This is a genomic window from Natronorubrum halophilum, assembly GCF_003670115.1.
Lineage (GTDB): Archaea > Halobacteriota > Halobacteria > Halobacteriales > Natrialbaceae > Natronorubrum > Natronorubrum halophilum.
In genome coordinates, this window is the sequence record NZ_QQTY01000002.1 from 502,376 (window position 1) to 558,602 (window position 56,227).

At 65.3% G+C, this 56,227-nt stretch carries 54 protein-coding genes (2 of these 54 cut by a window edge); 30 read left to right on the top strand and 24 right to left on the bottom strand.

The window, feature by feature from the left end; translation table 11 throughout:
* Positions 1-35, top strand: partial view of a DUF7520 family protein gene (locus DWB23_RS08570; protein ID WP_238709380.1) — the end only. Its footprint begins 232 nt before the window's first position; 35 of the gene's 267 nt are visible here — the last part of the coding sequence; its start codon lies off the left edge, out of view; it ends in the stop codon at positions 33-35.
* 65 nt (positions 36-100) lie between these two features.
* A complete protein-coding gene (locus DWB23_RS08575) occupies positions 101-961 on the top strand; it encodes a hypothetical protein (protein WP_121742404.1) in 861 nt (286 codons plus the stop codon).
* 35 nt (positions 962-996) lie between these two features.
* Here the strand turns inward: DWB23_RS08575 and DWB23_RS08580 are convergent, their stop codons facing one another.
* Positions 997-1,353: a winged helix-turn-helix domain-containing protein gene (locus DWB23_RS08580; protein ID WP_121742405.1), complete on the bottom strand. Its 357-nt coding sequence runs from the start codon at positions 1,351-1,353 to the stop codon at positions 997-999.
* Between the two features lie 195 nt (positions 1,354-1,548).
* Here DWB23_RS08580 and DWB23_RS08585 point away from each other — a divergent pair, with 195 nt between their 5' ends.
* A complete protein-coding gene (locus tag DWB23_RS08585; protein WP_121742406.1) occupies positions 1,549-2,235 on the top strand; it encodes a competence/damage-inducible protein A in 687 nt (228 codons plus the stop codon).
* 70 nt (positions 2,236-2,305) lie between these two features.
* Here DWB23_RS08585 and DWB23_RS23715 read toward each other — a convergent pair whose 3' ends face one another.
* A complete protein-coding gene (locus DWB23_RS23715) occupies positions 2,306-2,428 on the bottom strand; it encodes a hypothetical protein (RefSeq protein ID WP_275086295.1) in 123 nt (40 codons plus the stop codon).
* Positions 2,429-2,622: 194 nt separating this feature from the next.
* On the opposite strand from DWB23_RS23715, the gene DWB23_RS08590 reads away from it, so the two are divergent.
* Both DWB23_RS08590 and DWB23_RS08595 read left to right on the top strand, forming a co-directional pair.
* The gene (locus tag DWB23_RS08590; protein ID WP_121742407.1) at positions 2,623-3,822 is read left to right on the top strand and encodes an ATP-NAD kinase family protein; all 1,200 of its coding nucleotides are present in this window, start codon (positions 2,623-2,625) and stop codon (positions 3,820-3,822) included.
* Between the two features lie 103 nt (positions 3,823-3,925).
* The gene (locus DWB23_RS08595; protein ID WP_121742408.1) at positions 3,926-4,957 is read left to right on the top strand and encodes a phosphate signaling complex PhoU family protein; all 1,032 of its coding nucleotides are present in this window, start codon (positions 3,926-3,928) and stop codon (positions 4,955-4,957) included.
* A gap of 159 nt (positions 4,958-5,116) precedes the next feature.
* On the opposite strand, the gene DWB23_RS08600 is transcribed toward DWB23_RS08595, so the two are convergent.
* Positions 5,117-6,088, bottom strand: coding sequence for a cupredoxin domain-containing protein (locus DWB23_RS08600; RefSeq protein ID WP_121742409.1), 972 nt, complete (start codon positions 6,086-6,088; stop codon positions 5,117-5,119).
* A gap of 133 nt (positions 6,089-6,221) precedes the next feature.
* On the opposite strand from DWB23_RS08600, the gene DWB23_RS08605 reads away from it, so the two are divergent.
* Positions 6,222-7,538, top strand: coding sequence for an MFS transporter (locus DWB23_RS08605; protein WP_121742410.1), 1,317 nt, complete (start codon positions 6,222-6,224; stop codon positions 7,536-7,538).
* A 151-nt stretch (positions 7,539-7,689) separates the two neighbouring features.
* Positions 7,690-8,193: a DUF5797 family protein gene (locus tag DWB23_RS08610; protein WP_121742411.1), complete on the top strand. Its 504-nt coding sequence runs from the start codon at positions 7,690-7,692 to the stop codon at positions 8,191-8,193.
* 35 nt (positions 8,194-8,228) lie between these two features.
* Here DWB23_RS08610 and DWB23_RS08615 read toward each other — a convergent pair whose 3' ends face one another.
* Together DWB23_RS08615 and DWB23_RS08620 are read right to left on the bottom strand one after the other, a co-directional pair.
* Positions 8,229-9,278 (bottom strand): DUF5787 family protein, encoded by a 1,050-nt coding sequence (locus DWB23_RS08615; RefSeq protein WP_121742412.1) that lies wholly within the window; start codon positions 9,276-9,278, stop codon positions 8,229-8,231.
* A gap of 197 nt (positions 9,279-9,475) precedes the next feature.
* Positions 9,476-9,919, bottom strand: a complete 444-nt coding sequence (locus tag DWB23_RS08620) for a bis(5'-nucleosyl)-tetraphosphatase (RefSeq protein WP_121742413.1) — start codon at positions 9,917-9,919, stop codon at positions 9,476-9,478.
* 187 nt (positions 9,920-10,106) lie between these two features.
* Between DWB23_RS08620 and DWB23_RS08625 the strand changes: the two genes are divergently transcribed.
* The 3 genes from DWB23_RS08625 (at position 10,107) to DWB23_RS08635 (ending at position 13,285) form a co-directional block, all read left to right on the top strand.
* Positions 10,107-10,442 (top strand): uS10/mL48 family ribosomal protein, encoded by a 336-nt coding sequence (locus tag DWB23_RS08625; protein ID WP_121742414.1) that lies wholly within the window; start codon positions 10,107-10,109, stop codon positions 10,440-10,442.
* A 99-nt stretch (positions 10,443-10,541) separates the two neighbouring features.
* Positions 10,542-11,816, top strand: coding sequence for an amidohydrolase (locus DWB23_RS08630; RefSeq protein ID WP_121742415.1), 1,275 nt, complete (start codon positions 10,542-10,544; stop codon positions 11,814-11,816).
* Between the two features lie 221 nt (positions 11,817-12,037).
* Positions 12,038-13,285, top strand: a complete 1,248-nt coding sequence (locus DWB23_RS08635; RefSeq protein WP_121742416.1) for a M48 family metallopeptidase — start codon at positions 12,038-12,040, stop codon at positions 13,283-13,285.
* On the opposite strand, the gene DWB23_RS08640 is transcribed toward DWB23_RS08635, so the two are convergent.
* A complete protein-coding gene (locus DWB23_RS08640; protein WP_121742417.1) occupies positions 13,279-14,067 on the bottom strand; it encodes a DUF4397 domain-containing protein in 789 nt (262 codons plus the stop codon). The two genes, DWB23_RS08635 and DWB23_RS08640, sit on opposite strands and share 7 nt — an antisense overlap.
* Positions 14,068-14,349: 282 nt before the next feature.
* Positions 14,350-15,756, bottom strand: coding sequence for a geranylgeranyl reductase family protein (locus DWB23_RS08645; protein ID WP_121742418.1), 1,407 nt, complete (start codon positions 15,754-15,756; stop codon positions 14,350-14,352).
* Positions 15,757-15,971: 215 nt separating this feature from the next.
* On the opposite strand from DWB23_RS08645, the gene DWB23_RS08650 reads away from it, so the two are divergent.
* Entirely contained in the window at positions 15,972-16,304 is a 333-nt protein-coding gene (locus DWB23_RS08650) for a 2Fe-2S iron-sulfur cluster-binding protein (protein ID WP_121742419.1), read from the top strand.
* A gap of 6 nt (positions 16,305-16,310) precedes the next feature.
* Here the strand turns inward: DWB23_RS08650 and DWB23_RS08655 are convergent, their stop codons facing one another.
* Positions 16,311-17,498 (bottom strand): MBL fold metallo-hydrolase, encoded by a 1,188-nt coding sequence (locus DWB23_RS08655; RefSeq protein WP_121742420.1) that lies wholly within the window; start codon positions 17,496-17,498, stop codon positions 16,311-16,313.
* An 88-nt stretch (positions 17,499-17,586) separates the two neighbouring features.
* Here DWB23_RS08655 and DWB23_RS08660 point away from each other — a divergent pair, with 88 nt between their 5' ends.
* Positions 17,587-18,219 carry a rubrerythrin family protein gene (locus DWB23_RS08660; protein ID WP_121742421.1) on the top strand — a complete coding sequence of 211 codons (633 nt, stop codon included), beginning with the start codon at positions 17,587-17,589 and terminating at the stop codon, positions 18,217-18,219.
* 144 nt (positions 18,220-18,363) lie between these two features.
* On the opposite strand, the gene DWB23_RS08665 is transcribed toward DWB23_RS08660, so the two are convergent.
* Positions 18,364-22,176, bottom strand: coding sequence for a NosD domain-containing protein (locus DWB23_RS08665; RefSeq protein ID WP_121742422.1), 3,813 nt, complete (start codon positions 22,174-22,176; stop codon positions 18,364-18,366).
* A 94-nt stretch (positions 22,177-22,270) separates the two neighbouring features.
* Here DWB23_RS08665 and DWB23_RS08670 point away from each other — a divergent pair, with 94 nt between their 5' ends.
* A complete protein-coding gene (locus DWB23_RS08670) occupies positions 22,271-23,056 on the top strand; it encodes a helix-turn-helix transcriptional regulator (RefSeq protein WP_121742423.1) in 786 nt (261 codons plus the stop codon).
* Positions 23,057-23,406: 350 nt separating this feature from the next.
* Here the strand turns inward: DWB23_RS08670 and ftsZ are convergent, their stop codons facing one another.
* Complete coding sequence (ftsZ, locus tag DWB23_RS08675; RefSeq protein ID WP_121742424.1) at positions 23,407-24,573, bottom strand: cell division protein FtsZ; 1,167 nt, start codon at positions 24,571-24,573, stop codon at positions 23,407-23,409.
* A 134-nt stretch (positions 24,574-24,707) separates the two neighbouring features.
* Entirely contained in the window at positions 24,708-26,069 is a 1,362-nt protein-coding gene (locus DWB23_RS08680) for a D-aminoacyl-tRNA deacylase (RefSeq protein WP_121742425.1), read from the bottom strand.
* A gap of 221 nt (positions 26,070-26,290) precedes the next feature.
* Here DWB23_RS08680 and DWB23_RS08685 point away from each other — a divergent pair, with 221 nt between their 5' ends.
* Both DWB23_RS08685 and DWB23_RS08690 read left to right on the top strand, forming a co-directional pair.
* Positions 26,291-28,795 carry a PAS domain S-box protein gene (locus tag DWB23_RS08685; protein WP_121742426.1) on the top strand — a complete coding sequence of 835 codons (2,505 nt, stop codon included), beginning with the start codon at positions 26,291-26,293 and terminating at the stop codon, positions 28,793-28,795.
* Positions 28,796-28,963: 168 nt separating this feature from the next.
* Entirely contained in the window at positions 28,964-30,262 is a 1,299-nt protein-coding gene (locus tag DWB23_RS08690; protein WP_121742427.1) for a DUF7344 domain-containing protein, read from the top strand.
* Positions 30,263-30,316: 54 nt separating this feature from the next.
* Here DWB23_RS08690 and DWB23_RS08695 read toward each other — a convergent pair whose 3' ends face one another.
* Positions 30,317-31,261: a calcium/sodium antiporter gene (locus tag DWB23_RS08695; RefSeq protein WP_121742428.1), complete on the bottom strand. Its 945-nt coding sequence runs from the start codon at positions 31,259-31,261 to the stop codon at positions 30,317-30,319.
* A 115-nt stretch (positions 31,262-31,376) separates the two neighbouring features.
* Between DWB23_RS08695 and DWB23_RS08700 the strand changes: the two genes are divergently transcribed.
* From DWB23_RS08700 to DWB23_RS08720, 5 genes are all read left to right on the top strand, one after another.
* Entirely contained in the window at positions 31,377-32,195 is an 819-nt protein-coding gene (locus tag DWB23_RS08700) for a shikimate dehydrogenase (protein ID WP_121742429.1), read from the top strand.
* 179 nt (positions 32,196-32,374) lie between these two features.
* The gene (locus tag DWB23_RS08705) at positions 32,375-33,154 is read left to right on the top strand and encodes a helix-hairpin-helix domain-containing protein (RefSeq protein WP_121742430.1); all 780 of its coding nucleotides are present in this window, start codon (positions 32,375-32,377) and stop codon (positions 33,152-33,154) included.
* Positions 33,155-33,301: 147 nt separating this feature from the next.
* Entirely contained in the window at positions 33,302-34,894 is a 1,593-nt protein-coding gene (pabB, locus tag DWB23_RS08710) for an aminodeoxychorismate synthase, component I (protein ID WP_121742431.1), read from the top strand.
* The gene (locus tag DWB23_RS08715; protein WP_121742432.1) at positions 34,887-35,576 is read left to right on the top strand and encodes an anthranilate synthase component II; all 690 of its coding nucleotides are present in this window, start codon (positions 34,887-34,889) and stop codon (positions 35,574-35,576) included. Before pabB ends, DWB23_RS08715 begins: the two co-directional genes overlap by 8 nt.
* Positions 35,577-35,584: 8 nt before the next feature.
* On the top strand, positions 35,585-36,472 hold the full coding sequence (locus DWB23_RS08720) for an aminotransferase class IV (protein ID WP_121742433.1): 888 nt from the start codon (positions 35,585-35,587) through the stop codon (positions 36,470-36,472).
* A 29-nt stretch (positions 36,473-36,501) separates the two neighbouring features.
* Here DWB23_RS08720 and DWB23_RS08725 read toward each other — a convergent pair whose 3' ends face one another.
* The gene (locus tag DWB23_RS08725; protein WP_121742434.1) at positions 36,502-36,888 is read right to left on the bottom strand and encodes a hypothetical protein; all 387 of its coding nucleotides are present in this window, start codon (positions 36,886-36,888) and stop codon (positions 36,502-36,504) included.
* Positions 36,889-36,963: 75 nt separating this feature from the next.
* Positions 36,964-37,161, bottom strand: coding sequence for a hypothetical protein (locus DWB23_RS08730; protein WP_121742435.1), 198 nt, complete (start codon positions 37,159-37,161; stop codon positions 36,964-36,966).
* A 134-nt stretch (positions 37,162-37,295) separates the two neighbouring features.
* Here DWB23_RS08730 and DWB23_RS08735 point away from each other — a divergent pair, with 134 nt between their 5' ends.
* Positions 37,296-38,678, top strand: a complete 1,383-nt coding sequence (locus DWB23_RS08735) for an MATE family efflux transporter (RefSeq protein WP_121743055.1) — start codon at positions 37,296-37,298, stop codon at positions 38,676-38,678.
* A gap of 5 nt (positions 38,679-38,683) precedes the next feature.
* Here DWB23_RS08735 and DWB23_RS08740 read toward each other — a convergent pair whose 3' ends face one another.
* A complete protein-coding gene (locus DWB23_RS08740; RefSeq protein ID WP_121742436.1) occupies positions 38,684-39,802 on the bottom strand; it encodes a saccharopine dehydrogenase family protein in 1,119 nt (372 codons plus the stop codon).
* A 91-nt stretch (positions 39,803-39,893) separates the two neighbouring features.
* On the opposite strand from DWB23_RS08740, the gene DWB23_RS08745 reads away from it, so the two are divergent.
* Positions 39,894-40,331: a Rieske (2Fe-2S) protein gene (locus tag DWB23_RS08745; RefSeq protein ID WP_121743056.1), complete on the top strand. Its 438-nt coding sequence runs from the start codon at positions 39,894-39,896 to the stop codon at positions 40,329-40,331.
* A gap of 21 nt (positions 40,332-40,352) precedes the next feature.
* On the opposite strand, the gene DWB23_RS08750 is transcribed toward DWB23_RS08745, so the two are convergent.
* Positions 40,353-40,715 (bottom strand): DUF7344 domain-containing protein, encoded by a 363-nt coding sequence (locus DWB23_RS08750; protein WP_121742437.1) that lies wholly within the window; start codon positions 40,713-40,715, stop codon positions 40,353-40,355.
* Between the two features lie 205 nt (positions 40,716-40,920).
* Positions 40,921-41,211, bottom strand: coding sequence for a transcriptional regulator (locus tag DWB23_RS08755; RefSeq protein WP_121742438.1), 291 nt, complete (start codon positions 41,209-41,211; stop codon positions 40,921-40,923).
* 183 nt (positions 41,212-41,394) lie between these two features.
* On the opposite strand from DWB23_RS08755, the gene DWB23_RS08760 reads away from it, so the two are divergent.
* Positions 41,395-42,369, top strand: coding sequence for a sugar phosphate nucleotidyltransferase (locus DWB23_RS08760; RefSeq protein ID WP_121742439.1), 975 nt, complete (start codon positions 41,395-41,397; stop codon positions 42,367-42,369).
* A gap of 116 nt (positions 42,370-42,485) precedes the next feature.
* On the top strand, positions 42,486-43,193 hold the full coding sequence (locus tag DWB23_RS08765) for a hypothetical protein (RefSeq protein ID WP_121742440.1): 708 nt from the start codon (positions 42,486-42,488) through the stop codon (positions 43,191-43,193).
* A gap of 67 nt (positions 43,194-43,260) precedes the next feature.
* Here the strand turns inward: DWB23_RS08765 and DWB23_RS08770 are convergent, their stop codons facing one another.
* The 6 genes from DWB23_RS08770 to DWB23_RS08795 form a co-directional block, all read right to left on the bottom strand.
* Complete coding sequence (locus DWB23_RS08770; protein WP_121742441.1) at positions 43,261-43,986, bottom strand: diphthine--ammonia ligase; 726 nt, start codon at positions 43,984-43,986, stop codon at positions 43,261-43,263.
* 50 nt (positions 43,987-44,036) lie between these two features.
* Positions 44,037-45,344 (bottom strand): DUF373 family protein, encoded by a 1,308-nt coding sequence (locus DWB23_RS08775; RefSeq protein WP_121742442.1) that lies wholly within the window; start codon positions 45,342-45,344, stop codon positions 44,037-44,039.
* An 88-nt stretch (positions 45,345-45,432) separates the two neighbouring features.
* Positions 45,433-46,428, bottom strand: coding sequence for a signal peptide peptidase SppA (gene sppA, locus DWB23_RS08780; protein WP_121742443.1), 996 nt, complete (start codon positions 46,426-46,428; stop codon positions 45,433-45,435).
* A gap of 213 nt (positions 46,429-46,641) precedes the next feature.
* Positions 46,642-47,523 (bottom strand): coiled-coil protein, encoded by an 882-nt coding sequence (locus DWB23_RS08785; RefSeq protein WP_121742444.1) that lies wholly within the window; start codon positions 47,521-47,523, stop codon positions 46,642-46,644.
* Positions 47,524-47,838: 315 nt separating this feature from the next.
* On the bottom strand, positions 47,839-49,710 hold the full coding sequence (locus DWB23_RS08790) for a glycoside hydrolase family 2 protein (protein ID WP_121742445.1): 1,872 nt from the start codon (positions 49,708-49,710) through the stop codon (positions 47,839-47,841).
* Positions 49,711-49,764: 54 nt separating this feature from the next.
* Positions 49,765-50,853 (bottom strand): tubulin/FtsZ family protein, encoded by a 1,089-nt coding sequence (locus tag DWB23_RS08795; protein ID WP_121742446.1) that lies wholly within the window; start codon positions 50,851-50,853, stop codon positions 49,765-49,767.
* Positions 50,854-51,022: 169 nt separating this feature from the next.
* Here DWB23_RS08795 and DWB23_RS08800 point away from each other — a divergent pair, with 169 nt between their 5' ends.
* The 3 genes from DWB23_RS08800 to DWB23_RS08810 all read left to right on the top strand — a co-directional run bounded on the left by DWB23_RS08800 (position 51,023) and on the right by DWB23_RS08810 (position 53,678).
* Positions 51,023-51,448: a DUF5791 family protein gene (locus DWB23_RS08800; protein WP_121742447.1), complete on the top strand. Its 426-nt coding sequence runs from the start codon at positions 51,023-51,025 to the stop codon at positions 51,446-51,448.
* A 90-nt stretch (positions 51,449-51,538) separates the two neighbouring features.
* On the top strand, positions 51,539-52,432 hold the full coding sequence (locus DWB23_RS08805; RefSeq protein ID WP_121742448.1) for an SDR family oxidoreductase: 894 nt from the start codon (positions 51,539-51,541) through the stop codon (positions 52,430-52,432).
* 64 nt (positions 52,433-52,496) lie between these two features.
* Complete coding sequence (locus DWB23_RS08810) at positions 52,497-53,678, top strand: DHH family phosphoesterase (RefSeq protein ID WP_121742449.1); 1,182 nt, start codon at positions 52,497-52,499, stop codon at positions 53,676-53,678.
* A gap of 57 nt (positions 53,679-53,735) precedes the next feature.
* Here DWB23_RS08810 and glmM read toward each other — a convergent pair whose 3' ends face one another.
* Positions 53,736-55,076, bottom strand: coding sequence for a phosphoglucosamine mutase (gene glmM, locus DWB23_RS08815; protein WP_121742450.1), 1,341 nt, complete (start codon positions 55,074-55,076; stop codon positions 53,736-53,738).
* Positions 55,077-55,261: 185 nt separating this feature from the next.
* Here glmM and DWB23_RS08820 point away from each other — a divergent pair, with 185 nt between their 5' ends.
* The 3 genes from DWB23_RS08820 to smc form a co-directional block, all read left to right on the top strand.
* Entirely contained in the window at positions 55,262-55,570 is a 309-nt protein-coding gene (locus DWB23_RS08820) for a transcription factor S (protein ID WP_121742451.1), read from the top strand.
* A 114-nt stretch (positions 55,571-55,684) separates the two neighbouring features.
* Positions 55,685-55,993: a DUF7518 family protein gene (locus tag DWB23_RS08825; RefSeq protein ID WP_121742452.1), complete on the top strand. Its 309-nt coding sequence runs from the start codon at positions 55,685-55,687 to the stop codon at positions 55,991-55,993.
* An 80-nt stretch (positions 55,994-56,073) separates the two neighbouring features.
* Positions 56,074-56,227 carry the 5' portion of a chromosome segregation protein SMC gene (gene smc / locus DWB23_RS08830; RefSeq protein ID WP_121742453.1) on the top strand. The gene runs 3,431 nt beyond the window's last position, so the window shows 154 of its 3,585 coding nt (coding positions 1-154); the start codon lies at positions 56,074-56,076; the stop codon falls past the right edge of the window.

Here is a 56,227-nt window from a genome sequence, read left to right on the forward strand (position 1 = left end):
ACGCGATCTCCCGGTTCGACGACGACGCGGTGTAGCCGCGGTGTCGGACGGCCGCCGGTCGGTCGCGGGAGTTATCCTCCCCGGACCGTAATCGTCCGTTATGCCGTCGACGGACGTAATCATCGTGGGGGTTGCGGCGCTGTTCGGACTCGTCGTCCTCGGGACCGGCTTGTCCATCACTTCCATCGGCGTCGAGCGGGTTCGGACGGCTCGCACGCTCCGCGAGGCCGGACCGACGGCGCTGGGTGATGTCCCCGAGGCGCGCGGCCTCGTCAAGTTCGAGGGGGTCGCGCGGGAACTCGACGGGGAGACGCTCGAGGCACCGGTGTCCGACGCGACGTGTCTGGCGTACACGGTCCGCGCCCGGACTCGAGACGACGCGGGCCGCGCAGCCGAGACCCGTTCCGACGAGCCGACCGACGCTGTCGGGAGCGACGAGGGCGATGATGCGTGGCGCTTCGATGGTGGGGTCTCCGCCAGCGTCCCTTTCGCGGTCGAAGACGGGATCGACCGCGTCACGGTCGACCCGGCGAACGCGGTGTTATCGCTCGACGGGTGGTGGACGACCCAGACCGCGTGGACGGACGACTCCGACCTCGCTGCCGACGCGCTGGATCGGCTGGAAGCGGCCGGCCGCTCCGAACCCGACGACGATATTACCGACTCGAGCGCGTCCGGGTACCGTCAGTACCGCGAACAGCGCCTCGAGTCGGGGGATGATGTCCACGTCTTTGGCGCATCCGTCGCCCGAGCGGGCGCTCGCGGCGGCGGTTCCGACGATCCCGTTACCGTCGTCGGCGACGACTGGTTCGAAATTTCGATCAGTGACGAGCCGTCCGTGATTCCCGAACGGTACAGATCCGGATCGCTCTACGTCATCTTCGGCGGCCTGATCGCGGTTCCGGGGATCGGGTTTACGCTTGCGGGTGTCGTCGGACTGATCTCGACACTGCTGTTGTAACGGTCCCCGCACGACTGACAGCAGAAGGAGCCAGTCTACTCCGTGAGCTGATCCTGGAGCCTGTTTTTCGCTTCGGTTCGGCGCTTGCGCGAGAACCGCGGCTTCACGTCCGAAAAGTCGATTTCTATCTCGTCGAGCGTTCGACGATAAATGTTCGTTCGCCGTCCTTCCTCGGAGAGTTGCCGTCCCTCACAGGTCAACAGGCCAGCATTGACGAGTTCTTCGATTCGACGGTAGCAGGTGGCGATCGGAATCTCGATATCCTCGCTCAACGCTTGCGCCGACTTCGGCGTTCCCGCTGCACAAAGAATCTCCGCGCTGTATTTGCTCCCGAGCGCTGAGAGGACCGCAGTCGAGTTTGACTCGGTTTCTTCCGTCCGACTCTGAGACATCGTTTACTCTGTAACAATCTATTCAGATTGAATCTTATGGTTGTGTGTAAGTCTTTATTCCGTGATTGTAACTAAAATTGACAATTTTTGTCAGTGATACACAACGATCGGTCCGAACGGAGAACCGGCGGGCGACACCGAACCGGGCCGACGGCCCTCGATACTCGTTTGCCGCTCCGGTCCGAACGGTACGCCATGAATGTCGCGGTCGTCACCGTCGGAGACGAACTGCTCGCCGGACGAACGACGAACACGAACGCCACGTGGCTCTGCGAACGGCTCACCGAGCGCGGAGTTTCCGTCGAACGCGTTACGACGGTCCCGGATCGCATCGCCGACATCGCCCGCGTCGTCAACGAGTACCGCGCCGAGTACGACGCCGTCATCGTCACCGGTGGCCTCGGTCCGACCCACGACGACGTCACCGTGGAGGGCGTCGCCGCCGCGCTGGGTCGCTCGCTCGAGGAACACGACGGAGCGCTCGCTTGGCTCGAGGAAGACGGCTACTCGCGCGCCGACCTGACCAAAGGGACGGCGGACCTACCGCGGGGCGCGCGGGCGCTGCACAACCGAAACGGCGTCGCCCCCGGCGCGGTCCTCGAGGGGGTCTACGTCCTTCCCGGCGTGCCGTCGGAGATGCGGGCGATGTTCGAGTCGATCGCGACCGAGTTTTCGGGAACCAGAACGTACCGCGAGGAGGTCGTCGCCGCCGAACCCGAGAGCGCGCTGCTCGATCGGATCGCGGCGGTGCGCGAACGCTTCGACGTCGTCATCGGCAGCTATCCGGGCGAATCGGTTCGGCTCTCGCTCCAGAGTACGGACGAAGCGACCGTCGCCGAGGCCGCCGCGTGGCTCCGCGAGCGCGTCGAACAGCCTGAGTAACGGTTCGACCGCCGAGACGAGCGTGGCTCGAATAGCGTCGCTGCCACGGTCAGACGGTCTCGTGAGGTGATTACCGGTACAGGTAGGCGAGCCATCCAACCGTCACGAGCAAGCCCAGCCCGAAGACGACCCAGCCTGTTTGCTCCGGCAATTCCGTCCCCGTTTCGAGAACGACGGACGCGAGTTCGTTCATGGTCCGCGATCCGTTCCCACGCCTCTTAACTTTTCAGAAAGCCGCCGCGTCGGACGCGTCGCTCGAGCCGATCCGGTATAGTCACGACTCGGTGACCCCGCTGTCGAAATCGACGGCAGGAGAAGCGTCCGTCACGAACGCCACGCGCGTCGAGCGGACCACACGCTTTTGGATCGGCTTTGCCTACAGCCGCCATGGAGTCTCTCGGTGTCGTCGTGAACCCGATCGCGGGGATGGGCGGTCGGGTCGGGCTGAAGGGGACCGATGGCAAACTCGAGGAGGCGCGGAGGCGCGGAGCGAAGGCGCGAGCGCCGGATCGGGCGCGCGACGCACTCAGCGCGTTGCACCGGCGCGAGCCCGAGCTGACCGTCTACACGGCAGCGGACGTGCTGGGCGAACGCGCGGTTCGGGACGCCGGCTACGAGCCGGTCGTCGTCTACGATCCGATAGCCGGGGAATCCGACGCTGCCGCCGGTGACGACGGCGACGGCGGCTCGAACGGCAGGACAGGGTCGGTCGAGCCTGCGGCCGCCGAGACGACGGCGGCCGACACGCACGCGGCCGTCCGCGCCTTTCTCGAGCGCGGCGTCGATTTGATCTGTTTCGTTGGCGGCGACGGGACGGCCGTCGACGTCGCGGAGGTCATCGAGCACGACGCCGGGAGTCATGCGGCCGATCCCGACGACGCGACGAGCGCGTCTCCGGACGGGGACGTGACCCCGATGCTCGGTGTGCCGGCTGGCGTCAAGATCTACTCGTCGGTGTTCGCCGTGACGCCCGCCGACGCCGGCCGGATCATCGCCGAGTTCGATCGCGTCGCGCCCCGCGAGGTGAACGACATCGACGAGGACGCGTACCGCGAGGGGGAGGTCCGAGCGGAGCTCAAGGCCGTCGTTCCGGTCCCCGTCGCACCCGACGTCCAGTCGGGCAAGCAGGTCGCGAGCGGGAGCGTCGACTCGCTGGCGTCGGGGTTCGCCCGCGAGGTCGACCCGGATCGAACGTACGTGTTCGGCCCCGGAAGCACCGTCGGCGCGATCGAGACGGAACTGGGGATCGAGCCCTCGCCGCTCGGCGTCGACGTCTGGCGCGACGGGACGGTCCTCGCACGCGACGCGTCCGAAAGCGAGATCCTCGAGGCCCTCCCGGAGCCGGCGACGATCGTGATCTCGCCGATCGGCGGACAGGGCTTCGTGTTCGGTCGCGGAAACCACCAGATTTCGCCCGCGGTCATCCGCCGAGCCGACGAGATCGAGATCGTCGCTTCGGACGAGAAACTAGACGGGATCGACTCGCTGCGCGTCGATACCGACGACGAGGACCTCGACGAAACGCTTCGCGGCTGGGAGCGGGTCCGAACGGGACGATTTACCACCAGACTCGTGAACGTTGTATAAGGTACGGGGTATGCGCCCGCTCATAATCAACCATATAACTATCCGAGTCAGATATAATGACCATATAGTCAAGATTAAGGTTCGGTCCTTCCTAAGAGGGCGTATGGAAACGCGGAAAGTGCAACGATTGGGTCCGTCGACGCTCGCCATGACTCTCCCCGCCGAATGGGCGTCCGAACACGACGTCGAGAAGGGCGACGAAGTATCCCTCCGAACCAGCGGTAAAGGGACGTTGACCGTCATGCCCGAATCGGCAAGTACGGAGGAAACGGAGGCTATCATCCACGCCGACGACCTCGACGCCGACGCCGTCGAGCGCGCGATCGTCGCCCAGTACGTTCTCGGGCGACGCGTCATCCGCATCGACACCGAGGACGGGGCTCTCGAGTCTGACCACATCAACGCGGTCTACCAGGCCGAGACGCAGCTGATGGGGCTCGGCGTCATCGAAGAGACCCCCGAGAGCATCTCGATTCGCTGTTCGGTCGATCCGGAGGATTTCACGCTCGACAACCTCCTCGAGCGCCTCGAGCGAACCGGCCAGACGATGCGCGGCGAGGGGATCAAGGCGCTGGCTCACGGCAACCCCGACCTGGCCCAGCGAGCCCTGAACCGGGAACGACAGGCGAACAAGATCTTCGTCCTCCTGCTTCGGTTGATCTTTACGGCCTACCAGAATCCGAACCTCGCGCGGGCGATCGGCCTCAACAGCGGCTTCCCGCTGATCGGCTACCGCTCGATCGCGAAGAACCTCGAGTTGACGGCGGACAACGCCGAGGACATCGCCGATATCGTCATCGAGACGGAGGGCCACACCCTCGATGTCGACAGTTCGGTCATGCGCGACATCCGCGAGCTGAACGAGCTGGTCGACGAGATCACCTCCATCGCGGTCGAGGCGGCCGTCGAGCGCGATTACGACAAGTCCAACAGGGTTCGGGCGCTCTTCCACGAGATCTCCGACCGCGAGAAGGAGATCCTCGCCGACCTGCCCGAGATGGAGAACGACGACCTGCTGCGCGTCCGAGAAGTACTTGTCAGCCTCCAGCAGACCGCACAGTACGCGATGCGAAACGCCGAAATCGCGGCAAACCTCGCGCTGAACGAGGAGTCCGAGCACACAACGATCAACTGATCCCGGCCGAGCCGCGCAGGGACGACCGCGCGACGCGACCTACCACGCGACTCGCCACGCGGTCGCGTCCTCCCTTTTTCCCGGCCGTTCGTTCGGTGACCGCGACTCGAGGCTCGAGCGCCGGCGTCGGTCGATACCCATCGGTGGCCGGACCGTCCGTTACGCGTCCCGGACGTCGATGGAACCGACCATAGTCTGTTTGTGCGGCTCACAGACGTAGCGGTCCATCGTCGCAGTTGCTTCCACGGAGACCGAAACGACGTCGCCCTCGTTCTCCGTGAAATCGGTTTCCGCGAGGCCATCGTCCGCCTCGTCGCGGATCTGTAGATTGTGCGTGAGACCGTCGCCGTTTCGCCACTCGATCGCGTACTCCCGGCCCTCGAAGAGGAGGAGCGTCGGATTCTCGACCTCCTCGATCGGCGCGGGTTCGACGCCGACCCAGTTGGCGGCGGCGCCTTCCAGAACGATCTCGTCGACGTCCTCCCAGGCGGCCGGCTCGAGCGCTTGTTCCCGCTCGTCCCCATCGTCACCACTGCCCTCGTCGCGACCGTCGGTAGTCTCGCCGTCCCCACAGAGTTCAGGTCCTCCCCGTGGGGAAAGGAGGCCGTACCAGTCGCCGTCGATTTCGACGCCGTTCACGAACGCCGACTCGGTGACCGTCTCGCCGCCGTCACCGTACGCGACCGAGAATCGAAGCTCCACGGCGGTCGCCACCGTTCCCGTGATATCCGCCTCGAATCCGGCGCGGGCGTCGTCCGGGTAGGGTTCGACGCACTCACAGGTGACGTCGTCGACGTCGGCGTCGATCCACTCGAGGTCTGTCGGCCAGCCGTTCTCGAGTTCCTCGGCGATGTCGGCCTCGTCGAGGGCTTCGTCTTCGAACTGTTCGACGGGATAGTACGACGCAGCGGTCTCGAAGTCGCCATCGCCGAGCGCGGCGATCATGGATCGACCCACGTCACGCGCCGGTTCGTCCGACGTGGAACTGTCCCCCGGTTCGTCTTCGTCGGACGGATCGGTGGTCTCGTCACCGTCTGTCTCGAGCGTACCGATACAGCCGGCGACGGGAGCGACGATACTGGAGGCGACGACGGCTTTGAGCAACTGCCGTCGAGCGGGGCCGTTCGGCATACTACTGCTTCATTGATACGTATATAATACGGTTGTGAACGTTTTCAAATAATGGCACAGTTCGGGAGTTGGAAACCGGCGGCCACCTTTCGCTTCGAAACGGTAATCGGACGGGGCGACGCACGTACGTTCAATGCGGGGTCTGCCTCGTCGGATCGTCGCACAGTTCGCCGTCGACCGGCGAGTGCTCGCGCTGGCGTTCGCCCGGATGGCCGACGGGATCGGGAACTCGTTTCTGATCATCGTCATCCCGCTGTACGTCGCGAGCGGTATCGTCCGTGGGGCGACGTTCGGGCTCGAGGAAGCGATGGTCATCGGGATCATCCTCTCGCTGTTTGGCTTTCTCAACAGCAGTTTTCAGCCGCTTACCGGCCGACTCTCCGATCGGTTCGGGAAGCGCAAACCCTTCATTCTGATCGGACTCGGCGGCCTCGCGGCGACGAACCTGGCGTACGTCGTCGCGGAGTCGTACCTCTCGCTGATCGTTATCCGCGGCCTCCAGGGCGTCAGCGTCGCGTTTATCATTCCGGCGTCGATCGCGCTCGTCAACGAACTCGCGACGACGGAGGATCGCGGCGGCAATATGGGCGTCTACAACACGTTTCGGCTGATCGGGTTCGGTGCCGGCCCCGTCGCGGCCGGCGCGGTCGTCAATCTCGGTCCGTACACCCTCCCTTCGGACGTCGCGATCGTCGGTATCCCCGCGGACGTCTCGATCAGTGGTTTCGATGCCGCCTTCTACGTCGCCGCGGTGGCGGCTATGATCGGGTACGCGCTGGTGACGGTCCTCATCACCGATCCCGACGCGACGAAGGCGAACGCGGGCGCGGATCTCTCGATCCCGATCCGCGACCGCTCCGGCAAACACCTGCTCGACCCGATCTTCACCCTCGGCGTCGCGTCGCTGTTCATGGCGGCGGCGATCGCCCTCTTCGCGACCATCCAGCCACAGGTCAACGCTCGCCTCGAGCAGGGTTCGACCTGGTTCGGCCTCCAGTTTGCGGCGTTCATCCTCGCCCAGGTTCTCCTGCAGACGCCGATCGGGCGAGCGTGTGACTACTACGGACGACGGCCGTTCATCGTCGGTGGAATGGCCCTGCTCGTTCCGACGACGCTCGTACAGGGGTTCATCTTCGGCTCCGAGGTGATGTTCCTCGCACGGCTTGGTCAGGGCATCGCCGGCGCGATGGTGTTCGCGCCGTCGCTCGCGCTCGCGGGCGATCTCGCCGGCGAGGGCGAGTCCGGATCGAAACTGTCGGTGCTCACGATGGCGTTCGGATTCGGAATCGCCATCGGTCCGCTCTCCTCGGGCGCGCTGGTCGGCTACGGCTTCTACGCGCCGTTCGTCTTCGGGGCCGCACTCGCCGCCCTCGGAACGGTTCTGGTGTACACGCAGGTCGAAGAGACGCTCGAGACGACGCGCTCGATACCGGGAAGGAGCGACGAGTGACGCGGAACAGCGGTCAGCGACGGATCGCGATCACCCGCCGGTCCGGCCCTGGGAACCGCGCCCGCAGAGCGCCGTCCGACGTTTCGACTCCCTGTACACGAGAAGCGACGGGACGCAACGCAAAAGTAGGGGATCCGCATACGATTCGACGATGACGCTCTCGGAGGAGGCCACAGAACGGTTGGCAGACGTGGTGGAGTTACAGCCGACGAAAAACGGGGAACTACAGGAGCGGTGGGACATGGAAAGCGGCAGCGAGGTCCATCAGTTCCTCGAGAACGAACTGGGTGACTACTACTTCCGTGACGATAACAGCCTGATCCGCGCGACGGCCGAAGCAGCGGATCTGGTGGACGTCGAACCCGGTATCGAGAGCGATCCGGAGAACGACGGGGTTCCCTCTCGGATCCGCGTGCCGGAACTCCAGAGTCAGATCGTGGCGGTGCTCGCCGGACCCGACGACGAGTCCCAAAGCGTCGTTTCGGTGCTCCACGCCCTCCGAGACGAGTTCGATGTCGATCCCGAAGCCGAAGACGTTCGCTCCGGCCTGCAGAGCCTCCGGCGCAAAGGCGTCGTCGAGGTCGAGTACCGAACCGTTCCGACGTTTCGGCTGACCGTCGCGCGCGAGGACCTCGAGGTCGGCATCTCCGATTGAACCGTCGTGCGGGTGCCGGTCTCGAGTCCGCTATATTACAGCCCGGGTCGCCGTCGTCGCCGACGGTCCTCGAGTAACCGTCGACATCGTTTTCCTGGGCCGCCCTCGATCGGCCACCCCTGCGTCCGCCAGACCGGCGGCTCCGGTTCGAAGTCGGCACAGTTCCCGGAACACTCCGCGGCCGTCTGACACCGTCCCTTCGCAGCGCAGTCCGGCGAGAGTTGCCGTCCGTCTCGAGCGCGCAACTCGAAGTGCCGGCAGTCGGGTCGCATGGTATCGACGAACAAGCGCCAGCCGCGTTCGTAGGCCCGCTCGGCGATGGCGAGCCGTTTTTCGGCTTTCGTCGCCGGGTCGACGTACTCGAAGCGCGCCGCCGAACCGTCTCGAGCCCCGCCGTCCGGTCGCTCGAGGATCCGCGTTCCGCGCTCGTCTATGGGGAGCGAACGGGGATGCCACGCGACATCGACGGTGAGGGCTTCGGGCTCGAGCGCGAGAATGCCCGCTTCGATCGGCAGATCCTCGAACAGCGCCGGTTCGACGGCGCTGCCCGTTTCGCGCGTCGCAACCCAGACCTCGTCGGCCAGCCCCATCGCGACGTCGTACTCGAGCTGAGAGCCGAGCGCGCGAGCGGCGCTGGCGTCGAGGTCGGGTTTGTTCTCGATCGCGACGATCCGCTCGAGCCAGTCGGGATAGCGCCACTTCCTGCGGATTTCGATTCGGTTCCCGTTCTTTCTGGTCGCGACGATCCCGCGGTCGTCGGCTCGGTGGATCGCCTCGCGAACGTAGCGCCACGGGTAGCCGGGGTGGGGAAGGCAGTCGCGGTAGTAGGTCCACTCAGCAGGCGCGTTCCGGACGACGTGTAACAGATCGCTATCGAGCCGTTTCCCGCCGAAATTCGCCCGCTCGCGGAGGGCGTCGGGGTTGCACTCGAGGACGATCGTGTCCCAGCGGCGGCGTTTCGTCCCGAGTTGGCGAGCGACGACGACCGCGCGGTCGTCGCTGGCAACCGTCTCGAGCGGCCAGGCGCGTTCCGCGAAGCGACAGGTTCGGAGTTCGAACGCGAACTCGCTCGTGTACCGGTCCACGGCGGTGCTTGGAACCGCGCGAGCAAAAGCGCTGCTCGATCGGCCGACGGTGCTCGAGGGGGCGATATCGGATCGAACCGACTCCGATCGCTCGAGCAGCGGCGCTACGGAACGCCGGCCGGCGGAATTGGCCCGGGCGGCGTTACGGAGCGGGCAGTGGCCCGCTCGGTTGCCGACAGCCCGCTCGAGACGAGGTGTTACTCCTCGTCTTCGTCCTCGTCCTTGCGGTCGTCGAGAAACCCGTGGGCCTGTTCGAGGATCTCCCGCGGGCCGTCCTGCGTGACGGTGTTTACCGCCTGGTCGTAATCTCGCCACTGGAGATCTCGATGTTCGCTTGACAGTTCCGCGCTCGCCTCGAACGACTTCGCAACGAAGAGGTGAACGGTCTTGTGGATCGTCTTACCGTTCGCCTGGAACACGTAGTTGTAATCCTCGCGAAAGCCGTCGAGAAGTCGGAACTGTTCGATACCTGCCTCTTCCTTTATTTCGCGGATCGCCGTCTGCTGTAGTTCTTCATCTCCTTCGACACCGCCCTTGGGAAACTCCCAATCGCCTGGGCGGCTCTTGAGTAGAAGATACTCGCGCCGGCCCCGCGTATCGCGGAAGAGGATCGCGCCTGCGCTCGTAGCTTCGACTGCCATTAACTGTGCTAATAGGTGCGACGTTAAGAGAATATCGGACTGTTCGTCCAGCGTATATCCGATTCGGCCCGATACCCGCTCGCGCTCTCCCGGTCTACCCCGTCGGATTCGGTCGCCGGCCGCGGCGCAACTGGGCGCATCTCAGCAAGTTTTTACGCGCCGGCCGTTGACGATTGGACGATACATCATGACCTTCGTTACCCGCCTCACGCTCCAGAGCGGCGATCGCGCCGCACTCGACGGGATCGTCGAAGACATCAAAGCCAACGCCGAGCGCAAAGGTGCCGCCCTGAAAGGTCCCCACTCCCACCCCCCGAAGACGTTCTCGGTCCCCCAGCGCTGTCGGCTCCACGCCGACGACGACCGCCAGTTCGCCACGTGGGGGTACACCGTGTTCACCCGCGAACTCGAGATTCACGGCCACGACAGCCTCGCGCGCAACATCGCCGAACAACGCTTCCCTGATTCGGTCCACATCGAGGCCGAAGTCGAGCAGATCCACGGCGCGGGGCGCGGAAACTGAGCGCTCTCGGCTGCCGACCGACCTTTCGGGTCCGAACCTGTCTCCGACCCGAACCGACGTGAGGTGAGTACTTTTCACCGCTCCCGACGAGAATCGGATATGAGCACGACAGACCTCGTTTCGCTCCGCCGAGACCTCCACCAGCGACCCGAACCCGCCTGGCGAGAGTTCTACACGACCGCACGGATCGTCGAGGAACTCGAGTCTCGACTCGACCTCGACGAACTCCACGTCGGTCCCGACGCCATCGCGGGCGAGCACCGCATGGCGGTCCCCGACGACGCCGAGCTGTCCGTCTGGTACGATCGAGCCAAGGAAGCCGGGGCCGACGAACGGATCCTCGAGCAACTCGAGGGAGGCTACACGGGCGCGGTCGCCGTCCTCGAGCGCGGCGAGGGTCCGACCGTCGGGCTTCGGGTCGATATCGACGCGCTCCCGGTCGAGGAGTCCGGCGAAACCGGCCACCTCCCCGCAGCGGAGGGCTTTCGCTCCCGACACGAGGGGGCGATGCACGCCTGTGGGCACGACGCCCACGCGACGATCGGTATCGGCGTGCTCGAGCAGGTCGCCGCGAGCGACTTTTCGGGGACGCTGAAGGTGTTCTTCCAGCCCGCAGAGGAAGTCGTCGGCGGCGGGAAATCGATGGCGAAAGGCGAGCACGTTCGAGACGTCGACTCGCTGCTCGCGGTCCACGTCGGACTCGATCACCCCACCGGCGAAATCGTCGCCGGTCTCGACGGCTTTCTGGCGGTTCGCCACCTCGAGGCGACGTTCACCGGCGAGGGCGCACACGCGGGCGGCCATCCCGAACAGGGCCGCAACGCGGTACAGGCGATGGCGACCGCCGTCCAGAATCTGTACGGCATTCCGCGCCACAACGACGGCAAGACACGGGTCAACGCGGGCGTCGTCGAGGGTGGCAGCGCCGCCAACGTCATCCCCGAGGAGGCGCGCATCCTCGCCGAGGTCCGTGGCGAGACGACCGCGCTCATGGAGTACATGCACGATACTGCCCGCCACGTCATCCGGAGCGCCGCCGAGATGCACGAGTGCGAGGTCGCGTTCGGAATCGGCGCCGAGGCGCCGAGCGCGACGAGCGACCAGCGACTCGTCTCGATCGTCGCCGACGTCGCGGGCGAAACCGCAGGCGTCGAGCGCGTCCTCGAGCGCGACGAACTCGGCGGCAGCGAGGACGCGACTTTCCTCATGCGGACCGTTCAGGAAAACGGCGGCGACGCGTGCTACGTCGGCGTGGGAACGGATCACCCCGGCGGCCACCACACCCCGACGTTTGACGTCGACGAAGCGAGCCTCGATCACGGGATCGACGTGCTCGCCGGTGCGATCGAACGGATCAGTCTCGAGGGCGTTTGAGCCTCCGACTCCCGAGATCTCCGTTTTACTGACTTCGCTTCGCGCTGCGCTGTCGAACGCTCCCCGTGACTCGAGCACGGCGGCCGGAATTCCTCCCAGCGAAACGAACAGTTATAGTACGCGAAGAGTGTAGGCTGCAGGCAACGCGATCGGTTTGCGCCGGTCCATCGCGCCGCGGGCGTTTCGGACGGATTCCGAACTCGACGGCGCGCTCGATACCTATGGGAGGAACAGCCAACCGCCGCGTCCGTCTCGGACTCTGGATCCGAATGCTCGCCGCGAGCGCGCTCTTGCTCGGTGCGCTCTTGCTCCTGCTCGTCGTCGAGTTCCTGTTCGTGTTGTTCTTCGGGGGGCTGGTCTACTGGTTCGCGCTCGGGACGATCTTCTCCGTGATCGCAGCGGTGCCGACTGTCGCGGCCGTCCTCGGCGTCGGCTGCTACCTTGCGGTGTGTCTCGTCGGCTTCCACGCGTTCCGGGCCGCCCGCGCGGGCGACCTCGAGCACGGACCCGATACCGTTGCTACAGCGATGGGAACGTCGCTCGAATCCGTTCGCCGACGGTTGGGCGTTCGTGGGCGCGTCGCCGTCGCCGGAACCATGCTCGCGCTCGTGGCCGCGAGTCGCTGGCTCGTCGAGGCGGTCGGCGTCGAACTGTACTTCCTCCCCCTGACGATAGTCGCGGCCCTGTTCGCCGTCGTCTCGCACTCCGTTCACATCGCTCACGACGAACTGAACGGCGACGTCGCGGTGCTCCGAACGCTCGACGAGTCCGTCCACCTCTCTACCGACCTCGAGCGCGATCCCGAACTCGAGACGATCCGTCGGCGTGCCGATCGACTGGCGCGACAGGCCGGCGTTCCGACGCCGTCGATCGCGATCGCGGTGACGCGGACGCCGACGGCGCTCACCGTCGGCTATCGTCCCGCCGAGTCCACGATCGTGCTCTCACGCGGACTCGTCAAGGAACTCGACGAACGCCAACTCGAGGCCGTGTTGGCCCACGAACTCGCACACGTGGTCAACCGGGATGCAGCCGTCATGTCGATCATGTCGATTCCGGCGGCGAAAGCCGAGGCGTTCGCCGAGCGGTACGACGGCGTCGGCTCCCTCCTGGTGCTCGCGCTGATGCTGCAGGGGCTCTCACGGTGGTGCGTCGTCGTCGTCGCTCGCCACCGGGAGTACGTCGCCGACGACGGTGCCGTCGCGATCACGGGCGACCCGGCGGCGCTCGCGAGCGCCCTCGAGACGCTCGACCGGTCGGTCGCCCGGCGACCCGTGAGCGACCTGCGACGCCACCGCACCGCGGCCGCGTTCTCGATCGTGCCGCCGCCGTGGGAGGAACGCGGCGTTCTCGACCGTACGCGCCGGTTCGTCTCACGCCGGCTGTTCGGCACGCATCCACCGACCGAAAAGCGGATCGAACGGCTTCGGCCGGTGTCGATTTCCTCGGCAGTTGCGTCCGATCAGTAGTCGTCGCCCTCGTAATCGACCACGACCTCGAGATCGAATGGCTCGTCTGCGGGTGCGCTCTCGGGTTCGAGGTACCCCACGGCGAACGCCGTGTAGACGGTTCCGGCCGCGGGCTCGATGTCGAAGGTCGCAACGACGTCGCCGTCGTTGTCGTCGGTCGCAGCCCGAACCTCGAGCGTGTACGTACCCGGGGCGACCTCGACGGCCGCTGTGTCGCCGAAGGCGACGTTCTCGAACAGGACCGTCTCGCCGTCTCCTACCGTGACGTCGACCGCGGGAGCGTCGGGCGAGGCGTGAACGAGGCGGATTCGAGCGTCGTCACCGGGGCCGCTCAGGTCGTCTTCGAGGACGGCCGCCTCGAAGGGCTGGGTTTCCTCGCCGAGTTCGCCCAGTGCGGCGATGGTGTAGTCGCCGTCGCCGACCTCGACCTGGTCGTCGAAGACGACGGTGTCGGCGTCTCCGGCGGCCGTGATCATCACGTCGTACGTCTCGGGCGGGAGTTCGAGGTACTCGCTGACGGTTCGGTAGGGCACGTCCTCGAGGACGGCGTCGCCGTCGACCCAGACGTCGACGTTCGGCGCGTCGGGTGAGAGATGGGCAACGCGGACGCCCGCGTTCTCCTCCATCCCGTCGTCCTCCATTCCGTCGTCCGTTTCGTTATCCATTCCACCGTCGGTCATCTCGTCGTCCGTATCGTCGCCACCCATGCAGCCGGCGAGCGCGATTCCACCTGTAGTTCCGATCAGTGTCAGTGCGTGCCGGCGCGTGTGGTTTTGTGACATCACAACACGTTACTTGAGGGGCAGAAAAGTCGAAAGTCCCTAGCAGAGTAGGGCTACAATCGCAAGATCAGACATGTAAAGCGATGTTAGATTTGTCGAGGGAGATCGCCCTGTGCGGCAGCGTTGCTGCCGTCAGCGCGACAGACCGTGGTTCGAAAGATGCCGAAGGCGTCTTTCGTCACTAAGCGGAGCGAAACCCTGTGGGGTCCAAAAGAGCCTCCGACTCTTTTGAAGATCACGAGAGAGCGGAACTCTCTCGAACGACAGAGTAAAACGCCGGTGTTAGTATTTGGGCTCCGCTCCGGTCGTCTCGTAGACCTGCTCCATCAACTGGTCGCGGCGGTCCTGCCAGCCCGAGAGCCCCGCGGGACTGGTCGGATACTGCTCGTAGTGGGCCAGCAGGTCGTCGGCGCAGCGTTTCGTCTGGTAGAGGTTCCAGATGGTGCCCCAGTGGCCGCGGCTCTTGAGTAGGGCCTCGAGCTTGAGCTTCAGGCCGATGTCCGTGCTCCCCGAGTAGAGCGCCTCGGCGAGTTTGTCGCCGGGCATCGCGGCGAGCAAGCCCATCAGGTCGTCGACGTCGACGGCCGTCGAGAGGATGTTGTAGACGTCGAGTGCGGCGTAGCGAGCGCCGAAGTGGTCCATGACGCGCTCGTTGTACTTCCAGAAGGTGGCCTCGCTGTAGTCGCCGGTCTCGAGCGCTTCGATCGCCTGGTCGGCGGCGTACTTGCCGCCGTAGGCCGCGCCGGCGATGCCGCCGCCGGTGGTCGGGTTGACGTGACCCGCGGCGTCGCCGACGGCCATGTAGCCGGGGTGGACCGCGGAGTCGTAGGGCCGCCGCGTCGGAAGGGCTGCACCGAGTTTGTCCTCGACTTTCGCGCCCTCGAACTCGGGGCGGTTCTCGAGGTCGCGTTTGAGGTCGTCGACGAGGTGCATCGGTTCTTCGGTCATCTGGAAGCCCAGGCCGGCGTTGATCTCGGTGTCCGTCCGCGGGAAGTACCAGAGGTACCCCGCGGCGCGTTCGGTCGGCTTGAACACGAGGGCGTCGTGCCACTCGACGGGTTCCTCGACGTGGACGATCTCGCGGTAGGCCGAACAGAAGTGCGAGTAGTTGACGTTGGTGTCGAACGTCGACTCCGAGAAGTCGACGTGGTCCTGCAACACCGAGAGCGATCCCGCGGCGTCGATGACGATATCGGCCTCGTAGCTGATCGGGTCCCCCTTTCGGATGGCTTCGACCCCCGTCACGCGGCCGTCGTCGGCCTGCGTGACGGTTTTGACGACCGTGTCGTACTTGAATTCGACACCGGTGTCTTCGGCGCCGTCGATGATCCGACGGCCGTACTCCCAGCGGTCGATGACCGCCAGTTCGCCGGGCACCGGAATCTCGAGGACGGTGTCCTCCTGTGGGATCTCGAAGCGGCCGTGATCGACGCCCGTGTTGGTGAAGGCGGGCTCGAGTTTCGACTTCGGGATCGCCTCGGGGAAGGCATCCGCGCCCTTGAGTGCGTCTCCACAGGCGATGTGGCCCGCTTCCTCCTCGGACTTGCGCTCGAGGATGACGACATCGTATCCTTCGCGTGCGACGGTCGCTGCAGCGTAACATCCTGCAGTCCCGGCACCGACGACGACCACGTCCGGCGAGCGGGTTTCGGATGCGGTCGTCGCGGCCGACTGCTCCTGCGTGCTCATACACACATGATCCACACCACGGGAAGAAAACGTTTTATGTGTGATTTGTTGGGCTGACGGGGGCGAAACCGGGAGACGACGTCCGGGTTCGTGCCGGTTCGACCGTTCGGGCGGGCTCACGCCACCGAACGGGTTCCAGAAATCGAGTCTCGTTGTCCCTATCACAACAGATCGGGGAATAAAGAGTTTTAGTGCGGTCTTTCGTAGCGGCCTGTATGACAGAGTACACGATCGAGTTCGTCGGAACGGGCGAGACGATCACCTGCACCGACAAACAGACGATCCTCAGTCGCTGTCTCGAGGAGGGCATCGCCCAAGAGTACTCCTGCCGGGTTGGGATGTGTCTGGCCTGTTCGGCCGAGATTCTCGAGGGCGAGATCACCCAGCCCGCGGCGCGGGGGCTGACGGAGGAGGAAGCCGAGAACTACGCGCTCACCTGTATGGCGCGCCCGCAGTCGGATCTCAAACTCGATCGGGGCAAGTACCCGCCGAGCATCGAGGGGGACCTCGCAGGCGGCGCAAACGACGGTGCGGTCGCCGACGACTGAGATCCGTTACTCTGCAACCGCACAGTTGTTCGGCCCGAGTTCGAGTTCGAACGCCGTCTCTTCGTCGATATCCTCGAGTCCGAGATTCGCCGCCACGATGCGCTCGTGGTTGGCCGGTCGTGTCGGGAGATCGTTCGTCGTGTGAGTGACGAACTCGTCTTCGTCCATCGAGAGCGTTGCGAGCCGATCGCGCAGGGCCTCGAGTCGGATGGCGTACGTTCCGTCCGCCCGCGGCTCGGCGGCGTCGCTGTAGTGACCCGGTGAGATCGTCATCCCGTTCGGCTGTACGAGGACGCGATCCCGAACGCTCTCGTACAACCGTCGAGCGGCGGCGGCCGCACCGGCGTCGCCGCGTTCCAGATCTGGTCGACCGACACCCTCGAGAAACAGCGCGTCGCCGGTGAACAGGATACCGGAATCACCGCCCTCGAGACGAAGCGAAATCGATTCGGTCGTGTGGCCCGGCGTCGCCATCGCGGTCAGCGTTGCGTCCCCGACGTGAAGTTCGTCGCCGTCCTCGAGGGTCGCCGCGTCGAACGTCAGCCCGCGATCCGTCGCCCCTACTGGGACGACCGCGGCCGCACTGGTCCGTTCCGCGAGCGTGCGGACGCCGCTGACGTGATCCGCGTGGACGTGCGTGTCGATGGCGTACCGGATCTCCGCGTCCCGCTCGTCGGCAGCGGCGACGTACCGGTCGGCGAACGCTCGAAGCGGATCGATCACCGCCGCCTCGCCGCCGCTGTAAATCGCGTACGCGAGACATCCGCTCGAGGGGCGGTCGTACTGCACCACCGTCGCGGGCGCGTCAACGTCGAGTTCGCGAGCAACGTAGAGGTCGGCCCAGGCGTCCATTCCGCCGGCGAGGTTGCGCGCCTCGATGCCCGCTTCCCGGAGGAGGCCGACGGCGTGTGCACTCGCTTCGCCGTGGCCACAGACCGCGAGGATCGGTTCCTCGAGATCGGACACGAGGTCGGTCACGTCGCCGGTGGCCTGGGCCTGAACGAATTTCATGTGCGGAATCTGGACGGCCTCGACCCCGTCGCCTGCGAGGTGCCAGCGCTCGAACTCGTCGCGGTCGCGGACGTCGAGGACGGTCATGGAATCGTCGGATCGAAGGCGGTCGGCCAGCGCGCCGGGAGCGATGGAGGGCGTTTCGTCGGCCGATCGCTCGTCGGCATCGTTCCGGTCGGTCATGGCAGTCGATACGCGTTCTCGGCGGTTAAAGTCGTGGCCGGGTCGGACTGTCACCAACGTTCAACAGGCTCCGCGGTGTCGTCTCGGTATGGACGCCGCCGAATTTCGGGACTCAGTCGAAGAATCGATGTCCGACGAACTCGAGCGACTCGGATCGTCGAAACTCCTCGTTGCGCTCACCGACGCGGACCTGACCGAGAAGACGGTCCTTCGGACGGTTGCGAACAGCGAACGCGCCGCCATGGAGACCTTCGAATCGTGGGCCGATGACGAGGAACACACGGACGCACGGGACGCCTTCGCCGACTGTTACGATCAAGAGCGCGAACACTACGATCGAGTCGTGGCTTTCCTCGCTGACGAGTACGAAGCCGACGCGGACGCCGGCGAACTGCACGATCGGCTTCGATCGCTCGAGACGACGGCGGCCCGCCTCGGCGGGCTCGTCGGTCGATCGCTGATCGGCGAACGGACGCACCTGCAGGTCGTGAGCTTCTTCGTCAACGAAGGAGACGAGCGGCGCGCCGACGTTTTCCGGGAGCTGCGGACCGAAACCGCGGCCCAGGGTGATCGGGCAGCCGAACTGCTCGAGACGGTCTGTAAAGAGACCGAGGACTGGAATCGCGCACGGACGGCCGCCGAGGAAGCCATCGACGCCGCCTACGATGCGTACGCGGACTCGATGGATGACCTCGGCCTCGATCCCAAACCGATCTGTTGAACGGTAGCGGGACGGATCGATCCAGGATACTCGACGAATCGAACGACTGGTCGGACGGAAAACGATAGACGAACACTGGGCTCGAATTCTTCGCTGCCACCGGACGCGTCGACCGATCAATCGAGACGACGATCGCAAGTGGCGTTATCGTGTTCGGGCAGCGAGTGCGATCAGGAGGGCGATGATTCCAGCAACTGCGCCGAAGCCGGGGGTATCGTCGGCGTCGCCACCGTCTCCGTCATCACCGTCTGTATCCTCGCTCTCGTTATCCGAATCGGTGCCGTTTTCGCTCTCGTCTTCGGCATTCGATCCATCGTCTTCGTTGTTCTCGTCCGAATCAGTGTCGTCGTCACTCGAGTCATCGTCGCCTTCGTCACTGTCATCGACGGTATCGTCCTCATCGTCCGACGTATTCGAACCGCTGTCTCCGCTACTGGGACCGTCCTCGCCACCGCTGTCGTCAGCACCATCACCACCGCTGCCGTTATCGGTACCGTTCGTCGAAATTTCGACGCTGCCGGCGGAGTAGTGGACGTCGAGGTCGATCTCGATCCCGCCGGAAACGTTCCGAGCGTCGAACGTCGACTGGTTTCCTCGATAGCCCGCGGTGAGCTGCGTTGGATCCGTAACGTTCCACTCCGAGAGGAGGGTGTCGGGCAGGAATGCCTCGTAGAAGCCAGTGTTCGTGTGGTTGTCGACAGTGAAGTGCGGACCACCGATGAGTAGCGACAGGTTCGCCGGCTCGTCGTCGACCGCCGGCGTGTAGAGTGGTTCGTCGAACAGTTGGGCGTCCGTCGCGATGATCGCACCGTCGAGTAGCGTCTGCTGGTCAGTCGGCTGGTCGCTCAAGTCGTCGACGGCCATCGACACCGTCACGTTAGTCCGCTCAGTCGCGGAGTCGTCGTCCCCCTCGGGCCAATCGTTCAAATCGGGCGTGGTGCACGTGCCGGCACCGTCACACTGCCAGATCGACTGCGTTTCCACCGGGCGCACGCGAACCGACACGTCGGTGGTATTCGTTCCGTTCTCGGTCCGCTCCCAGTTCGTCACGTTGCCCGCGCCCAGTAGAAAACGCGGCTCGTAGTTCTCGACCGTGAGATTAATCTCGAACTCGGTAGTGTGGTCGACGTTGAGACTCTCGAGGTTGTACTCCCCGTGTTCCGACGATCGGAGGGTGAGCTGAAGCAGTCCCGCCTCGAAAGACGTTTCGACGTGGGGTAGCTGACTCGGGGTCGTGCCGCCGGTGGCGGTGATCGAGTTAACGATTGCCGTCTGCGAACTCGAGTCACCGGTTCCGTCCGTCACCTCGACCGACAGCGAGTCACTATCGTTTTCGGAGGTAACCGTTGCCGTATACTGGCCCACGTCCGCATCTCCGGTCACGTAACTGAGCGTAACCGTCGCCGAGTCACCTCTATCGAGTGTCACGCTCCGATCGTCGACATCGGTGCCGTCGAGATCGAGAGCGACTGTTTGGGTCCCGCTCTCGTCACCGGTGTTCGTGATGGTCGCGTTCACCTCGAGCGTCTCGTTGGCTTCGACGGGACTGTTGGTCGAATCGATGCTGACGTCGAGGTACGCCGGGTCGACTCCGTCCGCTGGGGCTGCCAGTGGTAGATGATCGGTATGGCCGGTTTCGAGCGTGTACGCGGAGTCACAGATCCCGTCTCCGCGATCGGTGCACGTCTCGCTGAATCCAGTGGCGCTTTCGTTCGCCCAGTAGTTACCGCCGATAGTCGGTCCGCCGATCACGTTGGTCTCGGTAGTTGTAGTGGCGTTCCACGTTGCGTTCGTCGCGCCAGTGGCGTTCAAGAACACGACGTTGGCGGTATTGTTGAAGGAGTTGTCAGAGACGGTGAGGTTGTCGTACTCCGTCGGAACCTCCACTCCGATAGCGTTGCCTATAAGCTCGTTCCCCCGGATGATGTCGCCGAAGCCTCGAGTGCCCAGATCGATTCCGATGTCGACGTTGTCGGTGATTGTATTCTCGAGGATTCGGTTTCCCCTCACGGTCGTCGAGTCGTCGCTGTCCTGATTATTCAATCTGATACCGGTTACGTCGTTACCACTGATCGTATTGTTGACGACGTGATTGCTTTCCTGATACAGACCGAAATACACGCCGTTTCCGGTGTTGTCCTTGATCTCGTTATCGGTGACGTTGTTGCCTTCGGCGTAGTGATCGAAATCCACGCCGTCGCCATCGTTGTTCGCGATGGTGTTTCGGGTGATCGTCGTGTTGTGGACGTACCGGTCGGCACGGATCGCGTCGCCGCCGTTGTTTTCGATGACGCTGTCACGGACGACGCCGTGGGCGGCCGAGTCGAAGTCGAGGCCACCCCAGTCGTTATCGCGTACCGTCGAGTTCCTGACGGTGAGCCGGTCGCTTCCGGAACTTCCCGACCGGACGGCGATCCCACGTCGGTCGCTTCCGCTGATAGTGGCGTTATCGAGCGTTGTGTCCGGTGAATCGGTATTTAAGTAGACGCCATAGCCGCCCGAGTTCGTGATCGAGGTGTTCACGATCTGGGTTTTCGTGGCTTGGAAAAGCGTAATTCCGCGACCGTAATTGAAGCGGCTGTCCTCGATTCGGGTCCGGTCGCTCCCCTCTCGGATTCGCACCCCCGACCAGCTGGGCATCGTATCGACGTTACGGATGACGGTGTCGCCGGCCTCGAACAGCATGATGTTCTCCCAGTTGTTCTCGGTAAAGTTCATGTTGGCCACGGTCGCATTCTGAGTTCCAACGAGGCCAACCCAGCCCGCGTTGGGATCGACCGTCACGTCGGTTTCGTTGACGTGATACGCGACGGGACGCCCCTCGACGGTATTCGAGGCGTCGATCGAGTGTGAGAGACTGCTCCAGTTTCCACCGCTTCCGAGATCGAGGTTGAACCCGTTCCCGGCCAAGGTGTTGCCCGAGAGGGTGGCTTGATGGGTTCCGAGGAAGATACCGGCTCTCTTTGGGTAGCGGCCGTTGTTCACGATGTGGTTGTCGATGATTTCGTGACCAGAACCACCGCTCACGCGAAGGCCGTAATCCGAGTTCCCACTGTCGGTGCCGCTGATCGAGTTGTTCCTGAACTCGATCCGTTCGGAGTGCTGAATGAGGATCCCCCAGTTACACTCTTCCATGGTGTTGTTGGCAATGAGGTCGTCCGAAGCGCCATTGATCGTCATTCCTCCGCAGTCCGCGCCGGTGGCGTACCTGGAACTCTCGTAGACGGTATTGTTCGTCACCCGGTTTGCAGGTCCGCTTGACCCGGTAATACCCCCGAGAGAGCCGTCTACGATCGTATTATCGTCGACGAGTACCCCACCACTATCGCGGATCGTAACCGCGGCGCTCCCATCGAACGTGCTGTCGTGGACGGTCACGTCCTGACTATTCCAGACTCGAATTCCCGACCCATCGTCGACACTCGTGAAGTTCGTGATCGTTACTGCAGTGCTATCAAAGACCAACATCCCCTGATCAGAAGTTGGGTTCTCAGCGGTGTCGCTGTCGGTTACGGCGATTCCGTTGCTGTTCCGAAGCTGAATGCCCTCCTCGTAGTTAGAAGCCGACGAAACGTCGTGGATGACGCTGTTATCCACGTAGTCGTAGTAGATTCCCGTCTCCCAATCGTCGGCCGAAATGTTCCTTACGGTAACGTTACTCAGGCGGTTTCCTGCGGTCCCGTTGACGTACACGCCGATCGTATCGAAGCCATCGCTTCCGACGATGGTGTGGTTCGCTCCCTCGAGAATCACGTCGCTCGAGCGAATTTCGACGTAGACGTCGGCCGAACTGTCCGCGACATTCTCGTTGATCGCGTAACAGCCGGGTTGATCGATTACGAGCGGTCCCGAGATCTCCGTACACGAGTCCGACGCGGAGACACCCCCTACGGATCCGATCAGGACGACAAGTAATATTCCCAGTACACCGAGTCCCACCCCAAACCGTCGTTGCATGCCCAAGCATCGAAGCAGTCGTATCTATATTCATTCGCTGAACTGAATTCACCGGATGAAAAGATTCTTGGCCGAAACTTTCCATGTGGGAGCAATGAGCGTCGATCAGTCCGGGACCGAATCCGAGGCCGACCTCCTAGAACTGGTCCGGCGTCACGAGGTGTTCGACGTGCTGGCCAGCGAACCACTCGAGAAACCCGAACTGGCCGCGGCGCTGGAGGTTTCGCCGGCGACGGCACACCGGATCCTCACGTCGTTTCGCGAGAACGACTGGATCACGCGGACCGACGACGGATATGTATTGACCGCGGTGGGAAAACGAATGGGACGGGCGGTGGACAACTACCGCTCCGCCGTCACCGAGACGCAACGGCTGGCACCGCTGTACGAATTGCTCTCGTCGACGGCACTACCGACCGCCGCCGATATCGACTGGTTCGCCGACGCGACCGTCACGGTGGTCGACCAACACGATCCATACCAACCGTTGAATCGGTTCATCGACCTGCTCGCTGACACCGGCGCGCTCCGCGGCTTCGATACGACGTCAGTCGCCCCCACATACGTCGACGACATTCACGAGCGCATCCTCGCGGGGATGTCGGTTGAGATCGTTTTCGAACCGCCGGTGATCGACCAACTCGCGACGGAGTACACCGATCTCGCCGAGGTGGCCTTCGAACGAGAGAATCTCTCGCTGTTCGCTCGCGACGACCTCCCGTTCGGTCTGGCGCTCTTCGACGACCGGGTGGGGATCGGCGGCTACGATCCCGAAGTAGGTATTCTCTCGGTCTTCGTCGATACTGACGACGAGGACGCCTACGCGTGGGGAGAACAGCTGTTCGACCAGTACCGATCGACCGCCGACCGAGTCGTCTGATCGCCGGTCTCACTCCGGAATCGGTTCCGGTCGACCAACGGCCTCATTCCTCGAGCGAGACCAGCGTCATCTCGACGTCACGTTCGCCGATATCGTCGGAAATCGTGTGCGGAGCCAGCTCGAGCAACGCTCCAACGGGGGAGAAGTTCGGGTGACGTACCAGCGAGAGGGAACTCCGTGACGTACCGACGACCTCCGAAAGCGGTGACGAAGGGACTACCGACGCCGATAACGGGTTTCCGAATCGACACGTCGCGAGATCTGACAGGGACGAGAAGCAGTGAAAGGGGTCAGCGAGTTCGCCAGCTGCTGCCGCTGAAACGCGTCACCGAGGCGTGGCCTGTTGACGATCAGTCGACGAAGTCGATGTCGTCGCCCTGCGCAGGCGCTTCGGGCCGGACGCCCTCGCCGTCCGGCTGGCCGTAGATCTGTGGCGACTCGACGCCCGTGACGACGATCATCGTTCGCATGCTGCCCTCGAGGCTCTCGTCGATCGAGGTCCCCCAGATGATGCGGGCGTCGGGGTCGATCCGATCGTAGATCTCTTCGACGACGCCTTCGGCTTCCTCGATGGCCATGTCGTTGCCGCCGGTGACGTTGACGAGGGCGGAACTCGCGCCGGAGATATCGACGTCGAGCAGCGGCGAGCGCAGTGCGGTCTTGACCGAGTCCTGGGCTTTGGCTTCCGAGTCGGACTCGCCGAGGCCGATCATGGCGACGCCGCCGCGTTCCATGACCGTCCGAACGTCGGCGAAGTCCAGGTTGACGAGGCCGGGTTTCGTGATGAGTTCGGTGATGCCCTTGACCGAGCGCATGAGGACCTCGTCGGAGACCTTGAAGGCTTGTCGCACGGGCAGTTTGCCGACGGAGTCGAGCAGACGGTCGTTGGGGACGACGATGACGGTATCGGAGACGTCGCGCAGGCGCTCGAGGCCGGCCTCCGCGTTGGTCCGTCGGACCTCACCCTCCGCGGTGAAGGGCGTCGTGACGATCGAAATCGTCAGCGCACCGGCCTCGCGGGCGGCCTTGGCGACGACCGGCGCGGAGCCGGTTCCGGTGCCGCCGCCCAGCCCGGCGGTGACGAAGACCATATCGGAGCCGTCGATCGCGTCGTAGATGTCCTGTTGGCTCTCGAGGGCGGCTTCCTCGCCGACTTGCGGGAGCGAGCCGGCACCGCGGCCGCCGGTCTTCTCCTCGCCCATCAGGATCTTCGTGTCGGCGTCGATCTCGACCAGGTGCTGAACGTCCGTGTTGGCGGCGACTAGCTTCGCGCCGTGGATGCCTTCCTCGTGCATCCGATTGACGGTGTTACCGCCGGCACCGCCGCAGCCGACGACCGTGATGTCCGTCTGCAGGTCCTGGAGGACGTCTTCGAGTTCGTCGTCGGTCATCGTTCCCGTTCGGTTCAATGCGTCCCCGGCCGGCGACTGCCCTGTTTGCGACGGGGCGTCTTCGGAGACGTCCGACGGCTCCCCGTCTTCGGCCTCGTCGATGGCGTCGTCGATAATGGAGTCCATTCTTGGCCAACCCTAGAAGATGGAGCATAATTACCTTTCCCCTACACGTCAGACACCTGTCTGACATAGTAAGGATATGTTACTCGCCGCTCGAGAGATTCCGAAACCACGGTACCGAGGGGCGAAAGCGGGTATTACTGGTCCTTTCCGTCCGAACGCACCGGGAATCGCTCCGTTCGCTCGCTGCGAACTCTCTCGGGATTGACTGTTTCCCCGTCGACCGTGACGGCGTCGCCGTTCGCGAGCGCGCCGAATTTGGGACCCTCCGGAACGCCGGTCACGCGCGCCAGGTGCGGGTCGAAGACCGTCCGCTCGGCGACGACCGCGTCGTCTTCGAGCGTGACGGTGTCGTACTTCTCCTCGAGGACGGCCGCCAGGTCCGCGATGATCGCCGCTCTCGGCTCCGGCGAGCGAGCGTCGGGTTCGGACTCCGGGAGTGCGACCCGCGACCCGACGCGACTGCCGCCGTTTTCGGTCGCGAAGGCTACGGTGTGGGTCTCGAGGATCGCGCGCACGCTTTCGGGATCGATTCCCTCGGCCGTATCGATCAGTTCGGCCGGCAGGTCGACGACGGCGAACGAGTCGTCACGGCGGTCGCCGAACCGAACTCCGTCGTCGACGGCCCCGAGGGAGGACTCGACGGCGTCGACGAGGGCGAGCGGTCGATCACCTACCTCGCGAAGCCAGGTCTCGCTCACGACCCGACGGTCCAGTTCCGCGAGCGTCTCCTCGAGCACCGGCCACTCGCCGTCGAGGACGGCGATGTCGGCCTCGCTTGCGTCGAACGCGGCCTCGAGTACGTCGCGATTGGCGCTCGGATGCCCCATCGCCTCGAGACCCCAGTCGGCCGCGACGTGTCCCACCGCCCACGGCGTTTCGCGGACGATGCGTCCGAACCGCGGCGCGTAGTGGTTGCCGCCGAAGCCGACGACCTGCTTCGGGCGGTGGGCCGGAACGTCCCGAAGGGCGAGGATTCCGCGGGCGACGGCGAGCGCGCCGTCGGGGTCGTCCCACTGCTCGTCGCTGCTCCCGAGCTCCGCGAAGAGCGACGGGCAACCGACGTCGGTGGGACCGTGATGGGTGCACTCCATTCCGACCTCGTAGCCCTCGGGGGCGTGGTCGTCGAACGCCTCGAGCAAGCGCGCGAGCGCGTTCGGACAGGCCCGGGCGACGGCGTTATCCTCGCCGCCGAACTCGGCCGGGCCGAAATTTCCCGTGAAGTGGCCCGTCAGGAGCGCTCCCGTATCGCCGGAGTGGCGCGAGGCGAAGACGAGCAGGTCGGGGTCGCAGTCGAAAGCGTCGACGGGGCGCTCGAGTTCGAGGTGGAGCGCGTCGAAGGACCGCAACTCGGCTCCCTCGATGCGATAGTAAGAACCGCCGCCGTCGGCCGCGGGCCGAGACTCGTCCGTCAGGGTCTCCCAATCGGCGACGGTTCGGAGTTGCTCACAGATGTGGACCGACGCGCGGTCGGCCCGGCTCTCGACGATCGCGATCACGTGCGACCGTCCGGCGCGGGCGTTCGAATACCCTGCGCTTTCGGCTCGCTCGAGTCCGCGTCGTTGTCGGCTTCGGTCCCGCCGATGGTCGGCGACCGCTCGCCATAATCATAATTAATGATCGTGTGATAAACGCGTGGCAGGGGCTACCGTCGGTTTTTCCCGCGTTCGGCTGGTAACCGTCGACGGGAACCGCCGTTCCTGCCCAGAACTGATCGCCAATGACCGATCAATCGTCGGAACAGAACGACGGCTCGGACGAATCGGACGGTTCGGAATCCCCCGGTCGGGGCGTCGATTTTCCGGACGATTTCAGTCTCGACGCTCGGCAACTGACCGGCCTCTTGAGCGAGTGCGCCGTCTCGCTGCTCGACTCGAACGGACGCGTCGCCACGTGGAACGACGGAATCGAACAGCTCACGGGGTACGACGCAAACGAGATCCTCGACGCACATTACCGCGTCTTCTTCCCACAGGAGACTCGCGAGACGCAGCTTCCGGCGCAGCTCCTAGAGCGGGCGCGAGCCAACGGACGTGTCGAAGACGAGGGCTGGCGTCTTCGGCGCGACGGCAGCCGGTTCTGGGTCCGCGAGGTGATCGTCCCGGTTCGTGATACGGATCTGGACGGTGCGTCCGGGTTCGAAAGCGACCGTGATTCCCACGGCGGAAGCGATGACCGGCCCGCCGAACTTCGGGGCTACGCGAGAGTGCTCCACGACCGAACCGACGAACACGAGCGCGAACTGGAACTCCACGAGGAGCAGGTGGTCGCGGAGAGCGTCCTCGAGGCGCAGCCGGACATCGTCTACGCGTTCGATGAGGACGGCACCTTCCTCGAGTGGAACGATCGCGTCCCGGACGTGACGGGGTACACCGAGGCGGAACTGGCCGAGATGACTCCCACCGAGTTCATCGCGCCCGAGCACCGAGATCGGATCGCCGACGAGATCGCGGGACTCCTCGAGGAGAACGAGTACGTCACCGTCGAAGCCGACCTCCTGACGAAAGACGGTACGCAGATCCCCTACGAGTTCAACAGCGCCCGCATCACCGACGAGAGCGGAACGACGCTCGGGTTTACCGGTGTCGGTCGCGACATCAGCGACCGCAAGGCCCGCGAGCGAGAACTCCGCGAGGAGAAGGCGCTTACCGAGAGCATCTTCGAGGCGCAGCCGGATCTGCTCTACGCGTACGATACCGAGGGACGGCTCATCCACTGGAACGAGCGATTCGAGCAGTTTACCGGATACGACGCCGACGAACTCGAGGGAATGAACCCGCTCGATTTCATCGTCCCGGCCGATCGCGACACCATCCGCGACGCGATCGAGCGAATCCAGACGGACGGCGACCGCGTCACCGCCGAAGGACGAGTGTTGACGAGCGACGGCGAACACATCCCCTACGAGTTCAACAGCGCTCGAATCACGGACGCTGACGGCACGGTCCTCGGATTTACGGGCGTCGGCCGCGACATCAGCGACCGCAAGGCCCGCGAACGGGAACTCGAGCGACTCGAGCGACTCAACGCGACGATCCGGGCGATCGACGAAACGATGGTCGCGGCGGAAACCCGCGCCGAGGTCGAGACGGCGATCACCGAGGCGTTCGCGGCCGCTGACGCCTACCAGTTCGCCGCGATCGGACGAGTGGACGCGGCGGTTGCGACCGACCAGCAGCCGTGGGACCCGCAGGCGTGGGCCGGGATCGATTCGACCGGCGTCGATGCCGTCCTCTCGTCGTTCATCGGGCCGACCGCCGACGCTCCGGGCGAGTCCGTCCTCGAAACGGGATCCGTCCAGTGCTATCACTCCCTTCGCGAGAGCCCCGTCGACGACTGGCGGGCCGGCGCTCGTACCCACGACTACGGCTCGATCGCCATCGTTCCCATCGTCGCGAGCGGCCGCACGTTCGGCCTCCTCGTTATCGCCGCCGAGGAGTCGACGGCGTTCACCGACCGGGAACGGGAGGTGCTCCAGGAGTTCGGCGGGACGATCGGCCACGCGATCAACGCGATGGCGGTTCGCCGACTCCTCTATCTGGACACCGTTATCGAACTCGAGCTCGAGTCGACTACCCGACGGGACGTCTGTATCGATCTCTCGGCGCAGGCCGGATGCCGGTTGACCCTCGACCACGTCCTGCCGCTGACCGACGAGCGGTTCGTCTACTACGTCACCGCCGTCGGCGTCGACTCGGCGCAGGTCCGAGCGTACGCCGCGGACGAGCCCGCGATCGAGGAGTTCCGTCGTATCGACGCTGTCGTAGCCGAAAGTCAATGGGAGTTCATCGTCCGCGGCCCGACGATTACCGGTCTGCTCGCGGATTACGGCGCTCGAATGCGATCGATGACCGTCGATGACGGCGTCTCGAACGCGGTCGTTCAGGTGAGCCCCGACGTGGACGTCCGTGAGGTCGTCGACGCGGTCACGACGGCCTATCCCGACACGCAACTGCTGTCGAAGCGCACCGTCGAGCGCCCGGTCGAAACCCGCGGCGACTTCCGGCGACAGGTCGAAACCGAGTTGACCGACAAGCAACGAACCGCCCTCGAGGCCGCCTACTACGGCGGGTATTTCGAGTGGCCGACGCGAAACAGCGACGCCAGCGACATCGCCGACCGACTCGACATCGCTCGCCAGACGTTCCACCAGCATCTCCGGGTCGCCCAGGAGAAACTCTTTACGGCGTACTTCGAAGGAAAAGGCGAGAGACAACGGGAGTGAGTCCTGCGGTGGGAGGATACGGCGGGCTCCGGAACCGACCGGTTCGGTCGATCCCTTTCGGTGACTCATATTCGCCCGCTCGAGCGATGGATTACGACGAAGTATCGCTCGGTCATACCAGAGCACGCTGGTATACCCCTTTCGTGCATTCATCATCTTTATCGGTCAATGAGTTCGCATTTGACTACCGAGCGCACGACCACTGCGTTCGACGTTCTCGCTGCACCTCATCGTCGATACCTGCTTTCGACTCTTTACGAACGGCGTCACTCGAGCGATTCGACTCCATCACCGCAGTCACGCGCAATCGCGATCGAGACGCTCGCGACTGAAATTGCCGTTCGCGAGCACGGTTCACCGATCGTCACCGAAGATCAGTCCCGGGACATCCAGATCCGACTCCTTCACCACCACGTGCCGCGACTGCTCGATGTCGGCCTGGTGACCGAGCACACCGGCGGCGACGCGCGAGCCCTCGCTCTCGCCGATCACCCGATCCTCGAGTCGGAGTGGGTCACCACCCTCCTCGAGAACCCGACCGGCGAGGCGGTCAGCACCGAAACGGAACTGAACCGAACGCTCGAGGCGCTGCAATCCGCACGCTGTCGGCTGGCCTGTGACATCCTCTCGAGACGGGATGGCGACCTCGCCGTTACCGACCTCGCCGTGATGATCGCCGCTCGGGAGAACGATTGCAGACTCGTCGATGTCGCCGAAACGGAGTGGAAGCCGATCACCACGACGCTCGTACACAATCACGTACCCGCGCTCGCGGACGCCGGCCTCGTCGAATACGACCGCTCGACCGAGTCCGTCGCGATCACGGCCGACGCGCCCCAGTGGCAGGCGGACTGGCTGGCTGCGAGCCCGCTCGGTGCACTCGCGACGGACCTCGAGACGCCGCAGAAACGGGCCAGAACCGGCGCTGCCGGTCTCGGATCAGACGCGGCGACGGAGACCGATCCGACGGGTGCGGGCGTCTGCTGGACGATCGAAGGCTCCGAGAACGTCGTCGCGAGGGGCCACGAGATCGCCGACACCGCCGACGAGGAGCTGTTCGTGACGCTGCCCGATGCGGGACTGATCCAGCAGCGCTGTCTCGAGCGCTGGCGGGCCGCGGCGGATCGCGGGGTCGATCTCTACATCGGTTCGCGCTCACCGCGGGTACGAGATACCGTCCGGTCGGCGGTTCCCGACGCGACGATCTGTGAACTCCGGTCCGACTGGCTGAACTTCCCCGTCGAACGGATCCACCACGGCCGCGTCGTGTTCGCCGACCGTGAAACGGTGATGCTCGTAACAGTAGACGACGCGGACGGCGACCCCCGCGCGACAGCGATCACCGGGGACGGAGCGGGAAATACGCTGGTAAAACTCGTCCGCGAACTCGTCGGCCCTCGAATAGATCGCTTGGAGTCGGCGTCCAACGACGGTGATAGTCCGGACGAGCGAGCGACACTGCTCTAAGATCGGTTTTCCGGTTCGGTTCTCGTCTCGGTCAGTGCACCGTTTATCGCTCGATTACGGGAATAGCAGGTACAGAAATACGAAGTAGCCGGCGACGAGGCCGGCACCGTCGAGCCGCGTGAGTTTCCGGCCGTAGCCCATCATGACGACCGAGACGATCGTAAAGACGATCAGGACGGGGAGTTCGAGACGAAGCGTACTCGGAGCGATCTCGATCGGCGTGATCAGGGCGACGATCCCCAAGACGGCGATGATGTTGTAGATGTTCGACCCGACGACGTTGGCGATGGCGAACTCGGTTTCGCCGCGAAGGGCACCGACGACCGAGGCCGCCAGTTCCGGCAGCGAGGTGCCGAGTGCGAGCACCGTCAGGCCGATGAACAGATCCGAGAAGCCGAGTTCCGAGAGCAAGCCGGTGCCGCCCGACACGAGCCAGCGCGACCCGAGGACGAGCGCCACCAGGCCGCCGAGAACGAGCGCCACGTCTCGGAGTTCGATCCCGTCCCCGGCCGCCGGATCGTCGAGTTCGGGTGCCGGATCGGCGTTGACGTAGTAGACCAGATACGCCGTGAACCCGGCGAGGACGACCAGCAAGATCGCTCCCTCGAGGCGACCGATCGTACCGTTGACGCCGAGGACGACCAGCAAGACCGCCGCGAAGATCATAAACGGAACGTGGCGGCGCATCGCGATATCGCTGATCTGCAGGGGCTTGATCAGCGCAGCGAGGCCGAGGACCAGCCCGATGTTGGCGATGTTCGAGCCGATAACGGCCCCGAGTCCGATATCCGTCGAGACGTTCAGCGCACCGATGGTCGAGACGAACAGTTCGGGCGCGGTCGTCGCGAACGCGATCACGGTTACGCCGACGGTCGCCGCTCGGAGGCCGATCCCCAGTGCGAGTCGACCGGCACCGGCGACGAGTAACTCGGCACCGCCGTAGAGCACGACGATACCCGCGACGAGGAGGGCGAGGTAGAGTGGGATTCCCGAGAGCATGATCGCCGCTACTCGTGAACGGCCTAAAAGCGACCCGAAACGATGTTCTCGAGCGAGGAGTGGCCGGAAGTCACACCGGTTATGACCCCGCGCCGTCGACTATGGGGATATGGCTATGGACGTCTTCGGGTTGCTCGGCAACCCGGTCGGTCACTCGCTGTCGCCGCCGATGCACGAAGCGGCCTACGACGAACTCGGCCTCGAGGCGCGGTACGTCACCTTCGAGCCCGAACCCGAAGCGATCGAGGACGCGATCGACGGTGCCGCGGCGCTCGGTATTACGGGGCTGAACGTGACGATCCCGTTCAAGCGGGACGTCCTCGAGCGCGTCGCGGCCGACGAGTTGGCGACCCGAATCGGCGCGGTCAACACGATCGATTTTACGGGGTCCGGGCGGCCGACGGGACACAACACCGACGCGGTCGGCGCGCTTCGCGCCCTGCGGGACCACGACGTGACCCTCGAGAACGCACGCGCGGTCGTCGTCGGCGCGGGTGGTGCCGGCCGGGCGGTCGCCTTCGGACTCGCGGACGCGGGTGCGACGGTCGAGATCGCCAACCGGACCGAATCGACGGCCCACGAACTCGCAGGCGAGGTACCGAACGCGACGGGACACGGTCTCGAGGGGGGAACGCTCGCCGAATTACTCGCCGATGCTGACGTGCTGGTCAACGCTACCAGCGTCGGCATGAAAACGGACGAAACGCCCGTTCCCGCCGAGGCGCTCCACGAATCGTTGGCCGTGATGGATGCGGTCTATCAGCCCCTCGAGACGCGACTGCTTCGGGACGCGGCGGAGGCGGGGGCGACGACCGTCGACGGCGCGTGGATGTTGCTCTACCAGGGCGTCGAGGCGTTCGAACTGTGGACGGGTGCATCCGCCCCCGTCGATGCGATGAACGAGGCGCTTCGCGGGCAGCTCTCGCGGTCGTAGCTCGTAGCCGCCGAACGTCGTTTTTATCCGGTCGCACAACGGCTGTTCGATCGGTTCAAAACATGTTCGGTCGGAATGATACGTTTCAGTCGGGGGCGGTAACTCACACGTGCAGTGTTCGGACGGGGCTGTGTCGGTATCAGGCGAATTTAAGTGATGGAGACGACTATATCGAGATAATGGCAATCCTCCAGAAGCTGAAGTCGCTGCTTGGACTCGGCGAGTCGGAGTCGGAGCGAGGACGCTCTCGAGAGGTCGGAGTAACGGTCGAACGGGAAGGATCGCGGGAAGACGACCCGGAGCCCGAACCGGAATCGCTCGAGTCGGAGGCGGAGACGGAACCGCCAGCCCCGTCGAGCGCCACGTCCGAGGAGGCCGATTCGGCCGGAACTGAGACCGAGACGGACGAGACGGAAGTTGACGCGGACGAGACAGCGGATGACGGTGATGCGTCCGCCGCCGATGACTCGGTCGAGGAATCGGCAGCCGCCGGCTCGGATGCCTCGAGTTCGACCGGCTCGATGACCAAACCGACGGACGACCCCGCGTCGGCAGCCGAGCCGGCGGAGGCTGCAGGCCCCACTACGGAGGATGCAGCCCCGACGAGCGAGAAGACACCCGACCTCTCCGAGGGCGAGGCTCCGGTCGAAGAGGCCGAACCGGAGACGGAGACCGACGAACCGGCCGAGACGGCCGACTCGGAGGCCGAACCCGATGAATCGACCGAGGCGGTCGACGAAACGGAGCCGGAAACCGACGAACCGGCGGCCGACTCGGACAGCCACGAACCGGTCAACTCGATTAAGGGAATCGGTCCCGCCTACGCCGACCGTCTCACCGCCGCGGGCGTCGAGACCGTCGCCGACCTCGCCGGCGCCGATGCGGCCGAACTGTCCGGGGAAACCGACATCTCCGAAACGCGAATCCAGGGCTGGATCGACCGCGCCGAAGTCAGATAGTCCCGCTTCGCGCTCCGATCGCCCTCCACTAACCGACCGACTTCTCCCTCCGCGACAACCGACCCAGTATCATCCACACCCGTTCTCGCACCAGCTCTCGTTCCGGAAACCGCAAAAGGATTAGGCTCCCACCCCCTCTCGAGCGATATGAGCGATCCGCGCGTCGTCACCTCGCTCGCGTCGTTTCGAGCCGCCGCCCGCGATCGGCTCGAGCGCGACGGGACCGCGACGGCGACCGACGCGGCGACGCGCACCACCGAATTCCGTACGCCGGTCGAAGTTCGAATCACCGTCGACGATCCGTTTCTCGCCTACCGACGGGCTCGAGATTCGGAAGGGCGCGGAACCGTTTTCCTCGAGACGACAGGCGGCCAACCCGGCTGGGGCTACTTCGGCGTCGATCCCGTCGATCGGCTCACGGTCGCGCCGGACGCGGTCACGCGATCGCGGGCGGACGACGGCTCCCCGACGCTCGCGGCCCTCGAGGGGCTGTTCGAGCGGACGGATCTGGTTCGTGGCGACTGCGACGTCCCGTTCCCCTGCGGCGCGGTCGGCTGGCTCTCCTACGACATCGTTCGCGAACTCGAGGCGCTTCCCGAGTCGGCCGTCGACGACCGCGGCCTGCCGCGACTCGAGGTCGCCGTCTACGACCGTCTCGTCGCGTGGGAGGCACCCACCGACGGCGAGGTGACGCTGCGGGTGACGGCCTGTCCGCGACTCGCGGACGGGGCGGCCGACGGTCGGAGCCGAGACGAGGCGCTTGAAGCGGCCTACGACCGCGGCCGCGAACGGGCGCTCGCGCTCGCTCGAGCCGCGCTCGAGGGCGATCCGACGATCGGCGACCCCCCGGTAGCGACGCCCGAGGCGACCTTCGAGAGCGATTGCGGCCGCGAGACCTTCGCGAACCGCGTTCGACGAGTCAAGGAGTACATCCGCGACGGCGACACCTTCCAGGCGAACGTCTCCCAGCGGTTGGTCGCCCCCGCCGCGGTTCACCCCGTCGCCGCCTACGACGCCCTTCGGCGGGTCAACCCGGCCCCCTACTCGGGCTTACTCGAGTTGCGCGCCGCCGATCTGGTGAGCGCCAGCCCGGAACTGCTCCTCGAGCGCGACGGCGCGTTCCTCCGCACGGAACCCATCGCCGGCACGCGCCCGCGCGGCGCGACGCCCGAGGAAGACCGGGAACTCGCGGACGACCTCCGTACCGACGAGAAGGAACGCGCCGAACACGCGATGCTCGTCGACCTCGAGCGAAACGACCTCGGGAAGGTCAGCGAGTACGGCTCCGTCGCGGTCGACGAGTACCGCCGGATCGATCGCTACTCCGAGGTGATGCATCTCGTCTCGAACGTGACCGGGCGACTCCGAGCCGACGAGACGCTGGCGGACGCCATCGCGGCGGTGTTTCCGGGGGGAACCATCACCGGCGCGCCAAAGCCGCGGACGATGGAGATCATCGACGAACTCGAGGCGACCCGACGCGGTCCCTACACGGGCAGTATCGGTATCTTCGGCTTCGACGGCCGGGCGACGCTCAACATCGTCATTCGGACGCTGGTCCGCCACGCCGAGGAGTACCACCTCCGCGTGGGTGCGGGGATCGTCCACGACTCGGAGCCCGGCCGCGAGTACGACGAGACGCTGGACAAGGCCCGCGCGCTGATCGCGGCGGTCGACGAGGCCCTCGGCGAGCGCGCGGGCATGGGACTCGAGACCAGCGGAGGTGGGGCGTGTGAATGACGGGCACAGCACCCGCAAGCGAGCGTCGGCGAGCGACCGCAGCAAAAGGGTGCTGGTCATCGACAACTACGACTCGTTCGCGTACAACCTCGTCCAGTACGTCGGCGAACTCGCGGACGAGGTCGTGGTTCGGCGCAACGACGAACTCGAGATCGCGGATCTTCGGGAAATCGACCCGACCGGCATCGTCGTTTCGCCGGGGCCGGGAACGCCGCGGGAGGCGGGGATTTCGATTCCCCTGTTCGCCGAGACCGAGTACCCCATCCTCGGGGTCTGTCTCGGCCACCAGGCCCTCTGTGCCGCCAACGGAGCCCCGGTCGTCCGCGCGCCCCACGTCGTTCACGGCAAGCCCTCGACCGTCAGCCACGACGGCGACGGGCTCTTCGACGGCCTCCCCGACACCTTTCAGGTCGGGCGCTATCACTCGCTGGCGGTCGACCGCGAGGACCTTCCCGACTCGCTCGAGGAAACGGCCAAGACGACCGACGAGCGCGGCGTGTTGATGGCGGTTCGCCACCGCGAGAAACCCCACGTCGGCGTGCAGTTTCACCCCGAGAGCATCCTGACGCGCGACCGCGAGGCCGGCGCGAGCGGGGACGGCATCTCGCTTTCGATCGGCAAGCGAACGATCGCGAACTTCTGTCGGTTCGCCGCGAGGGTCGACGAACGGAGGGAGGCGTAACCGCCACGATGAGCGACGATCCGATCTACCACGTCGACGGCGATCTCGTGCCCGCCAGCGAGGCCACCGTCAGCGTCGACGACCGCGGTTTCAGGTACGGCGACGCCGCCTTCGAGACCCTGCGAGCCTACGGCGGGACGGTGTTCGAGTGGGACGGCCACCTCGAGCGGCTCTCCGCCACTTGCGGGGCGTTATCGCTCGAGCACGGACTCTCCGCCGGCGACCTTCGCGACCGGATCGACGAGACGCTCGCGGCGAACGGCCTGGTGGACGCGTACGTCCGACTCTCGATCACTCGCGGCGTTCAACCGGGAAAACTCACGCCCCGGCCCGAGGTCGATCCGACGGTCGTTATCTACGCGAAACCGCTCCCTCGGGGCGGTCTCGATGGCGACTCCGTCTGGGACGACCCGGCGACCGTCCGGACGGTCGAGACCCGCCGAACGCCCGACGAGGCGATCCCGGCGGCAGCGAAGACGCACAACTATCTCAACGGGATCCTCGCGCGTGCGGAACTGCGGACCGACAACGGGGCGCTCGCGGCGGACGAGGCGCTCATGTGCGATCTCGAGGGCGACGTCGCCGAAGGAGCCACGAGCAACCTGTTTTTCGTCCGCGACGGCGCGCTCTACACGCCGACGACCGACGGAGCCGTGCTTCCGGGGATCACCCGCGAGATCGTCCTCGAGTTGGCCGCCGCGGACGGGATTTCGGTTCGGGAAGGCCGGTATACGCTCGAGGACGTGCGCTCCGCCGACGAGGCGTTCCTGACGAATCGCACCTGGGAGCTGCGGCCGGTCGAGGCGCTCGACGGGCGGCCGATCGGCGGCGGAGCGGTTACGAACCGGCTCTCGCAGTTGTACGACGAGCGCGTCGAACGGACCTGTTACGAGTGATCGGGGTCGCTCGAGCGTCCACAGCGCGGCTACCGAACCAGCCGTAGCAGTACCGCGCCGCCGAGAACCGTCGCGACGAACGCGATCACGCTGGCGTGCATCGAATCGGCGACCAGCGTCCTGGCGAGCAGGTAGCCGCCCGCGAACAGCGCGCAGGCGGCCGCCGACGCGCCGACGGTCCACAGCACATCCCGCATCCGCGACTGGCCCCGTGACTGGGACGTCTCGTGTGCGTAGGGAACGAGCACGCCGATCGTCACGAGCAGGAGGAAACTCCCGGCGAACTCGTCCCAGTACCAGCCGCTCCCGAGGCCGACCGCCATCGCGAGCGGAACCGCCGTGAGCAAGACTGGGAGGGAGCCCGACCGAAGGTCGTCTCGGAATCGGTCCCGGAGGCTCGAGTTCGTGGAGGACATTGTGTTCTACTGAAACGAGAGCCGCGGATAAAAGTCTGTCTGCGATCGAGAGGGCCGAGTCCGGTACCGTAGCCGTCACGTCTCGCGGGACCGGAGTGGGGCCACCGGTATCGCGACCGTCAATCCTATTCCCGCGCCGATCGCCCCTGGGACGTATTCCGTCCACCCGAATCGGCCGAAGACGAGCATCTCGAGACACGCGATAGTGACGTAAGCAAAGACGGTCCACGAGACGAACGAGAGAACGACGTTGCGGACGATCCATTGACTCATGTCTCGCCGATCGTTCGGAGGGCGAACGGATAGTCGTATCGAGAACCGACTCCCAATGGGCCGTCTACGTGGCCGTCCCGTTCTCGAGTGCCGGCTCCAACAGCTTCAAGCACGCCACCGTTCGATTTTCTGTCGTGCTTTCCGGAGGTCGACGCCGACTGTTCGACGTCTGGCGGCGCGTGTTCGACCTCTCGTGGCCGGTGATGGTCGAACAGTTCCTCCGGACGCTGATGCGGACGACGGACATCGTCGTGACCGGGCTGTTCTCGCCCGCGGCGGTGGCGGCCGTCGGGTTGGCGGACCTCTACGCCCGGCTTCCGCTTCGGATCGGGCTGGGACTCGGCAGCGGCGTCATCGCGCTCTCGAGTCAGGATACGGGGAGCGGGGCGACCACGAACCGAGACGAGGCGATCACCCAGGCGATACTGCTCGGTGCGGTCTCGGGGCTCCCGTTCGTGCTGTTCGGATTCCTGTTCGGCCAGCGGGCCATCGGGGTGTTGGGGGCGGAGTCCGAGGTCGCCCGGATGGGCGGGCTCTACCTCGCGATCATTTTCGCGACGAGCCCCACCAGACACGTCGCGCTGGTCGCCGCGCGATCGATCCAGGGGGCCGGCGATACGCGAACGCCGATGTACGTCAACGTGGTCTCGAACGGGTTCAACATCGTCGGGACGCTCGTTCTCGGCTTGGGTCTCGGACCCGCACCGGAGCTACACATCGTCGGCGTCGGTATCGCGACCGCCGTCGGAAACGTCTTCTCCGCGCTCGTCCTCGTCGCCGCCATCCGGAGCTCGTGGACGCCGGCCGGGTTCGTCCGCCCGCGGCGGTGGACGATCACCAGACAGTTGCTCGCGATCAGCGTCCCGCGGATCGCGGAGGGGCTGGTAACGACCGTCCTCGCGTTCCCCTTCAACTCGATCCTGCTCACCTTCGGAACGGAGGTCAACGCGGCCTATCAGATCGGCCGGCGGGTCTACCAGCAACTCACCGGGCCACTGTCGCGCGGGTATCGCACCGGAACGAGCATCATCGTGGGCCAGACGCTGGGCGACGGCGACCTCGCCGGGGCGCGGTACAACGGCTGGGCTGCGGCCGCGCTCGGTGTCGTGACCGTCGGTTCGCTCGGCGTGATCCTTTTCATCGAAGCCGAGTGGCTCGTCTCGCTGTTCACCACCGATCCGGAGACGCTCTCCTACGCGAGCGGCTTCGCCAGAGCCTACGCCTTCGCAGCGCCGGTTACCGTCCTCTACGTCGTGCTCTCGGGTGCGCTCACGAGCGGGAGTGACACGCGAACGCCGTTCATCGCCCGCGTCTCGGGAATGTCGGTCGGCATGCTCGGCGTCTCGGCCGTGGGCGGCATCTATCTCGGCTACGGCGTGCCGGCAATCTACGCTTCCATCGTCGTTTGCTACGCGTGGGCGACGGTCTACGTCGCCGTCGGCTTCTACCGCGGTAGCTGGATCGAGCGAACGCGGACGATGATGGACGAACGAGGAAGTGCATCCGCTGAGGACTGAGACCGTCAGCCGTCGGACTCGAGCGCCGACCGTCCGGGATCGCCGAATTCGGCCGGTACGTCGACGAGCTCTCGCGTGGTTCCCTCGAGGTCGAGGACGAACTCGCTTCCGAAGGCCGACGACGGCGTCTGGAAGCCGGTCGGGATTCGAGCCCGGATGCGGTCTCGTCCGTCGATGACGCGCTCGGCGGCGTCCACGGCCGCTTCGGCCGTCAGCGCGTAGGGGTTGGGCGTCCGCAGCCGGGCGCGTGTGCGACGACCGGTCGATTCGTCGACGGCCTCGCCCCAAACGACCGCGGAGTCGCTAGCTCGTTCCCGTTCGTTCGGGCCGTCGGCGCGGGCGTCGATCAGCCGCCGCAGGACGGCTTTGACCGGCCGGCGCTCGAGCAGCCAGCCCAGCGAGTCGGCGACGGTCATCGCTCGAGCGGCCAGCGGTAGAACGGCCGCGTACACGACGACCGAGTCGACTCCCGTGCTGTGACCGGCGGTGACGACGTCTCCGCCCGGGACCGTGACGGCGTGTTCGGGACCGGTCCCGAAATCGATCTCGCGCGTTTGAAACGCGACCGGAACCCTGATCAGGCGGCCGTTTCGGCGGACGACGCCGTCGTTTCCGAGCTGTTCGACGAACGTCCGAGCGGTGCCCCTCGAGAGCGGGCCGTTACCCTTGACTCCGAGCGACAGGTCGGTGGCTGCGGGTAGCTGTTCGTGAAGAAACGCCGCCAGACAGTCCGAAGGTACGACTTCGAAGCCGACGCCGGGGAGGAGCGTCACGTCCGCGGCTCGAGCCGCGTCGTCCCGCTGGCGTAACCGCTCGAACACCCGGAACTCGCCGGTGATATCGAGGTAGTCCGTGCCGGTCTCGAGGCAGGCCTCGACGAGCGGGTCGGCCGTTTTTACGAACGGCCCGGCGCAGTTCAAGACGGCGTCGAAGCGCCGAACGTGCGCCGCAACGTCGCCGGCCAGGCCGAACGTGCGCCCTTCGACGCCGAGTTCGTCGGCCTGTCGCGTCACCGCCTGCCTGTTCTGGCCGGCGACGACCGGCGACCCTCCTCGAGAAACGGCTTCACGGGCGATCAGCCGACCGGTGTAGCCGTAGGAACCGTAGACGAGGAGGGAGTCCATAGCCGTCGTTTGGTTCTCAGGATGTTAAAGTTGTGTCAGACGTACACCGTATCGGAACGTTCACGACGACGAACTACTAACCCGGATGGCGATGAACGCGTCTCAACGGATCACCACGCTCGAGGACGTCCCGTCGGACTCGACGTTTCTCTTCCGCGTCGCGCCCGAGGCGGACGAAGAGCGGGAAGCGATCCTCGTCGAACGCGAGGGGGCGACGCCCGATGGCGACGAGGAACCGGTCGCCTGCTGGCTGAACTACTGCCAACACATGACCCACATCAACATCGACAAGGGCTCGGGAGCGCCGATGCGAGACGGCGAACTCGTCTGTGCGAACCACGGCGCGTACTTCGATTCCGACTCCGGGAAGTGTACGTTCGGCCCCTGTGAGGGTGCCTATCTCACCGATCTCGAGGTAACGGTCGCGGACGGTGCGGTCTACCTCACCGACGACGACTATGCGTTCGTCGGCGAGGGACCGATCGACGACGATGACGACCTGACGTCGACCTCGAACGTCAAAATATGAGCCGTATCGGCGGCGGGGCGACTACTCGAGTGCGACCGGAAAGACCAGATCCCGTTCCTGGTCGTACTCGAGGAGTCCAACGTCGACCAGTCGCGGCAGGTGGTCGTGATACAGCGAGATGTAGACTTCGTGGACGCACTCGGCGGAGATATTCGATACGTTACGGCCGGTCTCGCGGACGGCGACCTCCTCCGCAGCGTCCGGGAGGGTGATCGATTCGCCGTAGGTGCGCATAACCTTGAGGAAAAGTCGGCGGCGCTGGTCGGCGAGCAACCCGAACGCCTCGTCGACCGTTTTCGCTGACGTCTCGCACGTGTCGAGGGTATTGAGGACGCTCAACACGAAATCGACGCAGTCGGACTCGGGATGGGGCGTGGCAGTCATTCGTATCCTCCGGGGGCGCTCTCGAAGCGGACGAATACCTGTTCAGTGGAGACGAGAGACGGTGACAGGTGTCGATGGGTCGTGCGCGATGGCCGCCCGTTTTCTCGAGAGTTCGTACGGGTTTCTCGCCTCCCCAGTAAATATTAGTATCGAATCCGCATCAGATTGTCAGCGAACCGTGACTGTCGTTCCGCCCGGAACGCCGTCACTCGATCGTCAGCGCCGGTTCGGAAAGGGACTCGCTCTTGCACTCGGGACACCGCGACGGACGATTCAGCAGGTCGTCGAAGGCGTCGAACCCGCAGTCCTGGCACGTCGGCGGGGCGACAAGAAACTGTTCGTCCGTGCCGTCGACCGACCGGGAGACGTGTTCGGCGTGGCGCAGCACCGACTCCGGCGTCAACTCGAGTCGGACGGCGAGTTCGCTCGGCGTTCCGGGTTCGGAACGGAGCGCATCGGCGAGTCGCTGTCGCGTCGTTTCATCGGCTTCGCGCATACGTCGGGTGAACGGGCGTCCGGGTTTTATACTATCGGTCGTCGCCCGTTCGACCGCTGGGTAGCCCCGACAGGTCCGACGCGATGATCGTCGTCCGACGGGACCGATCCCCCGCCGCCCGACGCGAGATCGACCACCGGTGAAAGGGCAAACCACTTACCCGACGCAGGAGAACAACGATCCATGAAAGCCGTCGTCCTTGCCGGCGGATACGCGACTCGAATGTGGCCGATCACGAAGCATCGGCCCAAGATGTTCCTCCCGATCGGGGAGTCGACCGTCGTCGATCGTATCTTTGCGGAACTCGAGGGTGACGAGCGAATCGACGAGGTCTACGTGAGTACGAACGAGCGATTCGCCCCCGACTTCGAGGCCCACCTCGCCGACAGCGAGTTCGAGAAACCCCAGTTGTCGATCGAGGAGACGAGCGAAGAGGAGGACAAGTTCGGCGTCGTCGGCGCACTCGCACAGCTCATCGACCGCGAAAACGTCGACGACGATCTGCTGGTCATCGCCGGGGACAACCTGATGAGTTTCGACGTCCCGGAGTTCCTCGACTACTTCGAACGGCAAAACGCCCCGACGCTGGCCGCCTACGACGTCGGTTCCCGCGAAAAGGCAAAATCGTACGGGCTCGTCGAACTCGAGGACGACCGCGTCGTCGACTTTCAGGAGAAACCCGACGACCCCAGAAGCACGCTCGTCTCGATCGCCTGTTACGCGTTTCCCGCCGACTCGCTCTCCTTGCTCCCGACCTATCTCGAGGAGGGGAACAACCCCGACGAGCCCGGCTGGTTCGTCCAGTGGCTCCAGAACCACGAGCCGACCTACGCCTACAGCTTCGAGGGCGCGTGGTTCGATATCGGCACCCCCGAAAGCTACCTCGACGCCGTCGCCTGGCACCTCGACGGCGAGTCGCTGGTCGCCGACTCGGCGACCATCGAGGAGACGTCGATCGGGGACAACGTCCACGTGATGGGCGACGTCACCCTCGACAACACGAATCTCGATCACGCGGTGATCTTTCCGAAGGCGACGGTCCGGGACGCCGACATCCGCCGGTCGATCATCGACGAGGGGACGCACCTCGAGGAGTTGGACCTCGCGGGTGCGCTCATCGGTGCTCACACCACGATTACGAACGGTTCGAAGCATTGACGCCCGCGGTAACACGCGAGAAGTCACACCGACAGACCGTACCCGTTCCAGTCGGATTCCGACGAACTCGGCGACACAGCTATACGTCTCGATTGTGATATGTGTCGACAACGCACATGAACCAAGCGGTTCAATCGGTCCTCAACCGGTACGCCGAGGGGGTTCCGACCGGGGACCTCGCGGCGGACTTTCGCGAGCACCGGCGGTGGAACGGCGACGACCCCTGTTTGTTACTCGCCGAAGCTACCGCCTCGACGACCGGTCAGCGCTTCGTCGGCGGTATCGAACCGGCCGTCAGCCGATTTCGCGAGTCGTTCGTCACGACCGACCGCGTCAGTTCGTTCGCTGACCTCGCCGCTCTCGATCTCGAGGACGACGAACTGGTGGCAGCCTTCGGCGCCCGGCGGAAACGCCACGTCCTCCGCGAGGCCGCCGGCGCGCTCGCAGGCCGGCCCGAGACCGACGATCTCGGGGCGCTGTTCGCGTGGGCCAGCGACGCCGACCACTATCGCTACGACGCCGATCCTCTCGGGTCGATCGCCGGCGTCGGCCCCTCGAGTTTCCAGTACCTGCGCCAGCTCGCCGGCGTCGAGACGATCAAACCCGATCCGACGGTCGTCCGGCTGATCGACGCCCTCGACGACGACCTCGAGTCGTCACCGCTGGACGCGACGACGGCCCTGCGGACGATCGCCTCCGGCGAGTGGCTGGCGATCACGTCGTCGTACACCGCCCTCGAGATCGATCGGCTCGCGTGGTGGCTGTTTACCGACGCCGCCGACCGCGAAGCCGTCCTCGATATCCACGGGACGACGGTCGGGTAATCCGAGCCGAGCGATCGCAGCGAACGGCGCGTAGCGGGATCGCGCCACGCCGCCTCGTCCGCCGGTCTCACTCGAGTTGTGCGTCCGTAATCCGCACCCGCCCGCGCGTTCCGTCCCACTCCGTCTCGTACTCGAGGTCGATGCGTCGGTCCATGTGCGGTCCGTCGACCACGAACGTCTCGAACTCGCCGCCCTCTCCGAGGATGTGAACGCCGTACTCCTCGTGGAGCGCTTCGAGATCGGCGATCGCTTCGTGGTCGAGCGTCCGTCCCAGCCACGATTCGTCCAGCCCGGCGGCGGCGACCTGGATGATCGCGATCTCGAAGCCCGCCTCGAGCATCTCATCGGCGAGTTCTCGAGGGGCTTCCTGCCAGAGCGGGGCGAACAGCTCACAGCCGAGTCGGTCGCACATCCCCCGAATGCGACTCGTCTGGTACTCGCTCTCGACGGCTCCCGCCGTGACGCCGGCGATGCCGCCCTCGAGTTCGTCGCCGAGGTCCGTCAGGGCGGCCTCGAGGGGCTCGAGTTCGTCGTCGCCCTGTACCCCCGAGTCGGCCGCCTCGGCGGCCTCGAAGTCGTCGGGTTCGACGTCGACCAGCGGGATGCCGATGCTCTCGGCCGCCAGCGCGGCCAGATCCGTCGCGGGAACGTGATACATGTAGGAATCGCCCGCGGGGTGGACGGTGACCAGACGGGAAACCTCGAGTCCTTCCTCGAGGGCCTGGTACAACGCCCACGAGGAGTCCTTGCCGCCCGAAAAGAGACTGACCCACGTACCGTCTGCGTCGCTCATGCTCGTCACTGAGCGCACAGAGATAAATGGATACCGAGTCGGAAGAGCGGTCAGTACTCGCTCGGCTCGGTGTCAGAGTCAGCGTCCGAATCGGGTCCTCGATCCGGGTCCGAACTCGAGTCCGCGGCGGGCCGGCGCGGCGGCTCCCTCTCCGGACCGCCATCGGTGAGTTCGGACGGCAGGTTGGAGTTCGATTTCGGCTCGACGTCCCTTCCGGCACCGTCGGTGATCTCCCCCTCGTTTCGGCTCCCGCTAAAGTACGACGCGACTCTCGCACCGACGAGGCTCACGACGAGCGCAGTCACGACGAACAGCGCGAGCCGTTCGCCGGCCGTCACTGCGAAGCTCTCGTTCGATAGCACGCCGAACTCGTAGGCCGGGACCTCGAACGATCCGATCGCATCCTGTCGCTCGAGGAAGTACGCCGAGAAGCCCCGCACGACCAGGCCGACGGCGACGACGATAAAGGGCAGGTTGAGGTAGGAACTACGGATTGGGTCGTCGCTGATCGCCTCGTCGAGCAGTCGGCCGGCGCTGGCCGTGAGCGCGGCCATCGCGAGCCACGGAACGGCGTAGAAGGCGAACTGCATCGCGGGGATCACCACGCCGGGCGAGTCCTCGAGACTCGAAACGCCGAGCGCACCGGCGAAGAAGCCGACGAGCGTGAGTCCGGCGGCGACGACGTAGGTGACGACCGAGACCTGTCCGGAGTACAGCGATTCGCGCACTTGGTGGGTGGCTCCGGTTACCAGTTCGTCGACGTTGAATCCCTTGTACAACAGGAAGACACCGATGACGGTCGTAATCGCGGCAGCACCCTCTGCGGGGCTGAAAACGGTCGCGAGTATCGGAAAGACGAGTAGCGTCAATCCGATGGGGACGAGGATGGTCTGGCGCAGTTCCTCGTCCGCGAGGAACTGCTTGAGCAGATAGTACGTCGATTCGATGTCGCGGGCCTGCCGGACGACCACGCGGTCGACCGAATCGACCTGCATGCGGCTCTCGACGATCGGGACCAGTCGTTCGTCCTCCGCGCTGTCGATGACGACGACCGCCGAGTCGGGATCGTACTCGGCCACGAGTTCGTCGAGTTGGGCCGCGACCGCTCGGTCCGCCGAGACCATCGACTCTCGATCCCCCGAAACGACCGCGACGACGACCTCCTCGGCCTCGTCGCGAAGGTTCTGGGCGACGCGCAGCGTCTCGAGCAGGGAGTTGACTCCCGAATCCTCCGGATCCGCCAGGCCGACGTCGGTCACGAGCGCGCGGACGGCTTCCCAGCCGACTACGGGCGACCGAAGGCCGGTCTTGCGACCGACATCGTCGGTCCGGTCGAGACAGACGACCAGCGTTGTCACGGTATCCGTTCCATGCTGTGTGACGATAAAACCACTTACTCGTTCGACGTGTCGACGGCGCGACCTGCGGGCGACGGGTGGAGACTGCTCAGGTCCGCAAGCGGAACTCTCGCTCCTCGGCGATCCCGGCGATGCCGGAGCCGAACGCGTAGGCCACCTGCTGAGCTCCGGTTCCGACGCGGGCCATCAGCGGCCGATCGGGTTCGAACTCCTCGACGGCGACGTCGTCCCGCCCGAGTCGATCGGCCAGTTCGGTCTCGAGTTCCCGGCGCGTTCCGAGGTGGTCGACGAGATCCATCTCGTAGGCTTCCTCGCCGAGGTAGATCCGCGCCTCGGTGTCGCGAACGAATTCGCTATCGAGGTCGCGACCGTCGCTGACCCGCTCGACGAACGTCTCGTAGTAGTCGTCGATCAGGCCCTGGAGATACTCGCGTTCGTCGTCCTCGAGTTCCTTCAACGGCGTGCCGGCGTCCTTGAACTCCCCGGCAGCGAAGCGCTCGTAGGAGAGTCCGACCTTCTCGGCGAGGTCGTTCGCGTTCACTCGGGAGCCGATGACCCCGATGGAGCCGACGATGGAACCGTCGCGGGCCCAGAGTTCGTCACAGCCGCTTGCGATCCAGTAGCCGCCGCTGGCACAGACGTCGTTCGTGTAGGCGACCGTCGGCCCGTCGAACCGCTCGGCCGCGAGCCGAATATCGTCGCTCGGAACGACCTCCCCGCCCGGCGTGTTCAGCTTTACCAGCAGCGCGTCGACGTTGTCGTCTTCGTCGGCGCGATCGATCTGCTCGACGATGTCGTCGGCCGGCGTCCCTCGCGGACTCGAGGGAATCCCACCGCCGCCGCCGTCGCGGGTGATCGGCCCCTCGACGGCGACCTCGGCGACGTCGTAGGTCGGAAACAGCGAGTCGGCGACGTTTCCCGCCAGTCGAATCCCGACGGCGATCGCGGCGATCGCGACGAGAACGCCGGCCAGATCGGCGAGCGTCTCCGGATAGACGACGAACAGCGCGACGCCGAGCGCGGCGAACACCACAGCGCCGGTCGCGACGATCAGCAGACGTACGTTTCCATCACTGCTAGCCATCGTCGACACCTCGTATCATGGCACATCCTGTGGCTGCCGTCGAGTTAAGGGTACGTGTTTGGACATCGCCCCGTCCGTTGAACCAGTCGCTTCCGGCCACCGTTTGAACGCGCAAGTCCGTCGTCCCGGCCACGCTCGAGCCCCTGTCGCCGCGACCGCTGGCGGCGCTCGAACCGGGAAAAACCGCAAAAAGACACAGGTGGACGAACCGAGTTAGAGAAGCCCCGTCTTCTGGAGTTTCATCAGGTCCTCGGTATCGAGGGTTTCGCCGTCCTTGAACTTCTGATAGATCTCTTCGGCCTCTTCTTTGGCCGCTTCCTTTTTCTTGTCGCGCTGGGACTTGCGCTGTTTTTCCTCTTTCTTGTCCAGTTCGCGCAGGCGCTTCTGGACGCGGACGAAGTCCTCGTGGTGCTGGTCTGCGGCCTCCTGGGCCTCGACGAAGGACTCGTGCATCTCGTCGGCTTCGTCACGGATATCGTCGGCCTCGCGATAGGCCTCGATCATCTGGTTGTGATGTTCCTGGGCCTTGTCCGCCAGCTCCGTGACCTTCTGGTGGTGCTGGGAGGCTTCCGATCGCACTTCCTCGGCTTCCTCGACGAGTTCTTCTAAGTCCTCGTTCTGATCGAGCTTCTGTTTGCGCTCTTCGTACTCCTCACGCTTTCCCTCGATCTTTTCGATGAGTTCCTTCTCGTCCTCGCTCGAGAGGACTTCCGTCTGCTGTTTGAACTCGAGCTGTTCGATCTCCTCTTTGAGCTCCTCGAGATCCTTCCCCTCGTCGAGCTCCATGTCGGACTTGAGCTTCTCGACCTTGTCGAAGAGCGTGTTGGCCTCGGCGTTGAGCTCGTTTCGCTTGTCCTTGTGTTCCTGAACCTTCTCGTTGAGCTCGTCGCGTTTCTCGCGGTGTTCCTGGGCTTCGTCGACCTTCTCGCGCGTCTTCGCGTTCAGGTCGTCCCGGTTGGACGCTCGCTCGGAGGCCATCTGGTTCAGATCGTTTCGCCGATCTCGGAGCTGGCCAGCCATCTTGATGAGCTGTCCCTTCGATTTGTTTTCGAGGTCGTCTTCCGTCAGTTCGATGTTCTTTGATTCGTCTACCATGTGTTAGTCAATCCTCTGTGCCATACCCGCACCGGCGCGTCTGTCGACGTCTCGAGCGGAACCCGTACCCGTCGGTCGGGTGCGTTCCATCGGGAAGAGACGAGCGACTGTGTACAGCGTTCGCTCACGATCTGCGAAACCTCGGTGAATAAGATTTCCTGTCATTACTCGTCGAGCGATACGCGCCCCGGTGGCGTTCTGGTACTCGTTTCTACTGTCGCCTTCAATTTAAATGTACCGGTCCTGAAACCCCTGAAAACCGTTGCCACGGGGCTGCTCGGGTGTGTTGGACCGTAGCACGGCCGTGGCGCTTACTTATAAATGGTACTGGTTGGTAACCGCACGATCGTTACCCCCGACTGTCAGTTCGATTCCGGATGCCGTCCGGGGGATTTCGGCCGTTCCGGCGTCGGCCGTTTCGAGCGGCCCGACGCGCACAACCGTCTCGTCTCCCGCCTCGCCGGCCCGCCAGGAAACGGTCGTCTCTACTTCCTCGTGCGTATCGTTACAGAGGGTTATTCCGACGGATCCCGGTTCGGGCGGGCCGTCGAGAATCGCCTGAACCGGTTCGAACGATCGGGCGAGCGCCCGGTACGCTTCCTTTTCCTCGCCGGTCCGGGTCAGGACACCCGCGCCGCCACCCGGTGTCGCATCGCGAAGCGTCGCCGCCACCAGCACGCCGCTTCTACGGCGGCGGAGCGCCTCCGCGACCGTCTTCAGCGTCCGCGCCTGGTACGTCTGGGACGCTTCGACGGTGGGATCGGCACCGACCCAGTGCTCGAGCGCCGCCTCGTCGAGTCCGGGGATATCGGCGGGGTCGACGTCGGCCGCGGTCAGCGATCCCGCGCCGAAGCCGCCGACGAACGGTCCGATCGAACGGTCGCGCTCGAGCAACCACTCGACCGCGTCGGCCTCGAGATACTGCCAGCCCGGAAAGATCAACGCGGCGTCGGAATCGGTGCCGGGCGGTCCCGCGCTCGTAACGACGGGACGATCGTCGGGGAGCACTTCGGCGATCGCTGCCGTGGAGGGACGATCGGCGGTCGTTCGCCGCGCACGGTAGCGGAACCGCAGTTTCGTCAGGAACCCGCCGCCGTAGAGTCCGTCGAACGGTCGACTCGGGTCGTCGTGGCCGCCGTAGATCGCGAGGCTCGGGTGGTGGCCGTACGTTCGCTCGAGCGCCGCCGCGAGCAATCGGGTGCGCTCGAGCGAGCGGTCGGCGTTCGGTCCGCCCGTCGGCAGGTCCTGCCAGACCAACACTCCGGCCTCGTCGCAAGCGTCGTAGAACGTCGGCGGGACGGGCGTGCGAGCGCGAAGCAGCGTCGCGTTCGCGCCAACAGCGCGCTCGACGTCCGTAGCCGGATCTCCGCCGGGCAGCCGCGTGAACCCGCGGGCTCGAACCTGCGTTCCGTTGACCAGTATACCCTCCCCGTCGCGTTCGATCTCCCGGAAGCCGACCGTCCGCTCGAGCGACTCCTCGCCCAGTTTCGCTCGAACCGCGTACCGCTGTTGGGGGCCGTAGCCGCGCGGCCACCACAGGGACGGCTCTCGGATCTCGAGAGTCCGGGACACCGTCACCCGCTCGCCCGCAGCGGCCTGTACCGACGCGCGCTGCATGGTCCCACCGCCGCGGAACCCCTCGGGACGCACGGAGAAGGTGATCGCGTCATCAGTCGACTCGCCCGCGTCGACCTCTGCCTCGACGTCGATGACGCCGCCGTCTTCGGTGAGTCGTGACCGGGCCTCGAAGCGGCGAAGGAACGTTCGAGGCCGAGACTCGAAACCGACGCCCCACCGGATAGCCGGCGTCGCGAATTCGTCCGGTAGCTCGTCGCTCCCGTAGATTCCCGTGAGTGGATCGGGTCGCTCGCAGACGACGACGAGTTCGTTCTCGGGTCGGGGATCGAACGCGGCGCGGAACGGGAGGACAGTCGAGTCGTGCGCGCCCAGTCGGTCCCCGTTGAGCCATATTTCGGCTCGAGCATAGATCCCGCGAAGTTCGACCAACGCCCGTTCGCCGGCGTCACTCCGCGGATCTCCGAACGTCGTCCGGTAGGCGATCGGTCCCGCGGCGTCGCCGAACGCTGCCGGCCGTCCGGGAACGGAAACCGGCAACCACTCCTCGACCGTCGGCGGGCCGTCGTCGCCCCGTCGATTGACGACCCCACCGGTCCACTTGGCACCCATTGGCACAGTCACGGAACCCGAGGGAAAAAGCTGTTCCGACGTCCGACTCGAGACCTAAAACAGGTTCTCGAGGCGGTCGTCGGCGAACTGTTCTGCGGGATCGGTCCGCGCCTCCTCGCGATCCTGGGCCGTCTTCGCCTCGCGAGCGCGGTCCATGAACTCCCGAACGCGATCCGATCGTTCCGCCCCACCGAGCAGGACGAGCGCACCGAGCCGATCGGTCTCGAGGGGGAAGTCACCGCCCCGAACCTGCATGCTGCCGGTTTCGTCCTCGAGCCAGCGCCGCGCTCGTTCGACGCCCTTGCGGGGGATCCGGTCGGATTCGCCGGCGACGACCAGCAGCGCCGCCTCGGCCGCCCTCGTGTCGGGCATGCTCGTCCCGGTTAGCAGCGCCTGTCGCGAGACGCTCATCGCGGTCTGGATGTTCTCGGCGCTGTCCTCGCTCGCGAGTTCGCTGGCGTAACCGAGGACGGAGACGCCGCCCGCGCGGAGGGTGTTGATGACCTCGCTCGAGTCGACCACACTTTGCCCAACGCCCTCGACGGCCTCGCCGGAGGCGAAGAGCAACCCGACGCGCTTGGCGATCTTGCCGTTGATCGTGTCGAACGCGCCCTCGACGCTCTCGCCCTGTTCGTGCCACGCGTCGTTGTCGATGAGCAGCGTCGAGTCCGCCTCGCGGACGAGCGTCTTCAGGGATCGGCCGGCGTTGGCCTGGTAGAGCGATCCCTCGTTGCGTCCCGGCAACACGCCGAGCGCGTAGACGGGAACGTCGTAAACCTGCTGGAGGTGGTGGACGAGAACCGGTGCACCGCCGCTTCCCGTCCCGCCGCCGAGGCCGGCGACGACGAAGATCGCCTCGGCGCTCGAGGTGACCCGCCCGTCGAGCGAGCCGAGTACCTGCTGGATGTCCGACTGCATGATCTCGGTGCCGAGTTCGTTGTCAGCGCCGACGCCGTGCCCGTTGACGCGGTCCGCGCCGATCAACTGGGTGTCGACGAACTCGAGCGATTGGAGGTCCGCTTCCGCGGAGTTGACGGCCAGCGCGCCCTGAACGGCACCGAAGCCCATATCCGCGTCGAACCGGGCGAGCCGTTCGGTGACGTTTCCGCCGGCCTGACCAACCCCGATCAGGGCAACTTTCATAGCTCTATCATGAAAGGCGGGTCAATTGAACGTTCCGGTGAGCGAGACCGACGGGCGGTCGAATCGGAAGCGAACTCGAGGGCGGGTCGCCGGCGGGGGTCGGGACGCTGCCGCCGGTCGCGCACGCCCAATGGCAATACCTTTCAGCCCGATGCTCGTTTCATCCGGCATGTTCTACGAACAGCGGATGACCGTTCCCGACTCGCCCGCTGCTCTCCGTGCGGAGTACGACGAGGACCTCAGGGCGATCGTCGAGCAACGCGGTCCCGACGCGGTTGCCGACCGGACGGACGTCGACCGCGAGACCGTCGACGCCCTGCTCGAGGGGGGCTCCCCCGACCTCACGCTCGTCGAAGCGGCCCAGATCCAGGCGCTCGAGGACGGCGAACCCGACCCCGACGAGATGGTGACGATCGCCTGCGAGCACCTGCTCCTGGGCATGTCGACGGCCGTCCTCGACGTCGACGCGATCGAGAGCGAGGTGGCCCTCGAGATGGACGCAAAGGAGATCCAACAGAAGATCGAACGACGCGCGCCGATGTCGCTCGAGGAGTTCGTCCACGTGCAGTACGTGATCGCCGACGGCGCTCCCTGATCGGCGGCGACGGCGACTGAGTTCGTCCTCAGGGCGGCTCGGTTTCGGCTCGAGCGTTCGAACTATGTGCGCTCGTCCACGAGTCGGAGTATGAACGTTGCAATCCTGGGCTGTGGCCACGTCGGCCTCGAGTTGGGCCGACAGCTTACGGACCGCGGCCACGACGCGGTCGGCGTTCGCCGGTCGAACGAGGGCGTCGAGCGGATCGAGGATGCCGGCTTCGAGGCCGTACGAGCCGACGTCACCGACGCGACGGAACTCGAGACGGTGCCGGACGTCGATGCGGTCGTCTTCGCGGCCAGCAGCGGCGGCCGCGGGGCGGCGACGGCCCGCGAGGTCTACGTCGAGGGACTCCGGACGGCCGTGGAACACTTCGGCGAGCGCGAGAGCGCTCCCGAGCGGCTGATCTACACCTCCTCGACGGGAGTCCACGGCGACCACGACGGCGACTGGGTCGACGAGGAGACGCCCATCGAGCCCACGACGGAGAAGACCGAGGTGCTCGCCGACGCCGAGCGAATCGCGCTGGAGTTGCCCCCCGAGTACGGCTTCGAGGGAACCGTCGCGCGCTACGCCGGCCTCTACGGCCCCGGCCGGTACCGCCTCGAGCGCTACCTCGAGGGGCCGGTCACCGAGGGCTTCCTGAACATGGTCCACCGCGACGACGCCGCGGGGGCCGTCCGCTACCTGCTCGAGGCGGACCTCGCTCGCGGCGAGGTCGTCCAGGTCGTCGACGACGAACCCGCCCACAAGTGGGAGTTCGCCGACTGGCTAGCCGAGAACTGCGGCGTCGACGACCCGCCGAAGCGGACGAAAGCCGAACGGCTCGAGGACGCGGACCTCTCGGCGTCGGGCCGGCGTCGAATCCTGACGAGCAAGCGCTGTTCCAACGAGAAACTGCGAGCCCTGGGCTACGAGTTCGCCTACCCGACGTACCGAACGGGCTACCGCGACGCGATCGAAGCGTACCTGAACGACGCCTGATCCGGGACGCCGCGAGGTGTCACCTGAGGGTAAATTTCTTGAGGGTGCGATTTGATTGTGGGGTATGAGCGCCCAGATCACCTCGATCAGCGCCGCGTTCGTCGAGGTGGATCCGCTGGCGATCGAGACGGTCGTCGACCTGGCGCAATCGCTCGAGCCCTTGATTCTTTCGTTGCTCGTATTGGCGGCTGTCGCCGTCGTTCTCGGCGGCTGGTGGGTCGTACGCTGGTTTCGCCGTCCGCCGGGCGTTCGCCTCCAGCGTCTCCTGGGTAACTACGAGGAGGTCGCGGTGTTGATGCACCCCAATCCGGATCCGGATGCCATGTCCTGTGCGATGGCGGTCGAACGAATAGCGGATTCCGTCGGGACGGACGCGACGTTGCAGTACGCCGGCGAAATCCGTCATCAGGAAAACCGCGCCTTTCGGACCGTTCTCGACCTGGAGATGGAGTCGATCGAAGCGAGTTCACAGCTCGCCGCCGACGCCGTCGTGCTCGTCGACCACAACACGCCGCGTGGCTTTGCGGGCTCCCAGACGGTCGAGCCGATCGCGGTCGTCGATCACCACCCCGGAAACGGGACGGGGACGGAGTTTACGGACGTCCGTACGGAGTACGGTGCCGCATCGACGATCCTCGTCGAGTATCTGGACGAACTCGGCGCGACGATGGGGGGCGACGGTGGGTTCGACGTGCCGACGAAACTCGCAACCGGACTGCTCTACGGCATCCAATCGGACACGAACCACCTGACGAACGGCTGCTCGAGCGCGGAATTCGACGCCTCGGCATCGCTCTTTCCGGGAATCGACGAGGACCTGCTCGATCGGATCGCGAACCCGCAGGTCAGCGACGATGTCCTCCACATCAAAGCGAGGGCGATCACCGAGAAACGCGTCGAGGGTCCCTTCGCCGTCTGCAACGTCGGTACCATCTCGAACACCGACGCGATTCCCCAGGCCGCGGACGAACTCATGCACCTCGAGGGCGTGACAGCCGTCGTCGTCTACGGCGAAAACGACGGGACGATTCACCTCTCGGGCCGCTCTCGAGACGATCGGGTGCATATGGGAGAGACCCTCCGCCACGCCATTAGCGACATTCCGATGGCCAACGCCGGCGGACACGCTCGGATGGGCGGCGGACAGGTTTCGGTCGATCACATGAACGGGATCGGCCCCTCCGACGGGGTCAGTCTGACCGAGTTCGAGGATCGACTCTTTTCGTCACTGGCCGGCGAGCGGTGAGCAGCCGGGGACGACAACAGTTGGTCGGTTGCGTACCGCCGAGGGCCGACAGCGAACCTATTCGGCGTCGACCGAAGCAACCGCATCGGCCGCAGCAGCGACGATTCCCCGAGCGTCCTCGAACAGCGCCTCGGCTCGCTCCGGATCGCGCGCCTCGGCCGTAATACGGACGACGGGTTCGGTCCCGCTGGGTCGAACGAGCGTCCAGCCGTCGCCGTGATCGATCCGGAGGCCGTCGAGCGCGTCGACCTCGAATTCGCGATCGCGAACCGTTTCCTCGACGCGCTCCATGACCGCCGCCCTGTCTTCGACGTCGATCGAGGTCCGCCGGATCGGGTACGTCTCGAGGTCGTCGATCGTCTCACCGAGCGGGCCGTCTCGAGCGGCCATCGCCGCGAGTTTGCAAGCGGCCAGCGGACCGTCTGGACAGAGCGTTTCGTCGGGCCAGATCCACGCGCCGCTGGGTTCGCCGCCGAAGACCACGTCGGGTTCGGTCGCTCGCTCGGCGACGTAGACGTCGCCGACGGCCGTCCGCGTCACGGTGGCGCCGGCGGCCGACAGCGCGTCGTCGACGGCGAGGCTCGTGTCCACCGGCGCGGCGACCCGCTCCCCGTCGCCGGCCATCTCCCGGGCGAACAGCGCGAGCAGGAGATCCTTCGGAACGAACCTCCCGCGGTCGTCGACGGCCACCATCCGATCGCCGTCGCCGTCGTGGGCGACGCCGAGATCCGCGTCCGTCGCGCCGACGAGTTGCTGGAGGTCCTCGAGTGTCTCCGCGTTGGGCTCGCTGGGTCGGCCCGGGAACCGGCCGTCCTGCTGGCCGTTGAGCGTGCGGACCGAACAGCCCAGTTCGACCAGCGTATCCGCCGTCACGCTCCCGGCACCGTTGCCGACGTCGACGACGACGTGGAGTCCCTCGAGGTCGCCGACGGTCTCCCGAATCGCCTCGGCGTGTCGCTCGAGCAGCCCCTCGTGGCGTTTCCGATCGCCCAGCCCGGTCCACGACTCGAGGTCGTAGCGCTCGTTCTCGACGCGGTCCGCGATCGCCGCTTGGCGCTCGGTATCGAACGCTTGCCCGGACGCCGACCAGAGCTTGATGCCGTTGTCCTTCGCCGGATTGTGCGAGGCGGTGATGACGACCCCCGCGTCGGCCTCGAGCCAACTGACGCCGCGGGCGACCGTCGGCGTCGGCGCGACACCGACCTCGAGCACGTCCCCGCCGCACTCTCGAACGCCGGCGGTCAGCGCGTCGACCAGTATCGTCCCGCTCTCGCGGACGTCGCGGCCGACGACGACTCGTTGATACCCTTCGGAGGCGAGTGCTCGCCCGACGGAAAGCGCCAGTTCGGCAGTCACCTCGTCACCGACCTCCCCGCGAATACCGCTCGTTCCGAACATGCTCGAGTGATAGGACGAGCGGGTACATAAACATCGGAACACCGCCTAGCGTTTTGAGACAGTTCGTGACGGGTGAGTTGCTATCGATGGCCGTGCGAGGATGCCTCACGAGGTCGGTCGCGAGACCCCTCGAACGGAACTAAACGCGTTGCTTAAGTCGCTCGCCCCACGTAGCCCGGATACCAATGGAATTCTGCGACGAATGCGGTTCGATGATGAAAGCGGACGACGGCGTCTGGGAGTGTGGGAGCTGTGGCTATACGAAGCCGAAGGGCGACGCCGACGACTACATCGTCACGGATGATCAAGAGGCGGGCGAGGTTATCGAGTCGTCCGGAGAGACGTCCCTGCCGGAAACGGACGCCCGCTGTCCCGAGTGTGGCCACGACCGCGCCCACTGGTACATGCAACAGATTCGGTCGGCCGACGAGAGCGAGACGCGCTTTTTCATCTGTTCGGAGTGCGAGCACAAGTGGCGCGAAGACGATAACTGACGGCAACCACCCGCTCGCTCCCGATCGACGACGCCTGTCATTCGACCGAAAGTTACCAGAACGATTAGTATTGTCTGACGTACGTTTATGTGGACGGACGGACCCCTAGCAGATATGTCGAAAAACCGCGTCGAGGAACTCGAAGCGACGGTTGCGGAACTCGAGTCGACGGTAGAGGGACTCACGGACGAACTTGTCGAATCGAAGGAGCGCATTCGGGTTCTCGAGGCCGAACTCGATACCGAGACGCCGACCCGCGTTCCGAAGCGGCGCACCGATAATGCGGACGCGGCGGACGTCGAAGAGACGCAGGAAGCGGCACCGGACGAGGTGGCCGAAGCGACCGCCGATGCGGACGTCGAAGAGGACGCGGCCCAGGACGAAGCGGAAGACTCAGGTAGCGACGACATTATTGTCGCATAACTACGTGGCGACGGCGCGGTCACGATCGATTCGCGCTCGTCTCAGCCACGATCTCTGATGACGGAGGGCTCGCTAAGAGAATGTATATCAAGGCACTCGTTCTGGACAATTTCAAGAGCTTCGGCCGCAAGACGAAGATCCCCTTCTACGAGGACTTCACGGTCGTCACCGGGCCGAACGGCTCCGGTAAGTCGAACATCATCGATGCCGTTCTCTTCGCGCTGGGGCTGGCTC

Excerpts from the sequence above, each read along its gene's own strand:
- DWB23_RS08575 (WP_121742404.1), top strand. The coding sequence starts at position 101 with ATGCCGTCGACGGACGTAATCATCGTGGGGGTTGCGGCGCTGTTCGGA.
- DWB23_RS08580 (WP_121742405.1), bottom strand. The coding sequence starts at position 1,353 with ATGTCTCAGAGTCGGACGGAAGAAACCGAGTCAAACTCGACTGCGGTC.
- DWB23_RS08585 (WP_121742406.1), top strand. The coding sequence starts at position 1,549 with ATGAATGTCGCGGTCGTCACCGTCGGAGACGAACTGCTCGCCGGACGA.
- DWB23_RS23715 (WP_275086295.1), bottom strand. The coding sequence starts at position 2,428 with ATGAACGAACTCGCGTCCGTCGTTCTCGAAACGGGGACGGAATTGCCG.
- DWB23_RS08590 (WP_121742407.1), top strand. The coding sequence starts at position 2,623 with ATGGAGTCTCTCGGTGTCGTCGTGAACCCGATCGCGGGGATGGGCGGT.
- DWB23_RS08595 (WP_121742408.1), top strand. The coding sequence starts at position 3,926 with ATGGAAACGCGGAAAGTGCAACGATTGGGTCCGTCGACGCTCGCCATG.
- DWB23_RS08600 (WP_121742409.1), bottom strand. The coding sequence starts at position 6,088 with ATGCCGAACGGCCCCGCTCGACGGCAGTTGCTCAAAGCCGTCGTCGCC.
- DWB23_RS08605 (WP_121742410.1), top strand. The coding sequence starts at position 6,222 with ATGCGGGGTCTGCCTCGTCGGATCGTCGCACAGTTCGCCGTCGACCGG.
- DWB23_RS08610 (WP_121742411.1), top strand. The coding sequence starts at position 7,690 with ATGACGCTCTCGGAGGAGGCCACAGAACGGTTGGCAGACGTGGTGGAG.
- DWB23_RS08620 (WP_121742413.1), bottom strand. The coding sequence starts at position 9,919 with ATGGCAGTCGAAGCTACGAGCGCAGGCGCGATCCTCTTCCGCGATACG.
- DWB23_RS08625 (WP_121742414.1), top strand. The coding sequence starts at position 10,107 with ATGACCTTCGTTACCCGCCTCACGCTCCAGAGCGGCGATCGCGCCGCA.
- DWB23_RS08630 (WP_121742415.1), top strand. The coding sequence starts at position 10,542 with ATGAGCACGACAGACCTCGTTTCGCTCCGCCGAGACCTCCACCAGCGA.
- DWB23_RS08635 (WP_121742416.1), top strand. The coding sequence starts at position 12,038 with ATGGGAGGAACAGCCAACCGCCGCGTCCGTCTCGGACTCTGGATCCGA.
- DWB23_RS08640 (WP_121742417.1), bottom strand. The coding sequence starts at position 14,067 with ATGTCACAAAACCACACGCGCCGGCACGCACTGACACTGATCGGAACT.
- DWB23_RS08645 (WP_121742418.1), bottom strand. The coding sequence starts at position 15,756 with ATGAGCACGCAGGAGCAGTCGGCCGCGACGACCGCATCCGAAACCCGC.
- DWB23_RS08650 (WP_121742419.1), top strand. The coding sequence starts at position 15,972 with ATGACAGAGTACACGATCGAGTTCGTCGGAACGGGCGAGACGATCACC.
- DWB23_RS08655 (WP_121742420.1), bottom strand. The coding sequence starts at position 17,498 with ATGACCGACCGGAACGATGCCGACGAGCGATCGGCCGACGAAACGCCC.
- DWB23_RS08660 (WP_121742421.1), top strand. The coding sequence starts at position 17,587 with ATGGACGCCGCCGAATTTCGGGACTCAGTCGAAGAATCGATGTCCGAC.
- DWB23_RS08665 (WP_121742422.1), bottom strand. The coding sequence starts at position 22,176 with ATGCAACGACGGTTTGGGGTGGGACTCGGTGTACTGGGAATATTACTT.
- DWB23_RS08670 (WP_121742423.1), top strand. The coding sequence starts at position 22,271 with ATGAGCGTCGATCAGTCCGGGACCGAATCCGAGGCCGACCTCCTAGAA.
- ftsZ (WP_121742424.1), bottom strand. The coding sequence starts at position 24,573 with ATGGACTCCATTATCGACGACGCCATCGACGAGGCCGAAGACGGGGAG.
- DWB23_RS08685 (WP_121742426.1), top strand. The coding sequence starts at position 26,291 with ATGACCGATCAATCGTCGGAACAGAACGACGGCTCGGACGAATCGGAC.
- DWB23_RS08690 (WP_121742427.1), top strand. The coding sequence starts at position 28,964 with ATGAGTTCGCATTTGACTACCGAGCGCACGACCACTGCGTTCGACGTT.
- DWB23_RS08695 (WP_121742428.1), bottom strand. The coding sequence starts at position 31,261 with ATGCTCTCGGGAATCCCACTCTACCTCGCCCTCCTCGTCGCGGGTATC.
- DWB23_RS08700 (WP_121742429.1), top strand. The coding sequence starts at position 31,377 with ATGGACGTCTTCGGGTTGCTCGGCAACCCGGTCGGTCACTCGCTGTCG.
- DWB23_RS08705 (WP_121742430.1), top strand. The coding sequence starts at position 32,375 with ATGGCAATCCTCCAGAAGCTGAAGTCGCTGCTTGGACTCGGCGAGTCG.
- pabB (WP_121742431.1), top strand. The coding sequence starts at position 33,302 with ATGAGCGATCCGCGCGTCGTCACCTCGCTCGCGTCGTTTCGAGCCGCC.
- DWB23_RS08720 (WP_121742433.1), top strand. The coding sequence starts at position 35,585 with ATGAGCGACGATCCGATCTACCACGTCGACGGCGATCTCGTGCCCGCC.
- DWB23_RS08725 (WP_121742434.1), bottom strand. The coding sequence starts at position 36,888 with ATGTCCTCCACGAACTCGAGCCTCCGGGACCGATTCCGAGACGACCTT.
- DWB23_RS08730 (WP_121742435.1), bottom strand. The coding sequence starts at position 37,161 with ATGAGTCAATGGATCGTCCGCAACGTCGTTCTCTCGTTCGTCTCGTGG.
- DWB23_RS08740 (WP_121742436.1), bottom strand. The coding sequence starts at position 39,802 with ATGGACTCCCTCCTCGTCTACGGTTCCTACGGCTACACCGGTCGGCTG.
- DWB23_RS08745 (WP_121743056.1), top strand. The coding sequence starts at position 39,894 with ATGAACGCGTCTCAACGGATCACCACGCTCGAGGACGTCCCGTCGGAC.
- DWB23_RS08750 (WP_121742437.1), bottom strand. The coding sequence starts at position 40,715 with ATGACTGCCACGCCCCATCCCGAGTCCGACTGCGTCGATTTCGTGTTG.
- DWB23_RS08755 (WP_121742438.1), bottom strand. The coding sequence starts at position 41,211 with ATGCGCGAAGCCGATGAAACGACGCGACAGCGACTCGCCGATGCGCTC.
- DWB23_RS08760 (WP_121742439.1), top strand. The coding sequence starts at position 41,395 with ATGAAAGCCGTCGTCCTTGCCGGCGGATACGCGACTCGAATGTGGCCG.
- DWB23_RS08765 (WP_121742440.1), top strand. The coding sequence starts at position 42,486 with ATGAACCAAGCGGTTCAATCGGTCCTCAACCGGTACGCCGAGGGGGTT.
- DWB23_RS08770 (WP_121742441.1), bottom strand. The coding sequence starts at position 43,986 with ATGAGCGACGCAGACGGTACGTGGGTCAGTCTCTTTTCGGGCGGCAAG.
- sppA (WP_121742443.1), bottom strand. The coding sequence starts at position 46,428 with ATGGCTAGCAGTGATGGAAACGTACGTCTGCTGATCGTCGCGACCGGC.
- DWB23_RS08785 (WP_121742444.1), bottom strand. The coding sequence starts at position 47,523 with ATGGTAGACGAATCAAAGAACATCGAACTGACGGAAGACGACCTCGAA.
- DWB23_RS08790 (WP_121742445.1), bottom strand. The coding sequence starts at position 49,710 with ATGGGTGCCAAGTGGACCGGTGGGGTCGTCAATCGACGGGGCGACGAC.
- DWB23_RS08795 (WP_121742446.1), bottom strand. The coding sequence starts at position 50,853 with ATGAAAGTTGCCCTGATCGGGGTTGGTCAGGCCGGCGGAAACGTCACC.
- DWB23_RS08800 (WP_121742447.1), top strand. The coding sequence starts at position 51,023 with ATGTTCTACGAACAGCGGATGACCGTTCCCGACTCGCCCGCTGCTCTC.
- DWB23_RS08805 (WP_121742448.1), top strand. The coding sequence starts at position 51,539 with ATGAACGTTGCAATCCTGGGCTGTGGCCACGTCGGCCTCGAGTTGGGC.
- DWB23_RS08810 (WP_121742449.1), top strand. The coding sequence starts at position 52,497 with ATGAGCGCCCAGATCACCTCGATCAGCGCCGCGTTCGTCGAGGTGGAT.
- glmM (WP_121742450.1), bottom strand. The coding sequence starts at position 55,076 with ATGTTCGGAACGAGCGGTATTCGCGGGGAGGTCGGTGACGAGGTGACT.
- DWB23_RS08820 (WP_121742451.1), top strand. The coding sequence starts at position 55,262 with ATGGAATTCTGCGACGAATGCGGTTCGATGATGAAAGCGGACGACGGC.
- DWB23_RS08825 (WP_121742452.1), top strand. The coding sequence starts at position 55,685 with ATGTCGAAAAACCGCGTCGAGGAACTCGAAGCGACGGTTGCGGAACTC.